Source organism: Microcoleus sp. BR0-C5 (assembly GCF_036705045.1).
Classification (GTDB): domain Bacteria; phylum Cyanobacteriota; class Cyanobacteriia; order Cyanobacteriales; family Microcoleaceae; genus Microcoleus.
Window position 1 is genome coordinate 58,164 of sequence record NZ_JAUBTR010000021.1, and the last position, 45,412, is coordinate 103,575.

The 45,412-nt window shown below is 46.8% G+C and carries 30 protein-coding genes and 1 pseudogene; 13 read left to right on the forward strand and 18 right to left on the reverse strand.

Going from position 1 to position 45,412, the window contains the following annotated elements:
- Together QUB08_RS12730 and QUB08_RS12735 are read right to left on the reverse strand one after the other, a co-directional pair.
- Positions 1-957, reverse strand: a pseudogene (locus QUB08_RS12730) (WD40 repeat domain-containing protein); the annotation flags it as partial.
- On the reverse strand, positions 954-2,993 hold the full coding sequence (locus QUB08_RS12735) for an ATP-binding protein (RefSeq protein ID WP_333225047.1): 2,040 nt from the start codon (positions 2,991-2,993) through the stop codon (positions 954-956). The gene QUB08_RS12735 and the pseudogene QUB08_RS12730, both read right to left, overlap by 4 nt.
- Before the next feature lie 642 nt (positions 2,994-3,635).
- On the opposite strand from QUB08_RS12735, the gene QUB08_RS12740 reads away from it, so the two are divergent.
- The 6 genes from QUB08_RS12740 to QUB08_RS12765 all read left to right on the forward strand — a co-directional run bounded on the left by QUB08_RS12740 (position 3,636) and on the right by QUB08_RS12765 (position 12,471).
- Entirely contained in the window at positions 3,636-4,016 is a 381-nt protein-coding gene (locus QUB08_RS12740) for a photosystem I reaction center subunit IV (RefSeq protein ID WP_333225048.1), read from the forward strand.
- Positions 4,017-4,018: 2 nt separating this feature from the next.
- Positions 4,019-4,942, forward strand: coding sequence for a DNA-formamidopyrimidine glycosylase (locus QUB08_RS12745; RefSeq protein WP_333225049.1), 924 nt, complete (start codon positions 4,019-4,021; stop codon positions 4,940-4,942).
- A gap of 188 nt (positions 4,943-5,130) precedes the next feature.
- Positions 5,131-5,346, forward strand: a complete 216-nt coding sequence (locus QUB08_RS12750; RefSeq protein ID WP_015178120.1) for an NAD(P)H-quinone oxidoreductase subunit O — start codon at positions 5,131-5,133, stop codon at positions 5,344-5,346.
- A 109-nt stretch (positions 5,347-5,455) separates the two neighbouring features.
- Positions 5,456-6,409 carry a malate dehydrogenase gene (mdh, locus tag QUB08_RS12755; protein WP_333225050.1) on the forward strand — a complete coding sequence of 318 codons (954 nt, stop codon included), beginning with the start codon at positions 5,456-5,458 and terminating at the stop codon, positions 6,407-6,409.
- A 324-nt stretch (positions 6,410-6,733) separates the two neighbouring features.
- Positions 6,734-6,877 (forward strand): hypothetical protein, encoded by a 144-nt coding sequence (locus QUB08_RS12760; RefSeq protein WP_333225051.1) that lies wholly within the window; start codon positions 6,734-6,736, stop codon positions 6,875-6,877.
- Positions 6,878-7,908: 1,031 nt separating this feature from the next.
- On the forward strand, positions 7,909-12,471 hold the full coding sequence (locus tag QUB08_RS12765) for a PAS domain S-box protein (RefSeq protein ID WP_333225052.1): 4,563 nt from the start codon (positions 7,909-7,911) through the stop codon (positions 12,469-12,471).
- Between the two features lie 737 nt (positions 12,472-13,208).
- Here QUB08_RS12765 and QUB08_RS12770 read toward each other — a convergent pair.
- The gene (locus tag QUB08_RS12770; protein WP_333225053.1) at positions 13,209-17,339 is read right to left on the reverse strand and encodes an EAL domain-containing protein; all 4,131 of its coding nucleotides are present in this window, start codon (positions 17,337-17,339) and stop codon (positions 13,209-13,211) included.
- Positions 17,340-17,440: 101 nt separating this feature from the next.
- Entirely contained in the window at positions 17,441-17,776 is a 336-nt protein-coding gene (locus QUB08_RS12775) for a hypothetical protein (RefSeq protein ID WP_333225054.1), read from the reverse strand.
- Positions 17,777-17,911: 135 nt separating this feature from the next.
- On the opposite strand from QUB08_RS12775, the gene acnB reads away from it, so the two are divergent.
- From acnB to QUB08_RS12795, 4 genes are all read left to right on the forward strand, one after another.
- On the forward strand, positions 17,912-20,527 hold the full coding sequence (gene acnB, locus QUB08_RS12780; RefSeq protein WP_333225055.1) for a bifunctional aconitate hydratase 2/2-methylisocitrate dehydratase: 2,616 nt from the start codon (positions 17,912-17,914) through the stop codon (positions 20,525-20,527).
- 253 nt (positions 20,528-20,780) lie between these two features.
- Complete coding sequence (locus QUB08_RS12785; RefSeq protein WP_333225056.1) at positions 20,781-21,239, forward strand: hypothetical protein; 459 nt, start codon at positions 20,781-20,783, stop codon at positions 21,237-21,239.
- Between the two features lie 9 nt (positions 21,240-21,248).
- The gene (locus QUB08_RS12790; RefSeq protein WP_333225057.1) at positions 21,249-21,704 is read left to right on the forward strand and encodes a nucleic acid-binding protein; all 456 of its coding nucleotides are present in this window, start codon (positions 21,249-21,251) and stop codon (positions 21,702-21,704) included.
- Positions 21,705-21,805: 101 nt separating this feature from the next.
- Positions 21,806-22,186, forward strand: coding sequence for a cupin domain-containing protein (locus QUB08_RS12795; RefSeq protein WP_445300914.1), 381 nt, complete (start codon positions 21,806-21,808; stop codon positions 22,184-22,186).
- 192 nt (positions 22,187-22,378) lie between these two features.
- On the opposite strand, the gene QUB08_RS12800 is transcribed toward QUB08_RS12795, so the two are convergent.
- From QUB08_RS12800 to QUB08_RS12840, 9 genes are all read right to left on the reverse strand, one after another.
- Entirely contained in the window at positions 22,379-23,038 is a 660-nt protein-coding gene (locus QUB08_RS12800; protein ID WP_333225059.1) for a pentapeptide repeat-containing protein, read from the reverse strand.
- A 161-nt stretch (positions 23,039-23,199) separates the two neighbouring features.
- On the reverse strand, positions 23,200-24,849 hold the full coding sequence (locus tag QUB08_RS12805; protein ID WP_333225060.1) for an ABC transporter substrate-binding protein: 1,650 nt from the start codon (positions 24,847-24,849) through the stop codon (positions 23,200-23,202).
- A 59-nt stretch (positions 24,850-24,908) separates the two neighbouring features.
- Positions 24,909-25,040 carry a hypothetical protein gene (locus QUB08_RS12810; RefSeq protein ID WP_333225061.1) on the reverse strand — a complete coding sequence of 44 codons (132 nt, stop codon included), beginning with the start codon at positions 25,038-25,040 and terminating at the stop codon, positions 24,909-24,911.
- Positions 25,015-29,853, reverse strand: coding sequence for a PAS domain S-box protein (locus tag QUB08_RS12815; protein ID WP_333225062.1), 4,839 nt, complete (start codon positions 29,851-29,853; stop codon positions 25,015-25,017). The genes QUB08_RS12810 and QUB08_RS12815 overlap by 26 nt, the downstream gene beginning before the upstream one ends.
- 98 nt (positions 29,854-29,951) lie before the next feature.
- Positions 29,952-30,086 (reverse strand): helix-turn-helix transcriptional regulator, encoded by a 135-nt coding sequence (locus QUB08_RS12820; protein ID WP_333225063.1) that lies wholly within the window; start codon positions 30,084-30,086, stop codon positions 29,952-29,954.
- Between the two features lie 273 nt (positions 30,087-30,359).
- On the reverse strand, positions 30,360-31,835 hold the full coding sequence (locus QUB08_RS12825) for an adenylate/guanylate cyclase domain-containing protein (protein WP_333225064.1): 1,476 nt from the start codon (positions 31,833-31,835) through the stop codon (positions 30,360-30,362).
- Between the two features lie 70 nt (positions 31,836-31,905).
- Positions 31,906-32,250 (reverse strand): slr1659 superfamily regulator, encoded by a 345-nt coding sequence (locus QUB08_RS12830; protein ID WP_333225065.1) that lies wholly within the window; start codon positions 32,248-32,250, stop codon positions 31,906-31,908.
- A 46-nt stretch (positions 32,251-32,296) separates the two neighbouring features.
- Entirely contained in the window at positions 32,297-32,875 is a 579-nt protein-coding gene (locus QUB08_RS12835) for a DUF6272 family protein (protein WP_333225066.1), read from the reverse strand.
- Between the two features lie 77 nt (positions 32,876-32,952).
- Complete coding sequence (locus QUB08_RS12840) at positions 32,953-34,926, reverse strand: PP2C family protein-serine/threonine phosphatase (RefSeq protein ID WP_333225067.1); 1,974 nt, start codon at positions 34,924-34,926, stop codon at positions 32,953-32,955.
- Between the two features lie 535 nt (positions 34,927-35,461).
- Here QUB08_RS12840 and QUB08_RS12845 point away from each other — a divergent pair.
- Positions 35,462-36,046 carry a hypothetical protein gene (locus tag QUB08_RS12845; RefSeq protein ID WP_333225068.1) on the forward strand — a complete coding sequence of 195 codons (585 nt, stop codon included), beginning with the start codon at positions 35,462-35,464 and terminating at the stop codon, positions 36,044-36,046.
- Positions 36,047-36,306: 260 nt separating this feature from the next.
- On the opposite strand, the gene mnmA is transcribed toward QUB08_RS12845, so the two are convergent.
- Complete coding sequence (mnmA, locus tag QUB08_RS12850) at positions 36,307-37,398, reverse strand: tRNA 2-thiouridine(34) synthase MnmA (protein WP_333225069.1); 1,092 nt, start codon at positions 37,396-37,398, stop codon at positions 36,307-36,309.
- A gap of 115 nt (positions 37,399-37,513) precedes the next feature.
- Between mnmA and QUB08_RS12855 the strand changes: the two genes are divergently transcribed.
- Together QUB08_RS12855 and QUB08_RS12860 are read left to right on the forward strand one after the other, a co-directional pair.
- On the forward strand, positions 37,514-39,163 hold the full coding sequence (locus QUB08_RS12855) for an NAD(P)H-hydrate dehydratase (RefSeq protein WP_333225070.1): 1,650 nt from the start codon (positions 37,514-37,516) through the stop codon (positions 39,161-39,163).
- 271 nt (positions 39,164-39,434) lie between these two features.
- Positions 39,435-39,965: a peptidoglycan-binding protein gene (locus QUB08_RS12860; protein WP_333225071.1), complete on the forward strand. Its 531-nt coding sequence runs from the start codon at positions 39,435-39,437 to the stop codon at positions 39,963-39,965.
- A 533-nt stretch (positions 39,966-40,498) separates the two neighbouring features.
- Here the strand turns inward: QUB08_RS12860 and QUB08_RS12865 are convergent.
- The 4 genes from QUB08_RS12865 to QUB08_RS12880 all read right to left on the reverse strand — a co-directional run bounded on the left by QUB08_RS12865 (position 40,499) and on the right by QUB08_RS12880 (position 45,100).
- The gene (locus QUB08_RS12865; protein ID WP_333054017.1) at positions 40,499-40,972 is read right to left on the reverse strand and encodes a TerB family tellurite resistance protein; all 474 of its coding nucleotides are present in this window, start codon (positions 40,970-40,972) and stop codon (positions 40,499-40,501) included.
- A 121-nt stretch (positions 40,973-41,093) separates the two neighbouring features.
- Positions 41,094-42,995 (reverse strand): M61 family metallopeptidase, encoded by a 1,902-nt coding sequence (locus tag QUB08_RS12870; RefSeq protein ID WP_333225072.1) that lies wholly within the window; start codon positions 42,993-42,995, stop codon positions 41,094-41,096.
- Entirely contained in the window at positions 42,992-43,672 is a 681-nt protein-coding gene (locus QUB08_RS12875) for a Crp/Fnr family transcriptional regulator (protein ID WP_333225073.1), read from the reverse strand. Before QUB08_RS12875 ends, QUB08_RS12870 begins: the two co-directional genes overlap by 4 nt.
- A 567-nt stretch (positions 43,673-44,239) precedes the next feature.
- The gene (locus tag QUB08_RS12880; protein ID WP_333225074.1) at positions 44,240-45,100 is read right to left on the reverse strand and encodes an inositol monophosphatase family protein; all 861 of its coding nucleotides are present in this window, start codon (positions 45,098-45,100) and stop codon (positions 44,240-44,242) included.
- Positions 45,101-45,412 lie beyond the last annotated feature (312 nt).

Genomic DNA, 45,412 nt, shown 5'->3' on the forward strand with positions numbered 1-45,412 from the left:
AGTTTTCAGTTCTGAACCTGTCTCGGTGTCCCAGATTTTCAGGGTTTGATCCTCGGATGCCGAAATCGCGGTTTTTCCGTCCGGTGCGATCGCCACTGCTCGTACCGAGTTACTATGACCGGTGAGAGTTTTCAGTTCTGAACCTGTCTCGGTGTCCCAGATTTTCAGGGTTTTATCCTCGGATGCCGAAATCGCGGTTTTTCCGTCCGGTGCGATCGCCACTGCATTTACAAAGTAACTATGACCCGTGAGAGTTTTCAGTTCTGAACCTGTCTCGGTGTCCCAGATTTTCAAGGTTTTATCCCTGGATGCCGAAATCGCTGTTTTTCCGTGGCGTGCGATCGCCACTGCATATACCGAGTCACTATGACCCGTGAGAGTTTTGAGTTCCCGGCCTGTCTCGGTGTCCCAGATTTTCAGGGTTTTATCCCATGAAGCCGAAATCGCGGTTTTTCCGTCGGGTGCGATCGCCACTGCACATACCGAGCTACTATGACCGACAAGCGTCCGCAACGCACCTTCATTTGCCCGCTCTAAATTAGCCTTCAAAGGCCGCAACCAAAGAGCATCTTTCCACTCCTTTGCTTGTGCCAGCATCCCCTGAATCCCAGGCATTTCACAATCTAGCAACCTCCCCAACAACTGCCCTGCCAGTTGCGTTTTATCCTTTTCCAAAACGTGTGCCGACTTCCGAATTGCCCCTTGAATCAATCTCAGAGTTTGACTTTGCTCCTGGGTCAGCAACACATCAGAATTTCTCGCAAAATCGTAATCATCAATTAGCGCTTGTACCCCCAACGCCTCCAGTTTCATCTGCATAAAACCGAAATCCGTCACCCAAGCACAATAACGATTAAAATCCTGCAACCCCTGAACGAAATCCCTGGGTTGATATTTCAAAAAATATTCCCGATCGCTTTCACTCTGCTGCGCCAACCACACACCTAATTTGCTCATATCGGCGCTCCTCCCAACCTGTTATTAATACCTTCGCGGATAAGTTCTTCCACATTCACCCCAGCAGATTTCACCGTTTCATTTTTTTCCAGAAACTCGCGAAAGGTGTTGTGATAAATGTTGTAGCGAACTTCCCCCTTTACCTGCTCCTGTCGCAAAAAAGAATCCCATTTCTTGAGTACCTGCTGTACTTCAAAATCCGTCTCCTGCACCGATTTAGCAATCCAGCCGCGAGAAACAGCTTCGTGAGCTTTCGACAGCACGTAGATAATCTTAACTTTCAATTCCAGCAGATCGTCTTCACTGCCAATCATCTGTAACCAGTGTTTTTGATAATATTCCTCCAAACCCGCTGGCAAATCATTCAAATTCACGTCATTGTACGTGCCACTTTCAATCTCATCAAGTACGTGGCGGAGATAGATAAATTTCTTTTCGCTTTTTTGGGCTACCGCCGTCACAAACTGTTCCCGCTGCAAACCTTGAGCATTAATCCAATGCTGAATCAGCTCGCTTTTCTCCGTGCGTTTTGCCAGATAAGCCTTGACATCTTCGAGACTTTCTGCACCGTACTGCATCAAATCAAAAACAGTCCGCTTAGGTGGCATAGGCAGAAATGCCGGCCGCTTCGAGACAATAAAATAAACGTTCTCCGGCAAATCATTAGGCAAATAAAGAACATTGCTGCCTTTACTTTGCGACTGCAAATCAACTTCATCCAGCGCATCCACCACAAAAATAACCTTTTTGCCACTGCTCGACTCAGCGCTAACCTCCCCCAGCAACCTGCCTAAAAAGTTGTTGTTTTTGAAAGCGTTTTCCGGCATTACAGGATACTTGTCTTTCAGGTTAAAACCTTCAATTAACTGAATGCAAGCATTTTCTAGAAAAGTTTCAGCGTTGATAATCCCGTCCGGTTGCGAGTTGAAATGAGTAACGCAGCGTCGCTTCAGCATCACCACACAGGCAGCCAGAATCGCGCTTTTCCCAACACCCGGTTCCGCTTGTAAAACAAAATAGCCCTTCGGCTTTGTCCTCAGAAACTCATTAATTGCTTCAAACACAAATTTCCGACCGGTAAAGTCTTTAATTCTGTCCTGAATAATCGTCTCTGAATTGAGAGAAATCGGCAAGCCCGGCGCAGCAGGATCGATATATCTTTGCAGCAATGCCCGAATCTGCGCCAAATCATCGCGGATCTCAATTTCGATCGCGCCCAACTTCGCCATGACTTGACAAATCTGCTGCTGCGTAGCCACCGCCTCCAATTTGTCGAGAATCTCCCCATTTTGCAGCCCCAAATCCTTAAGCTGGGCCAAAGCAACTTGGTGCAAATTCAACAGCATCGCCGCAAACTTTTGTCCTCCCGTCGCCGCATCTTGTTTCAGCACTTCCCGGTACGCCTGCGGGAAAGTTGCGTAGAGTCTTTGCGCGACAAATTCTACGATTTCCGCATCAAAAGTTTTCCCCTCGCTGCGGGCGAATTCCTCGATGAATTTTGCCCAATCTTCCGGTGTCAATCCCGTAACTCGATCAAACTCCGCAGCATCCGCCGAAAAAATCAGAGTCAGTTGCTCTTCGGAAATATTTAAACCCCTTGACAAATCAGCCGCTTCTGTGTTAATGCTCAGCCAATATTCAGGAGTTTTTTCGGCTAATCGATCTAAATCCCTGGCAGACGAATTTTTACTAAGGGCGATCGCAATTAACTCGTCCGACTTCCCCACATCCTTGAGAATATAGCCGATCGCCTCACCCGCCGCCTTAATCAAATCGTGATTGTCAAGAATATTCGGATTTTTGGCCAACTTTTCGGCCATCAGATTTCCCAAGTCGTTAGCCGCAATATTCCCCGCAATACCACCCGCGATCGTTGCTAAAATAGAAATGCCCCCAACGACGGGATTAGCCATCACACCCAATGCTGCTGTCACTGCCGGATTGGCGATCGCGCTAGCAATCATTGGCGCAACACCCATGATCGCACTCCATCCAAGAACCCTAACTTTAGTATTAGCTAAATCAACTAACGACATAACTTAAATATTCCCCATACTTTGCAATAGTTTAGCGCGGTCAGATAATTAAATACAAAGTTAATTAATCTCACATCTTTCACCATTCTTAGGAACAGGCAAGATGCTTGTTCCACAATGATTCTTAGGAACAGGCAAGATGCCTGTTCCACAATGATTCTTAAGAACAGGCAAGATGCCTGTTCCACAATCACTAAATTTTCTTGTGGGGAGTAGGGGTTGGGCGTCTCGCCCGCCCCAAAATACAATCTGCCCGCCCCAAAAATAGAATTGTATATTCAGTCGTCTTTAGACGACTTTAGCTATGAGACAGGGGTTTTAAACCCCTGGCGGCCGCCGCAACAACCTAACGGCCCCGACAACCTCCTCACACCCCGGTAACAAACTCACCACCCCACAACAATTTGTAAAGTTTTTTATAGATCCGATCGCACAGCTTGTATTTAACGGATAATGTCTGTTTATTTATTTTGCAACCCCAGCGATCGCCCTAGCAAAGTATTTACTTTTCTTTACAAACAGCAGCTCAAAAAACGACGCCACAGGTAAAAATTTCCTTGCAGACTTCAAATGCGTCGCGCGATCGACTAGAGTAAAAAAAATGGCTTTATCCGTTTATTCATCGCAAAGGAAACAAAGCTCATGGTTCAACGCGGTTCTACAGTTCGGATTCTCCGCAAAGAATCCTTCTGGTATCAAGAAGTGGGCACCGTTGCTACGGTAGACCAAAGCGGCATTAAATACCCAGTTATCGTTCGCTTTAACAGCGTAAATTATGCAGGCGTCAACACCAACAACTTCGCCCAAAGCGAATTAGTGGAAGTGTCAGCACCCAAAGCAAAAGCGAAAACAGGGACTCCAGTAGCATCCGGCGGCAAACAAACCACGCTGGACGAGAAAACCCGCAAAACCGGCAGCGGTGGCGCCCCCCAGCAGCCGAAAACTGCCACGGACAGCAAACCGGGCGCAGAAGTGACCGGCAGCGTCGAAGGTTCGCCAAATCAAGGAACAGAACAACGCTAATTGTGCCAGAACTGCCAGAAGTTGAAACTATTTGCCGGGGTTTGAATCAAGCAACCCTCGATCGAGAAATTTTGGGCGGGGATGTGTTGTTAAACAGCACGATCGCCCGCTCAATCTCTGCGACCGATTTTTTGACAAAACTCAAAGGAAAGTCGATCGCATCTTGGTACAGACGCGGCAAATATCTACTGGCAGAACTATCTCAATTCCCACCATGTAGGGGCGGTGCCCCCGTGCCCGCCCTTCCAGATTCTTCTTCCTTCCCAGTCCCTTCTTCCTTCCTCCTTCCTTCAAAAGCCGGCTGGTTGGGCGTTCACCTGCGGATGACGGGACAACTGCTGTGGGTAAACCAATCCGAACCCCTGCAAAAACACGCGCGAGTGCGGCTATTCTTTGAGGGAAACCAAGAATTGCGGTTTGTAGACCAGCGCACCTTCGGGCAAATGTGGTATGTGCCCGCAGAAACCGAGGTTTCGGGCACAGTCATCGGTCTGAAACTCTTAGGCCCCGAACCATTTTCCGACGAATTTACAACAGAATATTTGACCCGCAAGCTGCACCGGCGGGCGCGACCCATTAAAACAGCTTTGCTAGACCAGGCACTGATAGCTGGTTTGGGCAATATTTACGCAGACGAAACTTTGTTTTTGTCGGGAGTGATGCCCACAACTCTCTGTGCAGATTTGACCGCAGAGCAAATTGGGCGCATCCATACAGCTATTATTCAAGTTTTACAGAAGGCGATCGCATCCGGTGGCACCACTTTTAGCAATTTTCTCAACGTCCAAGGTGTGAACGGCAACTACGGCGGCGTCGCTTGGGTGTACAATAGGGCCGGTCAACCCTGCCGCACTTGCTCCGCAACCATCGAACGTATAAAATTAGCAGGGCGATCGACTCATTTTTGCCCCATTTGTCAGACTTAAAAAGCAATCAATGGATTTTAGGCTTTTGATTTTAGATTTTAGATGTACCCCACGAATCGCACTCCTTTATTCCTTAGTCCGCTTGGAGTGGACTTCGTTTGTTTAGTAGCGATTTCAATCGCCGAGTGACTTTGCAGCCAAATCTAGATTAAAATTTGTATAGTTTTTTAAACTAAACAAAGCAAGTTATGGCAATCAAAAAAGGCAGTATAGTTCGCGCTGTACGCGAAAAATTGGAAAACAGTCTAGAAGCCAAAGCCAGCGACCAGCGCTTTTCCTCCTATATATTTGAAACAAAGGGCGAAGTGATGGATGTTCGCGGCGACTATGCCTTCGTCAAATTTGGCAAAGTACCCACCCCGAATATTTGGCTGCGGGTAGACCAACTCGAAGATTTTAAGTAACTTACCACAACTCAACCTCACTGTTCTTAATGTAGCGAAGGGTGCACACCGCGCACCTTTCCCCAATTAAGCTGATTGCTAAAATCTAAAATCTAAAATCTAAAATCAAATGAATTCTCCATCAAACCGCGTATCAATTATTGGTGCAGGCAAAGTCGGCAGTACGTTAGCCCAGCGAATTGCCGAGAAAAATCTGGCAGATGTAGTATTGCTAGATATTGTGGAAGGTTGGCCGCAAGGCGTTGCTTTGGATTTGATGGAAGCTAGGGGAGTGGAACGCCACGATCGCCAAATTGTCGGTACAAATAATTATACAGATACCACCAACTCAAATATTATAGTAATTGCCGCCGGAGTGCCGCGCAAACCCGGTATCAATCGGGAAGATTTAATTAAAATCAATGCTCGAATTGTCACGGAAGCCACAAAAAAAGCGATCGAGCATTCTCCCGAAGCAATCTTAATCGTCATCACCAATCCCCTAGATATCATGACTTATTTAGCTTGGGAAGCGGCAGATTTGCCCAAACACCGAGTCATGGGGATGGGGGGAGTTCTCGACTCCGCCCGCTTTCAAACTTTTATTGCAATGGAATTGGGCGTTTCAAATGCTCAAGTCAATGCCACTGTCATCGGTTCTCATGGCGATTTGATGGTTCCTTTGCCCCGCTATTCTACTGTCAACGGTATTCCCCTCAATCAACTTATGGATGCTGGGACGATCGATCGACTCGTACAGCGGACTCGCCACGGTGGCGCCGAAATTGTAGAATTGATGAAGACTGGTAGTGCTTATTTTGCACCCGCATCTTCTGTCAGTTTGATGGTAGAATCTATTTTATTTAATCAGTCGCGACTCTTGCCTTGCTGCGTTTATTTGCACGGCGAATACGGCGTGCAAGATATCTTTTTAGGAGTTCCCTGCCGCTTGGGGTATCAGGGAGTGGAACAAATAGTGGAACTTGAACTCAGCGATACTGAAAGAGCAGCCTTTATCAAGTCGGGCAAATTGGTTGCCCAAAATATTGAGGAAGCGAGCGCCATATTGAAAACGGCTTCTTAAGTTTGTAGCTGTTGGTTGATCATAGCAGCCGATCGCTCGCCGCTTCAATATAGCCATCCTCGCATCATTTGTGAATTTCTTACTCCCTCCCCTTGATAAGGGGAGGGTTGGGGTGGGGTCAAAAATTTACGACTCCTGCAAGGATTGCTATATAATAATTTATACTGAGTATGACAGTGCGATCGCTCTGTCGAAAGTAGGCTTCTCTGATTTAAACCGCGCTTTGATAAATATCATTGATCGTGCTTGTTATGCTGTATTTCACAAGCCTAAAAAGGGGCAGCAAGGAACCGATCAATAAATATAAAATTTACTCTCAAAAACTTGCTAAAAACGCCAAAACTGGCAAAAGCAGTTGAACTTGGTCTGCGCGACAACACCATCAGAGTTTCTCTAGAAATTAAAGGAAAAATCGGCCATCCTTTCTTCATTACTAAACCAACAGCAGAAACAGTCGGTTTTGGCTGATCTCTCACTCGCGATCGGATTGCCCAACACGCTGGCACTTTAAAGATAGAAAGTGAAATGCGAGTTTCTACGGAATTTGTCATTACTTTGCCCAAACTTTAATCCTCGCGATCGCCATTTCTATTGATCAAGCTTGAAAGACCTTTACTTTAGTCAAAAATGTGATACCGTAAATATTGGTATTATCTAAAATTTTTACACTTGTCAAAAATCGCAAAAATCGGGCAAAAATTATCCGGGCGGAAGCTATCCCCAACGCGCGTCCTGAGCCGTTGCGGTAGGAAATAGCCCTTGAGTTGAGTCCATTTAATCATAGCCTGCAACTACCTCAACTGTTTGACCGAAAGCTAACCTTTGATTCGGTGAATTTTAATCCGTTTAAAAAATCCAATCACTCGCATAAAAAAATGAGAATGCAAGGAAAAATATCTAAAATTTTGGCTTACCCCAAAGGCTGTATAAAATCTAATTTAGGGCAGATTAATCGAGAATAATGAAAACTCTAGAAAAGGCGATCGCCTAAATTTAAACAAATTTTAATAGAGGCAAAGCCAACAGGATATTCGATCGCCAAACCAAGGAAACCATAGCTCGAGTTTGCGGTAATAATAAAAAGGTGACAATTGCAACCGAAGGCGAGCCAAAAAAATGTCAAAATTAGTCAGAGACGCTCCTCCCGATCGCGAAATGGAACCGGGTTTCTTGTTTCCACTTTCGGAGCTTCCCTGACTTAATTACGTTAATAAACCGGGTTTATGTGTAAGTTTTGTTATCATTATTCTCAATAATTGAGAATTAATCAAGTCGCAAATTATGCTACTTTTTCAGTAAATATACGGAAGCTAAGATGGTCGATTGACCTCCAAATCTCGAAAAGATACGGAAATGCAACGTGAGTAGCTGCTAAGGGGTAGCAGAAGGAGGAAAATATGTTCTTTACCTTTTTGAGTTACCAGGCTCAACTTGCAGAGCGCTATTGAGATGCCATCAACCTCGATACCAAACCGCAAAATAACTAAATAAAAAGCATTATGTTTCATGAATACCTCTATTACGAAGTCTGCAACCTGCGCGAGAAACTAGCTCACCTAGAAAGAGAAACGCAGTCTCAAACCTGGTTCAAAAAGCTGCAAGCGCTGATGGGAGTGATTAGCAAAATTCGTGAATCCCTAGACTTAGAAACAATATTCAAAATCACAGCCACCGAAGTTCGGCAACTCCTAAATGCCGATCGAGTCGCCGTCTACCGCTTCTTTCCCGAATCCGAATGGAATGAGGGCGAAGTAGTGTCTGAAGACGTACTGCCCCAATACAGCCCATCTTTGGGAGCAAGAGTCCGCGACTACTGTTTCGGCGAACAATTTGCCGCCAACTATGCTAAAGGATACGTTCAAGTAGTCACGGACATTTACAAAGCCCGGTTGAGCCCTTGTCACCTCAAAATCCTCAAGCGATTTCAAATCCGAGCTAACTTAGTCGTACCGCTGCTGCAAGGGCAACACCTGTGGGGATTGCTGTGCATTCACTCCTGCGGTCAACCCCGCCAGTGGCAAGAAGACGAAATCGAATTTGCCAGACAAGTAGGCGACCATTTAGCAGTTGCCATCCACCAAGCCGAACTGCACTTGCAAACCCAGAGGCAATTAGCAGAAATCGAAGCGGCACAGCAGAAACTCCGCGACAGCGAGCAAAAATATCACCAAATTCTCGATTCGATCGGCGATATGGTATTAGTCAAAGGCCCCCAATCGAAAATCGTCTGGGCAAATCAAGCATTCCGCAATTATTACGGCATGACTGAAGAGGAACTTCAAGACATAGTAGACGCACCTTTCGCCGATACCGACAATACTCTCCAGTACATCAAAGATGACGCCTTCGTATTTGAAACCGGACAGACTCTGTACATTTCCGAAGAACCGGTGACACGCTACGACGGAGAAGTGCGGCTGTGGAGCACAGTCAAAACACCCATCCGCAATCAAGATGGCCAAGTTGCCATGACTGTCGGCGTCTCCCGCGACATGACGGAACGCAAAAAAACAGAAGAAGCCGTCAAAGCCAGCGAAACCAAATACCGCAGCTTGGTAGAAACCTCCCAAGACATGATTTGGTCGGTAGATGCTTCAGGACGCTATACCTTCGTCAACCCAGCAGTTAAGTACATCTACGGTTACGAACCAGAAGAAATGCTCGGTAGGCCGTTCTCCGACTTTGTGACACTAGAACAAAGCCAGAAAGATTTAGCAGTTTTCGCCCGCCTGTTTGCCGGAGAATCAGTTTTCCAGTACGAGACCACCCACATCGCCAAAGACGGCAGCATGAAACATTTGATGTTCAATGCGATCGCCCTCTACGACGAAACCGGAAACTTCCTCGGCACCACCGGTACAGCCACCGACATTACCGATCGCAAGCGAGCAGAAGCAGCCTTACAACACGCCAACGCAGAACTAGAACGCAGAGTAGAAGCACGCACGGCAGAACTGCGCCAGACTTTTGCCGCCCTCACGGCCAGCGAAGCCAGGTTCCGGACGATCGCGGCCACCATCCCCGGAGCTCTGTTCCAATTTTGCAGCAGCCACGGAGTGTGGAGAGTTGACTACATGAGCGATCGCATCGAAGATATTACCGGCATCACAGCAGCAGAAATGATGCGAGACATTACCTGCTTCATTTCCCGCATCCACCCCGAAGACTTGGAAAGCCACATGGCTTCGGTGAACGAGGCCATAGAAAATCTCTCTCCCTGGCACTATGAAGGGCGCTTAGTCAAGCCCGACGGTGAGATTCGCTGGTGGCAGGGCGACTCCATGCCCACTCGCAGCGAAACCGGCGAAATCGTATTTTGCGGTGTCCTGTTCGACATCACCGATCGCAAAGTTGCCGAAACCGCCATCCGCCACAGCCAGCGGCAGCTCAAAGAAGCCCAGAGACTCGCCCACGTCGGCAATTGGGAACTCGACGCAGCCACCGAAACCCTCACTTGGTCGGAAGAACTTTTCCGCATCTTCGGGCTCGAACCGGCCCCCATCGCGCCCAACATAGCCGAACAGGTAGCTCTGATTCATCCAGAAGATTTGGAATTGTGGCAGACTCAAGTGCAGCAGGGACTCGCAACAGGCATCCCTTTTGATTTTGACTTTCGCCTTTACCGTCCCGACGGCATCTTGCGACACGTGAACGCCGTGGGCAGAGCCGAAACCGATGTGAACGGCAAGGTGGTAAAACTGTTCGGTACGGTGATCGATATTACCGATCGCAAAGCCGCCGAAGCAGCACTGCGGCAAGCAGCAGTCGAGTTGGAAGACAGAGTGAGCGATCGCACGGCCGAACTTTCCCAAGCAGTCACGCAATTAGAACAAGAAATTGGCGATCGCAAACAGGCAGAAGCAGCGCTGCAAGTTTCCGAGCAAAACCTGCGAACCATATTTAACAATGTCTACGATGCTATCTTCATTCACGATTTAGAAGGCAACATTCTCGATGTCAATAATCGAATGTTAGAAATGTACGGAGTGAGCCAGGAACAAGCAACAAATTTATCAATTAAAAACGACTATTCAAGCGGCGACAATCTCTCTGAACAAATTGGAGAAATTTGGGAAAGAGTATTAGCCGGCGAAACACCCCGCGTGGAATGGAAAGCGAGGCGTCCCAACGACGGTTCAACCTTTGATGTAGAAGTTGCCCTGTCCAGAATTCATCTCAACGGCAATCTCAGCGTCATTGCCAACGTCCGAGATATTAGCGATCGCAAACAGGCAGAAGCAGAACTCCAACACGCCCAACAGTTTATGGAGTCCGTACTCAAAACCATACCCGTAGGAGTGGTTGCCAAGGATGCCCAAGAACTGCGGTTTGTACTGTGGAACCCAGTAGCAGAAGAGTTGCTCGGTTTCAGTGCAGCAGAAGTAATCGGCAAAAATGATTACGACTTTTTCCCAACAGAACAAGCTGATTTTTTCACCACCAAAGACCGGGAAGTGCTCAATAGCGGGCAAATTGTAGAAATCGCCGAAGAAGAGATTGAAACGAGCCAAGGAGAAACGCGGATATTTCATACCAAGAAAACAGCAATACTCGATGCTGATGGCAAACCGCAATATCTATTAGCTGTCACCGAAGACATTACCGATCGCAAGCGGGGAGAAATTGCCTTGAGGCGATCGGAAGCCCGACTCAGACAGCAGGCCGATCGAGAAAAATTGCTCAACAACCTCACTACTCAAATCCGCAATTCCCTCGATTTCGACAGCATTATTGCTGTCGCAGTCCAAGAAATTAGGGCTTTCATGCAGATCGATCGGTGCTATTTTTCCTGGTACCGCAGCGAACAAGAAGAAGCTTTTTGGGAAATTATTCAAGAATCTCGCAGAAGAGAACTTCCCGATTTAATAGGTTGCTATAAAGCTTCTGACTTCGGCACTATAGGAGAACAGATGTTGCGTCTAGAAACGCTGCAAATCGATGATGTCGGAGCGCTCGCAGACCCTGTTTGGAGAAGGTCTCTTAACTCTCTAGGCTACCAATCTGTTTTAGCAATTCCGATGCAGGCACTTTCGGGAGTAGTGAGCGTTGTTACCTGCGCCCACTCCGCTGCTGTGCGACCCTGGAGTGAGGGCGAAGTAGAATTATTGCAAGCGGTTACAGTTCAATTGGCGATCGCTCTCAACCAAGCCGATCTTTACGCCCAAACTCGCAATAAAGCTCTCGAATTAGAACAAACCTTGCAGAAATTAACCAGCACTCAATCGCAGTTAATTCAAAATGAAAAAATGTCGAGTCTCGGTCAACTTGTGGCAGGAGTCGCCCACGAAATCAACAACCCAGTTAACTTTATTTACGGCAATCTCACCCACGCCAACGACTATACTCAAGACTTGCTACACCTGATCGAACTTTACCAAAACCACTATCCCGATCCCGTCCCAGAAATTCAAGAAGAAGTAGACACTATTGAACTCGACTTTCTGATGGAAGACTTACCAAAGTTGCTTTCTTCAATGAAAGTCGGTGCAGACAGAATTCAACAAATTGTTGCTTCTCTCCGCACATTTTCCCGCATGGACGAAGCGGAAATGAAAGCCGTCAACATCCACGAGGGCATAGATAGCACCCTGATGATTTTGCAGCACCGGCTCAAAGCTAAACACAACCATCCAGAAATTGAGGTAATTAAAGAATACGCTCAACTGCCCTTAGTAGAATGTTATGCCGGACAATTAAATCAAGTATTTATGAACATCTTGAGCAATGCTTTGGATGCTTTGGAAGAACGGGATCAGCGCCGTTCTGCTGAGGAAATGCGGGAACAGCCCAGCAACATCCGCATCCGCACTGAAATATCGCCAGCGGGCAAAGTAATCATTCGGATTGCTGACAACGGGCCGGGAATACCGGAGACTGTCGGCACTCGGCTTTTTGACCCGTTTTTTACCACTAAACCTGTGGGTAAAGGCACTGGGATGGGCTTGTCAATTAGCTATCAAATTGTTACAGACAGACACAACGGGTCGCTGAAATGCACTTCTTCGCCCGGACAGGGTACAGAATTGGCGATCGAGATTCCCCTCAAAGCTAATTGTTCATAGGGAATTGGTAAGTTGTAATTGGCAATTGGCAATTGCGAAAGCGTTACTGTGCGTCATTCGATTTTAGATTTTAGATTTTAGATTTTGGATTGACTTGCGCGAGATAAATGCTCTTTCTTGAGGATTTTCGATTTTCGATGTTGGATTGATTCCACGGATAAACCACGTGGCGGGTACCACCTTTGAAATTCGTGGTCAGTTTGGTAATTTTCAACCATATCAAATCCGGTAGCATCGTCCTGATATAGCAACCGCCAAGACGGTTAGGAGGTTGTTAATGGCTGAAACGATTGATTATATTGCTTCTTCCTGCTTCCTTCTGCTATAAAATCCAGTCATATCAAATCCGGTAGCATCGGAATTATTCCTCTCTGTATTCTCTCCATCTGCGTTCTCTGCGCCCTCTGCGGTTAAATCATTCCGATGCAACCGGAAACGATATCAATACTCAACAATCACGGACGGTACAACCGGAATTGAACTCATTTATCTGCGTGAATATGTGTTAATCTGCCCTCATCTGCGGTTAAAAAAAGAGAATGTATTAACCGCAGATGAAAATGGATGGACGCGGATTCACGCAGATGAATAATTCCGATCCTAACAGATTTGATATCATCACCTAAACTCTAATTTTGATGCACCATTTATTCCCTGGTGCATCAGTTTTGAGATTAGGAGTTTGTAGCAAAAATGTCTTCACAGGGTGAGGCACTATTTACCAATCTGTACCTCAATCAGTCCATAATTGCTATATTACCGAGATTTATCAGGATTTCTGTCACGGCAGAACTGTCCAAAGGTTTAGAAAACCAATATCCCTGAGCTAATTCGCAGTCTAATTCTCGAAGCTGTGCTAACTGTTCGGCTGTCTCTACACCTTCGGCGATCGCATTTAATCCCAAATTGTGAGCCAAAGTTACGATCGCCCGCACAATCTGCACAGGCTGACCCCCGTCGTCACCGTTTTCGACAGCCCCCAAGCGGCTCACAAAAGATCGATCGATCTTCAGTGTATCAAGCGGAAAACGGTGCAAGTAACTCAAAGACGAATAGCCAGTACCGAAATCGTCGATCGACAATCGAATATTCCTACCTTTTAATTGGGCTAGCACAATATTTGCTTTTTTCACATTTTCCACGATCGCGCTTTCAGTAATCTCCAATTTTAAACAGCTCGGATCGCAGCCAGTTTTTGCTAAGATTTCATCGATTTCCTCGATTAAATTCGGCATACCTAACTGTTTAGGAGAGAGATTGACGCTCATTGTTAATTGCGAAGGATCAATAATGGGTAATTTAAAATTCGGAATTGGTACCTGGGAAGTTGTACTTAATGTAGCCGAAGTATTGGTAATTGGGAATTGGGAATTGGTAATAGATGAGTGGAAATCCGTAATCGGGAATTGGTAACTGGGAATTGGTAATTTTTTACCGATTCTTTCTTCCCTGTGACCAATACTAGGGCTAACCTCAGTAAAAGTTCCGTGTTCCTCATGCCCTGTATCTGTTACATCAGTTAAATCCTCTACATTGCCCGTTACCCTCTTCCCTCTTTTTACCCGGAGCGAAGTCGAAGCACCTTCTTCCTTCTGGTTACGCTGAGCGACTCGCCCTGAGTGATGCCGAAGGGAGTCGAAGGGCCTTGTTCCGACTTCCATTTGACTTCTTCCCTGTTCCTCGGTTAACATTTCTTGCCAAATCCGCAATTGCTGACAAGCTTCCCGCAACACCCAGGCTCCCAGAGGCACGATCAAACCTGTTTCTTCAGCTACAGGGATAAAAGTAGACGGCGGAACTAGACCCCGAACTGGGTGGTGCCAGCGCACCAAGGCTTCAAAACCTTCGAGCGCACCGCTGGCGATCGAAACAATCGGTTGGTAGTGCACAATAAAGTGCGAACATTGATCCTTGCTCTCTCCTAATTCCTCCTTGCCCAAAATAGCCAACCGCAAGTCAGTTTCTAACTGCAACAGCGACATAGTTTGGTCGTGCATCGCCAAATTAAAAACTTCGTGGCGGGCCTTACCCAAAGCTTTAGCGCGGTACATAGCGATGTCAGCATCGCGTAGGAATTCTTCTGGGTGAGTGTACGGATTCGATTCGCCACTGGCGGTGGCTTCGCCTCGACTGAAAACAATGCCAATGCTAGCTGTGGTAAATACTTCGTGCCCTTCGAGATGAAACGGCTTCGTCAGTTCTTTTTGTATCTTTTTAGCTGCGAGGGTGGCGTCGCTGAGGCTCTGAATGTGGTCTAGCAGGATGGTGAATTCGTCTCCCCCCAGTCGGGCGACGGTATCAGAAACCCGGACGCAGGTTTGCAGTCGCTGGGCGAGGGCAATTAGCAGTTTGTCTCCTAAAACGTGTCCTAAAGAATCATTAACTACTTTGAAGCGGTCTAAATCTAGGAAAAGTAAACCAAATTTGTAATCGGGGGACTGATTGGATCGGCGGATGGCTTGTCCTAGCCTGTCGATGAACAAAACCCGGTTGGGCAAACCCGTCAGCGCATCGTGAAAAGCGCCGTGCAGCAGTTGCCGTTCTACTCGCTTGCGCTCGGTGACATCTCGGATAATAATCTGGCCGGCCGTCGAGCCTTGATAAATAGCGGGGATGCCGGCCATTTCAACGTCTATTATTTGTCCGTCGAGCCGCATCAGTTTTTGTTCGGCAAGGTCGAGTGGCTGATTTTCTGTCTCGACTAGCCGAATCCGCTCTGTGGCTATTTCCACATAGTTTGGATGGACGAAATGCAATATGGGAAAGCCAATCAGCGCTTCGGGAGAGCTCGCACCGAGGAGTTTCGCGCCGGCAGCATTGATGTAGGCGATTTTCCCTTGACTGTGAACGGCGATCGCTTCGGGAGATAGTTCTACTAAACGGCGATAGCGTTCTTCACTTTCTTTGAGAGATACTATCAATTCGCAGCGCTCTTTTTCAGCTTGCTGGCGTTCGACTTCCATTTGGTGAACCGCCAGAATTTTCCCAATACTTTGAGCCATCAATTCTATAATTTCTATTTCCTCGTACTTGAACTTTCTTTTCTTTATTTCTGGCGAACTAAAACTTAAGGTGCCGTAAGTTTTATTGTTAACAAATATCGGCGTTCCGATGTAAGATTCCGCATGGCAGTTCTGATAAGCAGGATGTTCGCGCATCTCAATATCTGCTCCTATATGAGAATACGCAACTGTTTTGTTAAGTTTAATGACTGCCGCGCAGAAAGTATCGCCGAGGTTCAATTCTAAGCCTCGCACGAAGTATTGTAAATCTGTTTTCGATGCTCGGACAATAAAAGTTTCGCTGTCAACTTCAGCCAGGATGCCCCTAGAAAGTCCAAACATCAAACAGCCTGCTGTTAGATAATCGTCAACCCGTTCTTCAAAGTTTTGATAATGATAAGTTGTAATCCGGTGCAAGTGTTTGAGATTAGCGCTAAAAGCTGCTAAAGCTTGAGAATTTAAAAATAATTCTTCTTCTGAGCGCTGGCGGTCGGTAATGTCTGTTTGTACTCCAATAAAGTGGGTTAAGTGTCGCCGCGAGTTGTAAATCGGAGCGATCGACAGTTCGTGCCAAAAAGGCGTGCCGTCTTTCCGAAAGTTGCGTAATATAACTTGAGATTCTCTTCCTTCTTCAATCGCAATTCGCAATTGTTTGGCAGCGGGGCTGTCAGTATCTGTGCCCTGCAAAAATCGGCAATTTTTGCCCATTAACTCGTCTCTGCTATAACCCGTAATCCGCTCAAAACTGGGATTGACATAAATAATCGGATTATCTGCAACGGTTGCGTCGGTGATGGCAATGCCGTTGCTGCAACTTTCGATCGCCCGTTCCATCATTTGTAAGCGCTCTTGCGATATAATGCGCTCGATCGCCGCAGCTAACACGTTGGCGATCGCTTCTACAAAATAAACGTCATCTTGACTGAAAACCCGCCCTTGGCTGGTATGAACCCCCAAAATGCCCCATGCCGGCGAGGATGAACTGTTTGCTGGCTCTGCTTGTCCCCAGTTCCTCCCCAGTCCCCGATTGCCGGGAATAATTACAGTAACGCCGCTGACAGCCCGGTGGTTATGCAGTAGCGGCAACTCGCTAAAGCGCGTTTCCACCCGCAAATCTTCGACGATTGTTGGTTCGCCCACTAGCAATGTGTAACCTGCTTGCGATCGGGCAGAAGCGGCAACAGTAGCGCTGCCGACGAGGCCCGGCTGCCAGCCAACCCCCGCTCGCAGCAGAAAAGCATGACCAGAGGGCAACAGTTCTAACAACTGACAATAATCAACGTCCAGCGTTTGAGCAATTAAAACGGCAGCTTTGTCCATCAGTGCAGACAAATCTGTTTCGGCCAGGGCCTGCTGCCCCAAGTAAGCGACGGCCGCTTGCTGGCGGGCCCGCGAGTGGATTGACGTGAGCAATTCCTGCTCCTTGGCGGCCGCTCGCTTCCGATCCGTAATGTCGCTGAACACCGACAGAACAGCTTTCCCCGACACCAATGCCAGATACCGCATCGATACACTTGCCCAAAACAGCGTGCCGTCAGCTTTTTTAAGCCGGACTTCTGTCTCGCGGACGTGTCCGTTGCGGGCGAGCCGCAACAGCAATTCCTGGCGCTCTGCCGGTTTGTGGTAGAGCATTTCGGCTTTTTGGCGGTCGATCGACTTAAATCCTGTGAACCCGAAAGCCTGACGACATAAATCGTTACTATAAATAATTGTGCCGTCCGCCAGACTGCTCACGATCAGGGGTATTGGCATCGAGTTGGCGATCGTCAGCAGTAATTCTTTGGTTCCTTGCAGCTCTTTGTACAAGTCTGGCTTGGAGGCCCAGCCGTGACAGTTTTCAGAGTTTTCAGGGATAAAACTTTCCATTGTTTAATCGATCCATTAGCAGGACAACTTTTTTAAACTTGTGGTAAATGACGATTTCAGATGCAGAGCATTGGTAACAACTGAAGACTTAATTTCATTTGTCAATCAGTAATATTACTCAAAAAAACTGCTTTTCTAGGAGTAGAAAATTCGCGATTTGGGAGTGGGTGGGCATAAATATGGCGCTCGGCATGATTCCTCGATCGCGCCAATCTGAGTTTTGTAGCCAAAATTCGAGTATATTCTGAGCATAATTGCTCATTGACAAATGCTTCCCTAGCTTTAGTTGTCAGGGATAGATGCTCTTGACGATCGACAGTAGCCCACAACACATTAATCTTAACCACAACAATGCAACTGAAGGCCTCTAAACTGCTCGGCTGGGGTGGGATATGCTGCACTCCCGGTGGAGAACACATCTGTCTTTGGTATGACAATCTACTGTTTTTAAAGTTGCGTTAAGTTTTGATGTATGGCGAGGTACTTTACCCAATGTGCAGCGGAAGCTCCTAATCTAAAAAGTAAAGTCACCTACACACAACCACCGAATACTATCCGAGGAGAGAGGAGAAATGCTTGAATCTTACCGCCGTACCGCTGCCGAACGGGCAGCTTTGGGAATTCCACCCCTGCCGCTAGACGCCCAGCAAACGTCGGAACTGTGTGAACTGCTGAAAAATCCGCCGGCAGGAGAAGAAGAAACCTTAATAGAATTATTGCGCGATCGCGTCCCCCCAGGCGTAGACAGCGCCGCCTACGTCAAAGCTGGTTTTTTAACTGGCATTGCTAAAGGCGAAATCCACAGCCCCCTAATTGCTCCCAAATGGGCAGTTTACCTGCTGGGGACAATGATGGGCGGTTACAACGTCCAATCTTTAATCGATTTGCTCAACCCCACTGCGGAAATTGCCATTCCCGCCACCGCAGCCCGGGCACTGAGCAAAACGTTGTTAGTATTCGACGCTTTCCACGACGTTATAGCTTTGTCTGATACCAATCCCTACGCCAAGCAGGTAGTCGATTCTTGGGCGGATGCCGAGTGGTTTACAGGCCGTCCTGTATTGCCAGAAGCGATTACCGTTACAGTCTTCAAAGTTCCTGGAGAAACCAATACTGACGACTTGTCGCCTGCACCTCATGCTACCACGCGGCCGGACATTCCCCTACACGCTTTGGCGATGCTCGAAAGTAAGATGCCTGGGGCTTTGCAAACCATTGCCGACTTGAAGCAAAAAGGTCATCCCGTAGCCTATGTTGGTGATGTTGTCGGTACTGGTTCGTCACGGAAATCGGCGATTAATTCCGTGCTCTGGCACATTGGCAATGATATTCCGTTTGTGCCGAACAAGCGCAGTGGCGGTTATATTTTAGGAAGTGCGATCGCCCCGATATTCTTCAATACCGCTGAAGATTCCGGCGCATTGCCGATAGAATGTGATGTCTCCAAAATGGAAACTGGAATGGTAATTACCATCCATCCCTACAAAGGCGAAATTACCAACGAAGCCGGAGAAATTATCTCCACCTTCACCCTCAAACCCGACACAATTATAGACGAAGTTCGGGCCGGTGGCCGAATTCCGCTATTAATTGGACGCACTTTAACCGACAAAACCCGCGAAGCTTTAGGACTAGAACCCAGCACTATTTTTACCCGTCCTACAATCCCAGTAGATACGGGCAAAGGCTTCACTTTAGCACAAAAAATGGTAGGCAAAGCTTGCGGTTTGTCCGGCGTTCGTCCCGGTACATCTTGCGAACCAGTCATGACAACAGTCGGCTCGCAAGATACCACAGGGCCAATGACTCGCGACGAATTGAAAGAACTTGCTTGTTTGGGATTTAGCGCCGATTTGGTTATTCAAAGTTTCTGCCACACCGCCGCTTATCCAAAACCAGTTGATGTCAAAACTCACCATGAATTGCCCGATTTCATGGCAGAGCGCGCCGGCATAGCTTTGCGCCCCGGAGACGGCATTATTCACTCTTGGCTGAACCGGATGTTATTGCCAGATACGGTGGGAACGGGCGGCGATTCTCACACTCGTTTTCCTTTGGGAATTTCCTTTCCTGCGGGTTCGGGATTGGTGGCATTTGCTGCGGCATTGGGCGTCATGCCTTTGGATATGCCGGAATCGGTTTTAGTCAGATTTAAGGGCGAATTGCAGCCGGGAGTAACGCTCAGGGATGTTGTGAATGCCATTCCCTATGTTGCAATTCAAAAAGGTTTGCTGACAGTCTCCAAACAGAATAAGAAAAACGTCTTTTCTGGGCGGATTATGGAGATTGAAGGGTTGCCCGATTTGAAGGTCGAGCAGGCTTTTGAATTGACCGATGCCTCCGCCGAGCGTTCTTGCGCTGGATGCACGATTAAATTGAGCGCTGAGACGGTCTCTGAGTACATTCGTTCTAATGTCGCACTGCTGAAAAACATGGTGGCGCGGGGCTATCAAGATGCGCGGACGATGATGCGCCGCGTGGCGAAGATGGAGGAATGGCTGGCAAATCCGGTGCTGATGGAGGCGGATGCTGATGCGGAGTACGTTGAAATCATCGAAATTGATCTGAACGAGATTAAAGAGCCAATTGTGGCTGCTCCCAACGACCCGGATAATGTTAAGTTGTTGAGTGAGGTTGCGGGCGATCGGGTTGACGAAGTATTTGTCGGTTCCTGCATGACAAATATCGGTCACTACCGCGCCACAGCGAAGGTATTGGAAGGTGCAGGGGAAGTGAAAACTCGCCTGTGGATTTGTCCGCCAACTCGGATGGACGAACAGCAACTCAAAGAAGAAGGTTATTACAGCATTTTTGGAGCCGCTGGAGCCCGTACAGAAATGCCCGGATGCAGTCTTTGTATGGGCAATCAAGCGCGGGTTAAAGATGCGACAACGGTTTTTTCAACTTCTACCCGCAACTTTAACAACCGCATGGGCAAAGACGCACAAGTTTATCTCGGTTCGGCGGAATTGGCTGCTGTTTGTTCGCTGTTAGGTCGCATTCCTACAGTCCAAGAATACAATGACATCGTGTCGAAGAGAATCGATCCTTTTGCTGGGGATTTGTATCGCTATTTGAATTTCGATCAAATTGCTGGTTTTGAGGATGAAGGACGAGTGATTGCTTTGGAAGATATGCCTCGCATTGAGGATCTTTTGGGGATTCCAGATGGTGTTTTGAGCAAGTAATTTCGTCGAAACTCAGCGAACTGCTTATCTTGAAACGCAGATGAACGCAGGTGTACGCAGATGAATTTTATCTGCGTTCATCTGTGTTAATCCGCTGACATCTGCGGTTACAACAAATCCCAGAATCTCCATGAATCATCCCCCGTTTTTTGTTTAAAATATAAGTAGAGGCGAGTTCGATCGCCAATCTCTAATTCCGATCCAGGATATCGACCTGCCAATCCCTATAAATCCGCTTGAGGAGAAAAAAAGTATGTCTGAACGAGCTTTAATCACTGAAAACCCAGAGACACCAACTTCAGTGCCAGAAATTCGCATTGGTAATGAAATGGTAGAGTTTCTCAGTGTAATTCAGCAAACTCCGAGAGAATATTGGCCTAATTTGCTTAAAATGATGAGGTTATTTCTGGAAACTGTGACAGTTAAGCCAGGATTGTCGGAACCCGCCGAGACACCTGAAAATGTAGAGTTTACTAAACTGTCGAAGGAGGGAAGTATCAACAGAAATCAAGCTATGACCAGAGTAATGCTAGCGGGGCTAAAGGAAGGAAATGAGGATAACGAAAAACCAGAAATTATCGATCCTTTACAGCAGCACGAAGCTCTGAGCAAGCTGTTACAGTCTTGGGTAGATGATGGAGATGAACAGGAGCAAACAGAAACCGCTGAAGTTCTCCGCAAGGCACTAGAAGAAAGCCCCGTGCATATATAAGAGCATTCCATGAGCAGAATAGTGTTGTTAGATTCGGGGCCATTAGGAATTGTTACAAATCCCAAAGCCGACTCTCCTTTATCTCAAGAGGGTAAAGTCTGGCTGCAATCTTTGCCGCTAAAAGGTTACATTGTCATGCTTCCTGAAATTGCTGACTATGAGGTGAGGCGCGAATTAATTCGTGCAGGTAAAACGGAAGGTATTAGACGACTTGATCAACTTAAATCGCAAATCCCCTACCGTCCTTTGACTTCGGAGGTAATGCTTCTAGCGGCTCAGTTGTGGGCTGACGCGAGAATGAGAGGAAGACCAACTGCAGAAGCCAGTGCACTTGACGGGGATGTGATTTTGGCGGCTCAAGCAATATTGGAGGCAAATGAAGGGCATGAGGTGATAATTGCCACCACAAATGTGGGGCATTTGTCTCAATTTGTGGATGCTCGCGAGTGGCGGCTAATTGAGTAATGTTTAAATCGATCGCACTTACGGACTTACGCACTTACCCCATCCCTGCTATACTTTCAACTACAGATATTTTTACAGACACCGTTAGCGAGATAAACAGCATGGTGGAAACAGTGGACACAATCGAAAAAACTGACGATCGCACACAAACCCGCTACTGGGGTCAAGTTACAGTCATAGACGCGGGCGATCGTTATAAGATCAATCGCATTGAAGTCAAGCCGGGGCATCACATCAGCACCCAAATGCACTATCACCGCAGCGAGCACTGGGTTGTCGTCTCCGGTACGGCTAAAGTTATCTGCGACGACAAAGAGACGATTCTCATGCAGAAACAGTCAACCTACGTTCCCATGAATACTGCTCACCGCGTAGAAAATCCAGGCGTTATTCCCCTGGTGATGATTGAAATCCAAAATGGTGAATACCTCGGCGATGATGACATTATCCGCTTCGCCCAAGATGCTCACGAGTCAGATTGATCCTAGCTCCCAATTATGAAGCAATCGCAGACGCCAGGGAAAAGCTTCGCACACCGAACAATGACCTCCTCCGCGACCGGAAACAAGATAAATCCTACAATTAAAACTATAGGGGCAATTTCAGAATTGCCCCTACCTTATTATATTAACTTTGTTAAGCACCAGAATTTGATATAGCAATTGGCGATCGTCCTACGGCAAAGAAGCGTTTTTCAAATCTACATTTGCCATATTGGCATTCTTTAAATTAGCACCTGTCAAGTCCGAACCGTTCAAATTTGCACCGTTCAAATTTGCATTGGTCAAATTTGCATCCCGCAAGTTGACTCCCTGTACGTCTATTCCCGACAAACTGCCACCTCTGAGGCTGACATTAGATAAATTCGCTAAAGACTGGCGAGCATTTCTCAGGTTTGCACCTGCCAAATTGGCGCTTTCTAAATTAGCGCCGATTAAATTAGCGCTGGTGAGGTTGGTATTTTTCAAACTCGCAATCACTAAACCCGCCAAACTCAGATTAGCGCGACTCAAATCAGCACCCTCCAAATTAGCCCCGTGCATTTTAGCCGCAATTAAACTCGCACCTTGCAATTTAGCTTGTTTCAGATTTGCTTCGTTCAGTTTGGCTTCGTCCAAATTTGCACCGTTCAAATTTGCACCTCTGAGATTCGCACCGCTCAAATCTGCCCCGCTCAGATTCATACCAGCAAGCTGCGCTCCTGTCAAGTCACATTGGCTACATTTTTTAGTTTCTAATAATTGCTTGACGTGTGATACGTTTTCTGCCTTTACTCCCGATGCACAACCGATCGCAATCAGCAGCCCTGTTGTTGTTAAAATTCCAAGTTTCATATACCCACCCTCAGCAATATCTCTCTCTTAATAATATCCCACATTATTAAAGAGGGTCGGGTGATCAGTCTCTTTGATAAACTGTGACAATCATCACCCTGTTGTGCACAAAATATGCAATAATTATTGACGTTTCAACTCCCAAAAATTATTGTAACGAATTATTGCTTTTTCAGGAACCAAAAAGGAAAAGATTGCGTCGGTTCTAGACGGACGCCGGTAATGCTGTTCTGAGCAAACGTATAGTCCTTATCCTGCCAAAGAGGGATGAAAGGTACATCTTTACCCAGTATGTCTTGAATTTCGGCAAACAGGGCTTTGCGGGTTTCAGGGTTTGCTTCTTTTCGTTGCTTGTCGATCAGTTGATTTACTCGATCGCTATAATAAAACGAACCCTGACCTTGACTTTGACCCTTAGAGCAGCCCTCAGCCTCGGAACCCGTGGCACAATCTAAAAACGGCTGGATGTAATTGTCAGCGTCAAAAAAGTCAGCCGACCAATCCACTAAAACTGCAGGATAAATTCCCTTCTCTATGTTTTGAAACAAAGTCGGAGATTCAACGCTGTTAATTTCTACCTTCATTATCCCGTCCATTTTGAGTTTAGCTTGCGCCTCCATCATGCTCACCACTAAAGCTCGTTTTGTGGAAGATGAAGCATACCAAATTGGCAGAACGAAAGGATTGGTGGCAGAGTATCCCGCTTTCGTTAAAAGTTCCTTAGCCTTTGTCGTGTTGGCATCACCGTAGAGTTCTTTGAAAACCGGTTTTTGAACGTCGAAGTTTGTGGGAATCAGACTGTAAAGCGGTTGTGCTTGTCCCCGCAGTACGCGCTCGTTAATCACCGGGCGATCCATCACTGCTGCGATAGCCTGTCTGACTTCTAACTTGTCCAGCGGTTTAGACTTGGTATTCAGCGTTATGTAATTAACCGTACTGCTTTCCCCCGCGATTTCCTGCCATTTCCCTTTTTTTGCTCCCTCGTCCAAGCTTTGAACTTGGTCTGCATCCAGAGACAAATAAGCCACATCAACGGCACCAGTCTGAAAAGTATTGAACAAATTTGAGGAACTAGAAAGCAGCAAAATGTCAATTCCTTGATTAACCGGCTTTTCCCCCCAATACTTTTCAAACACGTCAAACTTGACAGAATCGCTGCCGTACTTCGCAAGTTTGTAACGTCCAGTTCCCACAAACGTATCGGGTTTAAATTTACCCTGTCCAATCTCGTATGCTTTCGGAGAAACAGCACACATACCCGAAAATGTCAAGAGGGAAGGAAAAGCAGAAAAAGGCTTTTTGAGTTGAAAAGTTAATTCGTATTCGCCCGTGGCTTTCACCGATTCTACTGCATCACTCAACAACATAGCCGGACTGCCACCATTTTTGATAAACCGCTGCAAGGAAAATTCCATTGCTGCGGCGTTAAACGGTGTATCGTCGTGAAAAATAACTCCTTGACGCAAGGGGACTGTATATGTCAATCCGTCTTGGCTAACTTTTGGCATTGCTGTCGCTAAGTGGGGGATTAACTTTGTAGTTCCAGACTCGTAGGTGTAGAGAGTGTCGCCCAAATTTCGCAGCAATTGTCCAGATAAGGTTTCGTAACCGTCCGCAGGGTCAAGCGTCCGCAATTTCAAGGTTGTGCCAATAGTAACGCGGTTATTAGCATTTTCGCCGCTCGCATTCACCGATGGACGTGTTCTTTGTCCACAACTTGCAGTTAACAAGCAGCACAGACAGAACAGAGCTATCGCTTTAATCACTGAAGGTTTTATATGTATTCTAGGCTGCTGCTTGTTAATTTTCATCGTCTTTTTTTGACACTCCAAATTATTGATTATATTATCAGGACTTACGCACTATTAGACTAGAAACCGGATTTATTGGTAGATTCTCCTGTAATACAAATATCGCTGCCTAACCACAGCAACTTAAAAGCTTGGTGATGTTCGATCGGTTTGAGATCCTTCGGCTCAATTTTTATAGCTTGCTGGGTCATGAGTGTTCTTGCTAAGAAGTTCGGCGATCGTCTTAATTAATTTATCCGGTTCGATCGGCTTTGCCAGATGTCGGTGGAATCCAGCTTGCAAAGCTTGCTGTTGATTAAACTCGCCTGCATAGGCAGTCAGGGCGATCGCGGGAATCAACCCACCTCGTTCTGGCGGCAGGGTTCGCACTTGCCGCAACAGCATATAGCCATCCATCCCCGGCATTCCAATGTCGCTCAACAGGACATCTGGCTGGAAATTAGCCAACGCTGTCACGGCTTCTTGAGGGACAGCAACAGTCAGTACCTCTGCACCTGCATCTTCTAGCAAAAAGGAAATCAACTCTCGCATATCCGGCTCATCATCTACCACAAGTATCCGCATCCCGGATAACGGTTCATCCGTACTCGATCGTTCCGAAAGTCCTGCAAGAGAGTTTTCTTGTCTTACCTTCGGTGATAGGGGCAGTCTTACGGTAAAGGTAGCTCCTAACCCTTCACCGGGGCTATCTGCCCCAACGGTGCCGCCGTGCAGTTCCACTAGATGCCGCACGATCGCCAGCCCCAATCCCAAGCCACCAAACTTGCGGGTTGTAGCGCCATCTTTTTGGCGGAAGTAGTCAAACACGTAGGGTAAAAACTCCGGTGCGATGCCAATCCCTGTATCCGCCACCGTAATTTGAGCGTGATTGCCAACACGAGTCAAATTCACCTCAACGCGCCCCCCGGCTGAAGTGAATTTGACCGCATTGGAAACAAGATTCCAGACAACTTGCTGCAAACGGCCCGAATCCCCCAAAATTTGTCCGATCTGAGGATCTAACACAGTCCGAATATCAATGGATTTGGCAACAGCAGCCAAATTGACAGTTTCGATCGCCGATTCCACAGTTAAAGCTAAATCGACTGGACGAATATTAAGACTGAGCTTGCCTTGGAGAATTTTCGAGACATCAAGCAAATCTTCAATCAATTCACTTTGCAGCTTGGCATTGCGTTCGATCGTCGCTAACGCCTGTGCAGTTTTCGCCGCATCCAGCTTGCCAGTTTGCAGCAGCTTTGACCAGCCCAGGATGGGATTGAGGGGCGATCGCAACTCATGGGATAGTACCGCTAAAAACTCATCCTTGATCCGATTGGCCTGTCTTAGCTGTTCCGCTTGCTGCTGGAGTGAATCGTTCAGATTTGCCCGTTCCAGAGCGATCGCGATCTGGTCACAGATAGATCCCAGCAGCTCGATTTCAGCAGGCGTGAAGTCCGTCCGAGTCAGACTGGCAAATGAGAGCGTCCCTAATAACCGCCCTTGAGCGATTAACGGTTGACCCACGTAAGCCGTGATGCCCAGTTCATAGGCGGCTTTACCATTCGGATGAGTGGAAAGTTCGGCTTGATTCAAGACAAGTTGCTGCTGCATTTGGGCAACCAGTCCACAGAGATATTCCCCTAAATCGATCCAGGCGATCGCCTGCGCCCTTTCTTCAGAGATGCCCTCATAGTTTCTCAAATGCAGCATCGGGTGGTTGTCTTTTTCTTCCACCATGAAGTTGTAGTAAGAGTGCAGATCGAGTTGCACTGCAAGTTTGCTGAATAGCGTGTCCATCAAAGCCAGAGGCTGTTCTGTATTCAACAGATCGCGGGTAGTTTCATACAGCAATTGCAGTCGCTCACTTGCTTGCCGTTGTGCGGTCTTGTCCTGCATGATTTTGACAAATCCCTGCGGACAATCCGCTTCATTAAGCAGGGGCATCATCAATCCACTGGCCCAAAAGCGATTCCCATCTTTGCGGACGTGCCAGCGTTCGTCTTCTGCCCGTCCTTGCAGTAGAGCAGTTTGCCTCTCGTACTCAGCTTGTCCTTGTTCGTTATCTTCAGGCGTGAAGATCATCCGAATCGAGCAACCAATTGCTTCTGTCTCGGTATAGCCCAACAACCTTTCTGCCCCTGAGTTCCAACTGTCAATAATGCCGTTAAGGTCGAGGGTGAAGATGCCATAATCTTTGGCGCTTTCAAAGATCAGACGGAGGCGGGATTCACTCTCGCGCAGGGCTTCCTCAGCTTGTTTGTGGTCTTCAATATCCACACAGGAGCCGATGTAGCCCAAGAACTCGCCGTCCAATCCGTAGCGAGGAACAGCTTCATCCATAATCCAACGGTATATGCCATCACAGCGTTTCAAGCGATAGTCCATCTTGAACGGTTGACGGGCATCAAAGGCAGTCACATACGTGTCTAAACAGCGCTCAAAGTCGTCGGGGTGGACTCCTTCTGTCCAACCATTGCCCATTTCTTGCTCGATCGTCCGTCCCGTAAAGTTTAGCCACGGGAGGTTGAAGTAATAACAGAGTTTATCGGTGCGGGCCATCCAAATCAGCACAGGGGCGGCATCTGCCATCAGCCGGAACCGTGCCTCACTCTCCCGTAGTGTGGCTTCGGCTTGTTTGCGATCGGTGATATCGTTGACCAGTGTTACAAACCCTTCAACTTTTCCCAGGCTATTGAAGCGGGGAACATAGGTCGCATTGATATAACGGGTTCCACCATCTTTGTAGGTAACTTGGGTTTCAAAAGTCACTTCCTTTCCTGCCAAGACTTGCTCAACATAAGGACGAATTCCTTCATAGGCAGTTTTGCCTAAAACCTCTTGAAGGTGCTTGCCATAGATTTGCGCTGCCGGATGTCCAAACCATTCTTCATATGCTCGATTGTTGAAGCGGTAGCGTTGGTCTGAGTCTACAAAGGAAATCAAGGCAGGCACGGCATTGGTCACTAAACGAAGTTCTGCTTCTCGTTGTTGCAATACCTCCTCGGCCAGTTTTCGATCGGTGACATTTCGGAAATAAATGGTAATCCCGTTCGCGGCAGGGTAGGTGCGAACGTCATACCACCGATCGTGATCGGGATAAAACGCCGTGACTGACAAAGCCCCGCGCTCGTTTGCCACGCGCCGATAAACCCGCTCAAACTCGCTGCCATTGAGTCCGGGGAATTCTTCCCACAAATTCTTCCCAATCAGATCGCCCGAAGTGCGGTCTAGCAGAATTTCCGCTGACCGATTCAGGTAAGTGAAACGCCAATTCTCATCAAGGGAAAAGAATCCATCATCAATGCTCTCTAGAATGTTGCGACTCTGCTCTTCGCTTTGACGCAAGGCTTCTTCGGCTTGTTTATGATCGCTGATGTCGATTAATACGCCGCGCGTCGAAATTATCATGCCCTCAGCGTTATAGGCGCAATCGCCCTTTGCCAAAATCCAACGAACGGTGCCATCTGCCCAAAGCGTCCGATATTCTATTTCAGTATGCGGTTGATTCGCTTTTAGCTCAGTGAGTACGGTGTGGACGAATGGGCGATCGTCGTGATGCACCGCTTCTAAAAACACCTTCATGGACATTGCGGTATTGACGGGTAAACCAAACATCGCTTTGGCTATGTCCGTCAAACTCAGCGTGTCAGTTTCTATATCCCAATACCACAAACCCAAATTGCCGCCTTCGGAAGCTAGTCGGAGTTGTTCTTCGCTCTCACGCAACGCCTGGAACGATCGATCGCGCTCGAAGGCGATGCTGGCAAGTTGGGTGCCGAACTCCGCGAGTTTATGTTCCCAATCACTCGGCATCCGCGCCTCCCTAAAGCACAGCATCAGCGACCCCATAGCTACATTGTCCTGCCTGAACACGGGCTGAGAATGACACGCTAGAATGCCATGAGCCACGCATAAATTTCGCCATGCTTGCGACCAGCGATCGTCGTTGGCAATGTCGGCGCAGGTCACGGGCTGACCGCTATACACTGCTTCGCCACAGGTTCCAATGCACAAATCGTTAATCGGAGCATCCTTGAGTCCTTCACCAAAAGACGGTGGAAAGTCTGGAGTAATGGATCTCTTCAACGTCAGCCGCCGATCGTCGGCTAGCAGAAAGCAGGCGCGGGTACCCGGATTCAGCCTGGCTACTGAGTCACATACCGCTGCCAGACAGTCGTCTAGTGGCTTTCCGAATGCGATCGACTCCAGCAGTCGTTTCTGCTCGATTAGCAGGAGTTCTGCCTGTTTGCGATCAGTAATGTCTGCAAGCAAAACGGTCAGTCCACTGGGGGAAGGGTAAATTCGATGGTCATGCCAACCCTTGCAAGGAGAGTACAGATAATCAAACTGGAGGGGCGTTTGTGCGCGCATTGCCCGATGAAACAGCACGTAAGCATCGGTGTCAACGGCAGTCGGAAATAACTCCCAAACGTTCTGACCCAGCAGCGCTGACCGGGGCATTCCAACCATTTCACAGTAGCGATCGTTGGCATAGGTGTAGCGCCAATCCCGATCGAGGATGTAAAACCCATCGTTGATGCTAGAAAGTACCGTTTCTAGCTGTTCTTTTGCCGCAGTCGCCGCAGTTTGTGCGACTTGGCCCCGAAGCTGGGCCTTTTGTTCTAGCGACCTTGCCTCCTGTAAAGTTTGCAAGGCTGCTTTCGCATTTTTTAGAGCTGTGCGCCACGATAGATTGAGTGAAGCGCTCAATCCTGCGGCGATCGAAAACATACTCAGCCGAACAATTGTCTCTACATTAACTATCTGTAAGGAATAGAACGGCTCAATAAAAAAATAGTTGATTGCCAGCGTGGATAAAATTGTTGCCAGTAACCCAGCCCCGAAACTTCCATACCACGCACTCACCATCACCGCGATGAAAAACAGGGGCATCGTGGTTGGGTAGAGCCACGGTAAAAGCGATCGGGTTAGTGCCAGTGCCACAGCCACGGAGAGGATCGCCACACCATAGGGAAGTAGTCGAATATCTCTGAAAATGCTGTTGATTCCCTCTAAACTCACCCTTTGTACTCCTTATCCGAAAAATATCTTGCTCGCCACGCCTTACTGCTGTCGCCAAGCGTTGCATCTGGCGAATTACCCAACTCATCCAGCAATATCTAAATTTGCTTGAGTGCCAAGCCAGAAGGCGTAGCCTGTCCATTTTCCCAACGATTAATCGTGGGAAAGGTCATCCCTAATTCATCCGCCAACTTTTTCTGAGACAGGTTCAGCGCTTGCCGCCGTTCTCGCACCTAATTACCGATCGCTGGTTTTTGGGTTCTAAGCCGTTCTCTTTTGAGAAGCCCCAGAAGTAACAGCTATAAAGCTGTTTATATTTTACACCTTTGACAGAGGCCAGAGGTCAGTCATCACTCTCAAGATATATATCAATCCTTACAGGAGTCGTAAATTTTTTATCCCACCCCAACCCTCCCCGATCCCGCGGGGAGAAAGTAAGAAATTCACAAGTGATGCGAGGATTGCTATATGGAGTCAATCTAAAATCTAAAATCGAGTAAGCTGCTTTAAATTCCTTTAAGGAGCGATCGCCAATCCCGACAGCGTTTCAGGTAAATGCGAGCTACATGATCGCTGGGATTTGTTCGCAAACACTCTTCAAATAATTTTCCCGCTTCTCGGAATTCCTTGCGATCGCACAGTAACATAGCTTCATTATATACAGACAAATTTGCTAGCTTTGCCGACAAACTTTCCGGCGGATCTGCATCAAATACCTCATAGACTACGACATATTGAGATTTTCCTTTTACCTGTACTTTATCCACAATCCTAATAGCATAATCCTTCGGATTTCGCAACCGTTCCAAAGTCTGCTGAGAAATTAACAGAGGTACGCCGTAATCTTTGGTCAATCCTTCAATGCGAGATGCTAAATTAACAGCATCGCTAATCACGGTGCTGTCCATTCGGCTTTTACCCCCGACTGTCCCCAGCATCAAAGAACCCGAATTGATGCCAATGCCAATTTGAATCGGGACGTAGCCGACACCTTGACGGTCTTCGTTGTAATTTCTGAGGATATTTAGCATTGCGATACCCGCTTTCACTGCATCATCGGCAAAGTCACTAAACAAAGCCATAATTGCATCGCCGATGTATTTGTCAATAAACCCGTTATTGCTAGTAATCGCAGGCTCCATCCGCGAAAGGTAAGCATTGATAAATTTAAAATTTTCTTGGGGAGTCATAGTTTCTGAAAGCGTCGTGAAGTCGCGAATATCCGCAAATAACACCGACATTTCATGCTGCACTTGGTCGCCTAAATTGACATTTATAATACTTTCATATCCCAAAAAACTTAGAAATTGATGGGGTACAAATCGCGCGTAGGCATCAGTTAATTCTGATTCAGCATCCAGATATTTATTCAACTTTAAATTGTCCTCAGATTGTTTGTTAAGAAATTTATGACGCTCCGCTTCAGCTTGTTTGCGTTCCGTGATATCTTGAAAAACTGCGATCGCAAAAGCAACTTTGCCACCCTCGTCAAAAATTGGTGTTCCCCAAATCTCAAGGGGAACTTTCTTGTAGGGTTGATGAATTTCCAGATTTTCGGCCGTCGCGTTTTCGCCCCTCAAAGCTCGGACGATGGGCAAATTCTCGAAAGGGTAAATAGTCTCAGTTCCCGCAATATAAATTTGATAAATTTCTGACAAATCCTCAACTGCATTTAAGGGCAAAACTCCTTGGCAGAGTAACTGCTGTCCGGCGTGATTTATGTAGTAAGGTCTGCCTTGAGAATCCAGCACGAGCACACCTATGGGAATCGCTTCGAGAAATTGAGCCAGCTTGATTTCGCCTTCGCGCACCGCCTCGAATGCGCGATACCGCAACTCAGTTTCAACCGTATCGGAATGTTCAGCAGTAGTTTCCAGCAAGATTTCCAGATCCGCTTTTTCCTCCTTCAAGTCTTCCACTTGCTGGCGCAATCTTTCTATCTCTAAAAGTAGCTGTTCTCTAGATGGTTGTTCTTCCAGCATAACTCGAGAATTTGCGCCTCGACTAATAAAAAATTGCTTAACATCTCGCACCCTAAAAGTAATCGTGTTTCTAGAGAAAATCCAACTGCAAACCAGGCATCAGGCGCTGGAAATTTTTCAAAGACTTACCTTGCCATGCTATGCTTTGAGAGCCTTGCACCGCCATTTGCACCCTGGCTGTTTTGCGGATCTCGATAATAAACTTCGATAGCATATTGATACCAGAACTGTTCAAAAATTCTAACTGCTGCAAATTGAGGGTAATTTTTGTCGGTTCCAAGTCGGCAACTTTGGTCAGAAACTGCGCTATCGGCGCGTACTCTGCAGGCCCGCTCAGCCTTAGAGATCCAATAAAACTCACGGTTGCCGTTGCTGGATCGTAACAGATCTGGTAATCTTCTGTATTAATTTCCATAGCCACAAAAAAAAGTCCCTTAGATATTATCGATCGCTAGCGTTGGTTATACTGTTAATTGCACCATAGTTGTCACCGCAATTACTTCCGGGTCTTTGTGCACGGTCTGGAATTTCCAGCCAAGTTTGGCGGTATAATCGGTGAGCATGGTCAACAAACCCAATCCAGAATTCGTACAGGTTTCGTCAGCAGCATTTTTTTCTAACCGCTGAATGTAAAGTTCGCTTGGATCCGAGGTCAGTAACTGGTGAATGTAAGCCTGAAAATTGTCCACCGCTTGCGGAGAGATGCTGTTAGCAACTGAGAAAATCACTCCGTCGCTCTCTAATTGCAGTTTAATATCGATCGGGTACTCCGAGGTTTCATCATTAAACTTCATGGCATTTTCCAATAACTCGTTGGCAATGTAGCTAACAGCGCTTTTTATTTCAGCTTGTCTTTCAATTGTCGCGGGATCATCTTGGTTGCCCGGAAAAAAAGTCGTCAGGTAGTCAGCCAGAAAATCCGCCGACAAACCGTTGTTCCGCCACCGCTGCTTGAGAGGAACCGAACTCGGAGAAAATCCAATTATTAAGTATTCTTGGCTAGCGGGCTGCTCTATGAAATCGCCTAAAATCTGAATCATATCAATGTGAGACCTAAAGTTTGAGATGACGGACATCACTGAATATATTTTAAACTTTAGAAGGGATATCCAAGTAGTTATTTTTGTTTAAGTACCAGCAATGTGATGTCATCAAAAACTTTTTGTTCGCCGATATGCGATCGCACGTCCTTAATTACAGCGTGCCTAATTTCGGTAGCCGAACGCTGCCAATTAATCTCTATTACCTCTATTAACCTATCTAAACCATAAAGCAGTTCATCCATATTTTGAGCTTCCGTAATCCCGTCAGTGTACAGCACAACCACATCTCCTGAACGCAAATGCACAATTTTCTCTGCAACAAATTCAGCAATATCTGCATCCAGCCCGATCGGGAAACCCAAATCGATTGTATCAAACCTCTCTACACAACCGTTACACCGCACAACAATCATTTCTTCGTGCTGGCCGCTTAACTTCAGAATCCCCTCCTCATAGTCTAGCAAGGCAAGACTAGCATTTTTGTCGCATTTCATCCGCTGCACGTTATCGTAAATTACACTGTTAATAGCACTTAAAAATCTTACTGGGTCTGGTTCATTGTAAGCGAGCAAGGTTCGGACTGCCGTTTGCACCATAATCATTAAAACACCGCTCTCCAATCCGTGTCCCGTCACATCCCCAATGCCGATTTTTACTCTACCTTTGTGCTGGAGTACGTCGTAATAGTCGCCCCCCACTTCCTCAGCAGCCTCCATAAATCCCGCAATATCTAAGCCGATAACTTCCTTAAGTTCTCGCTCTTTTGGCAGCAGCATCTGCTGAATCTTCCGAGTAACGTCTAGTTCGGCGCTCATTCGCATATTTTCAGCTTTTAGGCGATCGTTGAGAACAGTAATTTCTTGATTTGCAACAACTAAGGCATCGGCAATCTTGTTAAACGCACCCACAACTTGCCCCAATTCATCTCTGTTATCCAAAATAATTTTTTGTGCGAAATTGCCACTTGCCATCTTTTTTGATGTTTCGTCAAGAACAAATACAGTTTGCATAACCGCCCTGTAAAAAGACACAAATAGATAAATAACGAGAGCTAATATTATTAACACTAAAATAATAATCACTTGTTTCCTCTTAACAAAAGCAGCAATCCGGTACTGAAGAAGAAAATCTAACTCATTTACAGTTTTATCTCCGAGTTTAAAACTTGCATTTAAAGCCAAATTGCTTCCTGTGATGTAGGCGTAATATTTTAGTGATACAGTTTGATATATTGTTTGATCTAGTTGCTTAGTTAGCTGCTTAACCAGAGAGTTGAATTTTATTAAATCCTGTGTTAATGCCGAGCGCAGATTCCCCTGATGATTATTGCTAAATGCTACCTCCATGTTAACTTGCAAATCATCATTGATTTCTCTCAATCGGCTGGAAAGAGTAATCAGTTGCGCTCTTTCTTCTGGTGTGGCATCGGCACGCAGGCTAATTTTTTGAGAAATAAGCCTAATCTCTGACAAAATTTTTTCCATTTCTGGAATCTGACGCAAAGTAGCATTTATTAAATAATAAGTATCCAAATCTGGGTCGGAAATCAGATTGGAAGTATCGCCGACGCGAGCGCTCTGTCTATCAATGTCTGTAGCTAAACGTTGATAGACAAAATCGTAAGTTTCTAAACTCCACTGGCTGCGGCGAAGTTTAAAGTTTTGCCAATCTTGATAAATTTTATAAAAATTTTCACTGGACATTAATATGTTTCCGAGCAGGTCATCTGTATTTGCTAGGGCTTGAAAGTTCTTGTCTATCTTGGCTTCTAAATCGTTTCTGCATTCTGAATTGCTTAAATTAGGATTTAAACTCTGATAATTTAACAGTTGAAGTTTCGGTATGTATTCCCTCAACTGGCGCAGTGGGCGCAAGTATTGATTACCGTAAATTTCTTTTTGAGTAAAATCAACCCTGCTGTTAATTTCGGAAATCAACAGGTACATGACCAAGGTTAACGGTATTGCAAATAGAAAACCGATCAGGAGAAATTTTTGAGGATAACTCAGCCGATTCATTAAATGGATTGCCAGGGATTTCCTGTTCATAATGGATAGATGTCCACAAAATTGTACTCAAAAAGTAGCCTTTGCTACTAAAGTAGTTGCGGGGACGATCACTCTAGAAAACCACAATGCTAATACAATTAATCAGCGATAGCTAATTTAATTTCTAATGCGCTTTAGTCCTGTTGCAACAAATTTTGTGGCATCCCTGTGATATCCTTGGCTCAGCTCGCCTCTCACAGTCTAAAACACGTTTAGCAGTTTTGGAACGAAGAATAGTAATTTGTACTGAGAGTCGGGGGCAGGATTAGAGGCTTTTAAGAATATTTACTTAAGCATAAATTTTTCTTAATACCCTGAGACAAAAAGTAAAAATTAAGTAATAACTGGGTAGTGCAACTTTCCCGAAACACAACTGCCGGCCGCGAGTAGGAAATACTTGCGCCGCACCAGCAACCCGCAGTCAAGTCGGTTCTGCACAAAGGAACCAATAACACCAGCAATAGTGTCTAAATCAGTATCTGCAGTTGAGTGTCCAGGAGCGATCGCGCATTGTGTAAAGTGAGGCAGAGGGCGTATGATGAAAAGAATCTCCAACAATAGTTTTCAAAAGAATAAAAACCGAGACCAAAAGCAGCCCAATCCTGTAATCTTGGCTTTGGTGCTGACAGGAATTCTGGTATGGGAAATGTATCCGGCGCTAAGACACACCGCTGCGGCTAACGCGGGCGCTCTCAAAGATTCCCTTGCCCAGTTGGAAAGGCAACCGCCGCAAACCGCGCAGCAATTTTCCTCAGCCGCGGTGCCCCAAAAAATCAGCTATTCGGTATTGGCACTAAATAGTCTAATTTCCGAACCGGGAAATTTGGCGGAGACGACTCCCCCAAATCCCCCGAACAAATTGCCCGCAACCGTAGCAGCAGCAGTTCGCCGAGAGTTGTCCGGCTCCACTGGCATTGCTGCTGACAAGTTGAAAGTAACGGAATCGAGCGGACAAAGTTGGCCGAATACTTGTTTAGGACTCTCGAAAGCGGATGAAATTTGCGGTCAAATGATTGTCGAAGGTTGGCGGGTTGTGGTTTCTGATGGTAGGCAAACTTGGGTGTACCGTACTAATGCTAGGGGAAATATCTTGCGTTTGGAAAAAAAGTTAGCTAGGTAAATGTACCCTGTGAAATGAAATATAAGTTTCCTTTTGGAACAGGCAAGATGCCTGTTCCACAAAGAGTGAATTTTCTTGTGGTAGGTTTCTTGTCGGCTTCTGGGAACAGGCAAGATGCCTGTTCCACAAAGAGTGAATTTTTTTGTGGGAAGTGTGTTGTGGGGGGAGCTTCTGGGAACAGGGAAGATGCCTGTTCCACAAAGAGTTAGTTTTTTTGTGGGTGGTTTCTTGTGGGGTGAGCTTCTAGCCGGCCCCTTAAATCAACCGGGGAGTTGGTTTCTTTCGATGATGCCGCCGCCCAATAGCACATCGCCGTCATACCAAACAGCCGCTTGTCCGGGGGTAATGCTCAACTGCGGTTCGTCAAAAATCAACTTAACTCTTGTACCGCCGACTTTTTCCTCTGCTTGGGAGGATTCTACAGGAATAATTGTAGCCGGGACGGGTTGCGATCGATATCGAATTTGTACCTGAGCCCGAATCGGAGCCGTCGGTGCAGCCACAGAAACCCAATTCACTTTCTGGACTGTACATTCAGATTCTACTGCCAACTGTCGATCGCCCACAATTACCCGATTGCCAGCAGCATCAAGTTCAATCACATACAGCGGTTCCGGTGCAGCAATACCGAGTCCCTTCCGCTGGCCGATGGTGTAGTGGTGCACACCGTCATGCTGTCCGAGCACCCGCCCTGACTTGTCCACAATGTCACCCTTTTGCGGGGCAATGTACTTGTCCAGAAAAGCCCGCATCGAACCGTTACTTTCCACCAAGCACAAATCCTGACTTTCCGGCTTATCAGCAGTTGTCAATCCAAATTCCGCCGCAATTCTGCGAGTTTCAGTCTTGGTAATTTCCCCCAAAGGAAACTCCGTACCCGCCAACAAATCCTGTGTTAGATCATACAGGAAATAAGACTGATCTTTCGCAGGGTCGATCGCCCGCAGCAACTGATAGCGACCCGTAGCAGCATCGTAAGTAATCCGAGCGTAGTGGCCTGTAGCGATTTTTTCAATTCCGAGTTCTTCGCGAGCATACTTAAGCATTGGCCCGAACTTCACAGTTTTATTGCACTGCGAACAAGGCAGAGGCGTAACTCCTGCACTGTAACCCTCCACCAAATAATCAATAATACTTGCCTGAAAGACCTCGCGGCTGTCAACAATGTGGTGGGGAACGCCCAAATCTTCGCAAATTTTAGCTGCATCGACCATTCCCTCAGAGCAGCACTGACCTTTGCCCTTCATCAACCACAGCGTTAAACCCACCACTTCATATCCCTGATGGTGTAAAATTGCGGCTGCTGCGGAACTATCGACCCCGCCGGAGAGGCCTACAACAATCTTGTTCATGATTCTGAGAGAAATTGCTATTTTACTGTGAGTTAGTTCGATCGAGCTAATTTATTATACCACAAAAATACTACAACTGGCCACTGCTGCTGTTAGCTGAAATTTTAGCACTAATATGACTATTCAAAAATTTGTTGTCACCGCCGACCAAATGCGGCAAATAGAAACCAGAATCTTTGCTGCTGGAATGCCAGTCGCAGCTTTAATGGAAAAAGTCGCGGGACTGATTGCTAGACGCATTCAGGAGCTTTTGAAAGCGGAAGGAAGTTCGGCAACGGGCAGTGTACGGGATTTAACGGATAGAAGGAAAAGGGAAGAAGGGAAAAATATTGTTAATTCTCAATTGCCAGTTATCGGCATATTGGTTGGGCCAGGACACAACGGTGGCGATGCTTTGGTTGTTGCCCGCGAATTGCATTTTCAAGGGTTCCAAGTAGTTATTTACTGCCCATTTTCTAAACTAAAAGAACTCACAAAAACTCACGCTGATTATGCGCGTTCTTTAAATATTTCATTTGTTGATAATATTGAAAATCTGAGAAACTGCGATTTGCTCGTAGATGGTTTATTTGGATTTGGATTAGAACGAGAAATTACTAACGCCACTGCCGCAGCTATTGACGAAATAAATAATTTAAATATAGCCATTTTAAGTATAGACATTCCATCGGGAATTGATACAGATACCGGAAAAGTTTTGGGGACGGCTATCCGGGCAAAACATACATTATGTTTGGGTTTGTGGAAAATGGCATTTCTGCAAGACATAGCGTTAGAATATATCGGCAGTTCTGAATTAATTGATTTTGATATTCCCGCAGCAGATATTGCAGCAATATTGGGTGAAACGCCAGCAATACAACGCATTACAAAAGCCTCGGTAACTCAGCATTTGCCGTTACCCCGATCGCCAATTTCGCACAAATACACCAACGGTCACTTACTAATTATTGCAGGTTCCCGCCGCTACAGCGGAGCAGCAATTTTGGCAGCATTGGGAGCAAGAGCTAGCGGCGTGGGAATGCTGTCAATCGCTGTTCCTGAGTCGATTAAATCGATGTTGAGCAGCCAGTTGCCAGAAGCATTAGTTATAGGATGTCCCGAAACCCAAAGCGGTGCAATTAGCGAGTTGCCAGTAGCAATTGATTTGGGCAGCTATGATGCGATCGCCGCAGGCCCAGGTCTGACATTGGAAGCCGCAATAGCTGTAGAATCTGTACTGGAGAGCGATCGACCTCTGGTTTTAGATGCTGACGGTTTAAATATCCTCGCTCAACTCGGCACAGTCCCGATTTTGTCCGAACGCTCTGCACTGACAATTATCACGCCTCATCCGGGCGAATTCAAGCGTTTATTTCCCGAATTAGCCGAGCAAACCGGCGATGATCGAATTGCGGCAACTCAAGCAGCAGCTCAGCTTTGCGGTGCAACGATATTGCTCAAAGGAGCCAGAGTTTGCATAAGTTGGAAGGATGAGAACGATTCCCTACGGGATAGCTACGCTTCACGTACCATCACCTACCTCAATCCCGAAAGCACCCCAGCCCTCGCCAGAGGCGGCAGCGGCGACGTTCTCACAGGCTTGTTGGGGGGACTATTAGCAAGTGCGATCGCCCGCAAATCCCCCCCCAAATCAGTTGCTGCAACAGCAGCTTGGTGGCACGCTCAAGCCGGAATCATGGCTGCTAAAGAACGGACGGAATTAGGAGTAGATGCCTTTACTTTGACACAGTATTTAATTCCAGCTTTGCGAGAATTTTCTTAGCAAACAATCAACATGAGTTGGTAGGGCGCGTACCCCCCATCTTTGTATTGGGTAGATGTACACCGCGCACCTTAGCCCTTGGTTTGTATTGACAACGGAAGTCCTCATAAAGATATTACAACTTGCATTCCTTACGACAAACCAACGGGTAACTCAAACGAGTGACACTCACATGAGTGACACTCCAAAAAGTGACTGTGCATCCACAAATCCCACCAGTTATACCTGAAATATCAAAGACCAAAACTTAAATCTTGAGAGGAACCACATTATGTACACCGAAGAAAGAAGCTTGAACAATGAAACTATGGCTCTCGTCGCCGATACTACTGCTCAATCAAGTCTTGCATTTGCTGCAACCACTGGAGTAAACAAACCCACTTTACAAATGGGTTCAACAGGCCAAGCTGTCAAGGAACTACAACAGCTTCTATATCATTGGGCATATTATTTTGGCGCCATTGACGGTATCTTCGGCGTCCAAGTTCAAAACGCCGTCAAAGGCTATCAACACCGCGTCTTTTTAAAAGAAGATGGGATTGTCGGCCCTCTCACTTGGGAAGCACTATACTCTGGTGCACCTGTGAATATGCCGATCGTCATGAAGGGCAGTTCTGGTAATGCTGTTAAAATTGTTCAGAATGTCTTGAAAATCAATGGATACTATTTCGGATTCATTGACGGATTATTCGGGCCGATGACAGATGTAGCAGTGCGACAATTGCAAATTAGCATGGCTTTACCGCAAGATGGAATTGTCGGCTACAGAACTTGGCACGCCCTCAGCAAGTTACCGCACTAATGACAGGTTGGATTCATATCAATTCCGGTTGTACGAGCGAAATGATTGTTGACTGTTGACTGTTGACTGTAGAAGGAGGGGTCGAAAAACTGAATGGTTGAGTGTTGACTGTTGACTCGATTTTATCATTCCGATGCAACCGGAAACGATATTACTTTCAGTGAGCGCCCAAAATCGGTAGATAAATTAGGGATTTAGGCTTTGTCTAAGTCCCTAATTGTCGTTAAGGGGAAGGCAGCGCGCGGGAAGGGGCGCAAATTCTGTTACCATTCCCGGCGATGAAAAATATTCTTAAATTCCCTGTGTTTTTTTGTTAGTATATCCTAGGAAATGGGGAGTCACAGTCCGGTTTATTGCCCTTCTGATTTAGTAGTAAATAGTTCCACTGAGAAACTTATTATTATTCCCATATTTACCTAACAAGACTTAGGCATGGGGGGCTTATTCCCGGTTTATACAAAAAATTCCAGGTTGAGTAACGAGAAATCTAGGAATCAACCGGGTTTTTAAGCCAAGCGCACGCACGTCCCGAACTAGCCTTTGATGAATTTTTCTAATTTGTGAGCCATCTTCTCTACAATTCCCTCTGAAGTATCTGCCGCCGATGATTCAGCTTCAATACGCTTGACCACATCCTCTGAAAGATTCAGCAACTGCACTAATTTTTGATAAGCTGCGGCTTCTTCAGCGTTAATTTTTGGTTCATCGGGAGTGCGAGAACTAGATGAAATCACTTCATAGCCGAGTTGCAGGACTAATTCCTTTTCATCTTGAGTTTCTAGCTGGCAGATCAACTCGTCCAGGGGGATATTTTGCATGATATAATCCCGCAGTTCTTGTTGCATTTGTTGTCCGTCGGTATCTGGGGCAAACAAACGACAAAAGCGATCGAGCATTAAATTAACTTCTTCTGTGGCGAGTTCGCCGTCAGCCCAGGCCATAGAAGCAACAATCCTCAGCAGATTCATCTGGCGGGGCGTAATTGATGGAGGAGGTGGGGTTTGCATAATCAAAATTGGTAATTGGGAATTGGGAATTGGGAATTGGGAATTGGGAATTGGGAATTGGGAATTGGGAATTGCGCCTGATTCCTTCTTGTCTTTTCTTTCCCGTTCCCCTTCATTTATGTCACAATTTCGATAAAGGAACTCCCAGCCATCCAGTAAAGTTTTGTTTCTGAATAGCGGTGGGCTGTTCCACCGGCACGATCGAGTAACGCATCGGGCGCGGCGGGGCGAGAGTAACAGGACAAGTCCGCAGTTCGTCTTGGTGAAAAACTGTCACCTCTATTGTGTCCCCTGGCTGATAATCTTTAAGCCTCTCACCCGCTTGTTCTGAATTTACCCGAAAACCTTCGATCGCCAGCAACTCGTCTCCTGCATCAATTCCGGCCAATTGTGCCGGAGATCCTACTTCGACAAACTTAACCATTTCCCGTCCGTTTTCCGTTCCCAACGTCCAACCGATGCGAGGTATTTCGCTAGTTTCACCGGCGGTGAGTTCTAGCCCGAAAGGTTCCAGATACTTGTTGTAAGGCAACTCTTCTGTACCGTCTATATAGCGCGCAAAAAAGTCGCTCAAATCAATGCCGGCGACGGACTCCATCGCACTTTGCAACTCTTCGGGAGTAAAGCCTATTTCTGCTGGCAGCGAAGGAGAATTTAACTGTCCGTTTGAGGTCAAATGCGCCGATTTGCCGTCTGTTCCCGACTTCAGGTCAAAATCGTCGTTTTGGGCAGAATTAGCATTGCCAAACTGCTGCCACATCAAACGCATCACATCATCGAGCGATCGCTCATTGCCGTGTTTGGCGCGAATCAACAAATCGAGCAAAAACGAAACAACTTCCCCTTTCAAATAATAGGAAATCTGCGAATTATCGCTGTTAGCATCCCGGCGATAAAGTTTAATCCAAGCATCCCAGCTCGACTCGCTCAGAGGCTGCACGCTCCGCCCCGGAGTCGTCTGCAAGCGAGTAATTTCCTTAGCCATACCTTGGAAAAAACCTTTCACGCTGTAGAGACCGGCTCGAAAAGGAATCACCAAATCGTAATAACTGGTAGTGCCTTCAGAGAACCATAAAGAAGGAGTGTAATTCTCTTTTTCGTAGTCAAATACTTCGAGAGCTTTCGGTCGAATGCGCTTGACATTCCACAGGTGAAAAAACTCGTGAGCTACCAACTGAATAAAGCGTTCATACTTTTCCTTAGCCCGAAAACCAAAACGCGGATAGTTGAGAGTGCAACTCTCCTTGTGTTCCAAACCACCAAAACCAGAGCCGGACAAATGCAGGAAAAACACATAGCGTTCGTAAGGCAAACCGCCGAACATTTTTGCCTCGACTTCGATCACTTTTTGGATGTCTCGAATCGTGCGATCGGGTTCTAAATTGCCTTTTCCCCAAACAACTAGCTGGTGGGCTTTTCCCATCACTTCAAACTCGTACACTTCGTGATAGCCAATCTCAAAAGGACTGTCTACCAGAGTGTCAAAATTCGCAGCAGCGAAAGTAAGATTTTGGCCAGAAACAGGCGGCAAAGTAGTAACGGTGCGCCATTGCGGCTGAGGCGGCACAACGGTTATAGTGTAGCAGTTGCTCTCAAAACCGGGCAAGAAAAAGCACAAAGCCGCCGGATTGAAATAACCGTGAGTCGAGTCTAAATGATTGGTTCGCACTGTCAGTTCGTTGGCAAAAATGCGGTAGAAAACCGTGACATCTGACACCGAATCGGTCTCGATTTGCCAGTGATTTTTGCTGAGCTTGCGCCAAGGTAAAGCTCGATCGCCCGCATGGGAGCTAAAATCTTGCAGGTGGCGGGCGTACTCTCGAACCAAGTAAGAACCGGGAGTCCAGACAGGCATTTTTAAATCCAGAACCGGCTTCGACCAACCTTGCACGCGCAAAGTTACTTCAAACAGGTGGGATTCCGGATTGGGCATCGCCACCGAATATTGAATTGTCGGTGCTGTTAGTTGCCCCTGACGGTTGCCTGCAGCCGACGAGGTATCCAAAGAAGTAACATCAGTCATTGACTTGCCAAATTAATCAAGTGCTTGAGGTTGATCAAATGGATAGTTTGGCGGTCTGGATCGATTTTGATCCAACCTTTACTATCGAGTTTTTCCATAATTTTGCTGGCTTCATCTAGGGTGATATCTGTGACATCAGCTAAGTCTTCATAAGGAATATTGAAGATCTCTTTGCCCTCAGCAGTTTTCTGACCGTAGTTTTCTGCCAGCTCGACTAAAGTATTTGCTAGTTTAACCGCTGGCTGGCGGTTTCGGAGTTGATAGCGGTGATTGGTTTGGCGGAGTCGCCGCACCATCAGTTGCAGCATCCGGTGGTGCAATTGCGGATCTTTAAACAGGGTTTGGATAAATCGCTGAGCTGTGACGCTGAGAAGTCGCACGGGCGATAGAGCAAGTACGTCATTCGATCGGGGAGATTCGTCCAGAATGGCCATTTCGCCGAAGAAGGCACCCCGTCCTAAAATAGCCATTGATACAGCTCGATCGTTTGACAAGCGCCGGACTTTTACCCAGCCAGACACGACAAAGTAAATCGCGTTGCCCCAAGAATCCTCCATCACCACAGCTCGGCCCGGGGGATACTCATGCTTGACGGCATTTGATAGCAGCCCTCCCAAGGTTTCTGGGTTAGCACCCTTAAATAGAGGGAATAGCTCACTGAAAGCTTCTGTCTTCATCAAAAAAATGGGTAGAAACTCCGTCCTTCTAGGACGGCTTTATATTGTCTTTTTTTGATTACTACCGCCTTGGGACTGGTTGGCGGGAGTGTGCTTTTGTGTTGCACTTTCAGCGGGACAATTACCGCCTCAAACTTCCCAGCCCTGTACGCATAGTGTTTTGCTCTTTCGAGCCTCCCTTTCGGGGTGATGTTAGCCTGCGCCTTAGTTTAGTGAGCTTGTTGGGCTGAAAGCACTGCCCCAGTGACCTTAGAGCTGTTTAACCTTCAGCGACAGAGCGGAAAACTGGCTTCGCATTCTCCGGTGTCGTGACTCAAAAAACGTAGTCAGTTAAGACTTAGGCCCGTCAGAATGGCTTGTCAGATTACTCTTCCAAGCCTCACGCCTTGATAGCTGAGGTTCCTGACGCAAACTCGCGGAGGTGGGAAATATGATTAGGCGATACCCAACAGCTAGGGAACGATCGATGTTTGGGAACACAAACAATCTGTTGCTCCTTTAATTGATGATAAGGGTGCACAGGCCCGCTTCATGTAAAATTGGCAGATTCTTTCATCCTAAACGGTTTTAACAGCCTCTGACTGCCTGTTGAACTTTACCCAACAGAGGTTCTATGTATTCCGGCCAGCCGATCGCGATTGACTGCGTGTGGGCGAGTGTCTCCGGTTCGATCACATCTTTAGTCCACCTCAGTGGTTGACCTTGCAAGTCGCAACAAACCAATCCGGCTGCTTTTGCTAGAGCCAGAGGGCCGGCGGTATCCCACACTTTAACTCTGCCGTTGAGATACAGGTACAAACCAGCTCGACCGAAGATAACTTCCATCACTTTTAAGCCAAAGCTGCCCAGCGAGTAAAATTCTGCTCCGGGGATGCTTTGGGCGATCGCCGGGGCGTAGTTTTTCTGGTCTTTGTCTCCGAGAATAATTTTACAATTTTCCGCTGTCGGGGCCGGGGGTTTGCACAGCGAGATCGGCTGCGGCGCTTGGGTTCCCACACTTTGGAACAATCCCCAATCTTTGCCGCCAAAATACATTTGGTCAAAAGCCGGGGCGTAGAGCCAGCCGGCCACCGGTTCCCCTTCCAGCAGCAGCCCCACCATCGAAGCGTAGTGCAGTTTTCCCCGAATAAATTCTTCAGTCCCGTCGAGGGGATCGATGCACCACAGGCGCTGGTAATTGGCCCCGTAAGCTGTTCTGGAGGCGACGTTTTCCTCGGTGATCCTGCCGTCTTCAGGAAACAAAGCGCTAAATGCTGCCGATAGTTGTCGGTCTAGGTACTGATCGATACTCGTCACGTAGTCGTTGGGCCCTTTCTCGGAAACTTCAAAAGGTTCGGCTGCTAGCTTGTAAGCTTCTTGACCGCACTCGCGCAGGGTGTAGCGAATTTTTTGGTCTTGCTCTGGAGAAATATACATGAGGTTAAACATAAATTTTTTAGCTAACTTCAGCATAAAAGCTTAAGTCCTTGGAATCGATCGGCGCGTGTCACTGTTTTTGATTCCTACAGGATTTGCACGCAGGTGCCGAGAAACCCAGTTTCCTAACCATCAGCGCCGTTGCTATAGCAATCCTTGCAGGAGTCGTAAAATTTTTACCCCACCCCAACCCTCCCCGAACCCAAGGGGAGGGAGTAAGAAATTTACAAATGATGCGAGGATTGCTATATAGCAATCCTAAATGATTTTCTCTATCTAGAGCAATCCTAAATGATTTTCTGTGTGTAAGTATATTGACGTATT

Coding starts and splice junctions, on each gene's coding strand:
- QUB08_RS12880 (WP_333225074.1), bottom strand. CDS start 45,100: ATGTTTAACCTCATGTATATTTCTCCAGAGCAAGACCAAAAAATTCGC.
- QUB08_RS12830 (WP_333225065.1), bottom strand. CDS start 32,250: ATGGAAATTAATACAGAAGATTACCAGATCTGTTACGATCCAGCAACG.
- acnB (WP_333225055.1), top strand. CDS start 17,912: ATGCTTGAATCTTACCGCCGTACCGCTGCCGAACGGGCAGCTTTGGGA.
- QUB08_RS12840 (WP_333225067.1), bottom strand. CDS start 34,926: ATGAACAGGAAATCCCTGGCAATCCATTTAATGAATCGGCTGAGTTAT.
- QUB08_RS12845 (WP_333225068.1), top strand. CDS start 35,462: ATGATGAAAAGAATCTCCAACAATAGTTTTCAAAAGAATAAAAACCGA.
- QUB08_RS12860 (WP_333225071.1), top strand. CDS start 39,435: ATGTACACCGAAGAAAGAAGCTTGAACAATGAAACTATGGCTCTCGTC.
- QUB08_RS12735 (WP_333225047.1), bottom strand. CDS start 2,993: ATGTCGTTAGTTGATTTAGCTAATACTAAAGTTAGGGTTCTTGGATGG.
- QUB08_RS12790 (WP_333225057.1), top strand. CDS start 21,249: ATGAGCAGAATAGTGTTGTTAGATTCGGGGCCATTAGGAATTGTTACA.
- QUB08_RS12855 (WP_333225070.1), top strand. CDS start 37,514: ATGACTATTCAAAAATTTGTTGTCACCGCCGACCAAATGCGGCAAATA.
- QUB08_RS12750 (WP_015178120.1), top strand. CDS start 5,131: ATGGCAATCAAAAAAGGCAGTATAGTTCGCGCTGTACGCGAAAAATTG.
- QUB08_RS12765 (WP_333225052.1), top strand. CDS start 7,909: ATGTTTCATGAATACCTCTATTACGAAGTCTGCAACCTGCGCGAGAAA.
- mdh (WP_333225050.1), top strand. CDS start 5,456: ATGAATTCTCCATCAAACCGCGTATCAATTATTGGTGCAGGCAAAGTC.
- QUB08_RS12770 (WP_333225053.1), bottom strand. CDS start 17,339: ATGGAAAGTTTTATCCCTGAAAACTCTGAAAACTGTCACGGCTGGGCC.
- QUB08_RS12800 (WP_333225059.1), bottom strand. CDS start 23,038: ATGAAACTTGGAATTTTAACAACAACAGGGCTGCTGATTGCGATCGGT.
- QUB08_RS12795 (WP_445300914.1), top strand. CDS start 21,806: ATGGTGGAAACAGTGGACACAATCGAAAAAACTGACGATCGCACACAA.
- QUB08_RS12805 (WP_333225060.1), bottom strand. CDS start 24,849: ATGAAAATTAACAAGCAGCAGCCTAGAATACATATAAAACCTTCAGTG.
- QUB08_RS12740 (WP_333225048.1), top strand. CDS start 3,636: ATGGTTCAACGCGGTTCTACAGTTCGGATTCTCCGCAAAGAATCCTTC.
- QUB08_RS12810 (WP_333225061.1), bottom strand. CDS start 25,040: ATGACCCAGCAAGCTATAAAAATTGAGCCGAAGGATCTCAAACCGATC.
- mnmA (WP_333225069.1), bottom strand. CDS start 37,398: ATGAACAAGATTGTTGTAGGCCTCTCCGGCGGGGTCGATAGTTCCGCA.
- QUB08_RS12865 (WP_333054017.1), bottom strand. CDS start 40,972: ATGCAAACCCCACCTCCTCCATCAATTACGCCCCGCCAGATGAATCTG.
- QUB08_RS12785 (WP_333225056.1), top strand. CDS start 20,781: ATGTCTGAACGAGCTTTAATCACTGAAAACCCAGAGACACCAACTTCA.
- QUB08_RS12875 (WP_333225073.1), bottom strand. CDS start 43,672: ATGAAGACAGAAGCTTTCAGTGAGCTATTCCCTCTATTTAAGGGTGCT.
- QUB08_RS12825 (WP_333225064.1), bottom strand. CDS start 31,835: ATGCTGGAAGAACAACCATCTAGAGAACAGCTACTTTTAGAGATAGAA.
- QUB08_RS12870 (WP_333225072.1), bottom strand. CDS start 42,995: ATGACTGATGTTACTTCTTTGGATACCTCGTCGGCTGCAGGCAACCGT.
- QUB08_RS12835 (WP_333225066.1), bottom strand. CDS start 32,875: ATGATTCAGATTTTAGGCGATTTCATAGAGCAGCCCGCTAGCCAAGAA.